Genomic DNA, 49,189 nt, shown 5'->3' on the forward strand with positions numbered 1-49,189 from the left:
CCCCGCCGCCACCTCGGCGCTCACCCGCAGCGGGCCCGGCGGCAGCGCGCTCGGCGGGGCCGGCACGGCGGACTCCCGCGCCTCCCGCGGATCGGCGAGGCCGATCCGCAGCGCCTCCAGCCGTACGCCGCCCACCTCTTCGGCCGCGCGGCGCAGCACGCCCTCGGCCGCCCGTTCGGCGATCCACGCGCCGTCGCGCGCGTCGCCCAGGGGCAGCAGCCTGCCCAGTCCCAGCTGATCCCGGACCGCCCGGGTCCACCCGTCCGACGTCGTCATTCCTCCAGCCTGCCGCATCCCTGGGGCGAGGTGGCGCAACCCCACTTACGGTGGTCGAAGGACCACGAGAACGAGAGGGACGTACGGCGATGACCGACATGGAGCAGAACCGGACGCAGAACCCTGACGACACGGCCCCCGCACGCCGCACCGGCAAGCGCGGCGGAGACCCGGCGAGCCGGGGACGGACCACCATCGCCGACGGCGTCGTGGAGAAGATCGCCGGAATGGCGGCGCGCGACGTGGTCGGCGTGCACGCGATGGGCAGCGGGATCAGCAGGACCTTCGGCGCCGTGCGCGAACGGGTGCCCGGCACCGCCAAGTCCGTGACCCGGGGCGTCAAGGCCGAGGTCGGCGAGGTGCAGACCGCGCTCGACCTGGAGATCGTCGTCGACTACGGCGTCTCGATCGCCGACGTGGCACGCGCCGTGCGGGAGAACGTCGTCGCCGCCGTCGAGCGGATGACGAGCCTCGAAGTGGTGGAGGTCAACATCGCGGTGAGTGATGTGAAGCTGCCCGAGGAAGAGGAAGAGGAGTCGGAGCCGCGCATCCAGTGACCACGACCCGGGCTCCTGAGACACCGGCGCGAGTCGACAACGGAACGGAGGGCACCATGGGCAAGGCCCTGGTCGGCATGATCGCCGGCATGGCGCTGGGCTTCGCCGGGTACTTCGGCGGATTCGGCGCCTTCCTGCTGGTGGCGGCGCTGGGCGCCGTCGGGTTCGGCGTCGGCAGGTTCTTCGAGGGGGACTGGGAGTTCGGCGACTTCTTCCGCCCGCGCGACGGCCGGCGCGACCGGCGGTGACGCCGTGAGCGCGGATGCCGCGTCCCCCGCCGCCGCGGCCCCCGTCGCGGCGGGGGAGCGCGGGTCCCTCCGGATCGCCGACCGGGTCGTCGCGAAGATCGCCTCCCAGGCCGCGAGCGAGGCGCTGGGCGGCCCGGCCCCCGGCGCCGCGCGGCCCTCCGCCGACGTCGTCGTGCGCCCCCAGGCCGCGGGCACCGCCCGAACGGAGGCGCCCCCCGCGGGCGCGGCCTGGGTGCGGATCCATCTGGAACTCGGCTACCCCACCGACGTGGGCGCCCGCTGCGCCGCCGTGCGTCGTCAAGTCGTCGAGCGGGTAGGCGCGTTGGTGGGCATGCAGGTGCCGGAGGTCGCCGTGTACGTGGAGCGGCTGCATCCGGCGCCCGGGTCGGGTGCGGCGCGGCGGAGGACACGATGAGCGACACCCAGGGTTCGGAGGGCAGCACACAGCGGCTGCCGGTCATCGAGAAGGACACCGGCACGCTCGGCCAGTCGGCGTCGGCGGCGGACCACGACCCCCCGCCCCGGTCCGCCGCGGGCGACGGCGGCCGCGAGGGCCGCTTCTGGTCCGCGCGCCGGATCCCGGCCGCCGTCACCGCCCTCCTGCTCTTCGCGGGCGCGGGCCTCTTCCTGTACGACATCGCCTCCGTGCGCGCCGGGCGGCCCGCGATGCGCTGGCGCCGGGAACTGGCCGACCAGCTCGCCACCCGCCCCCTGGACGACACCTGGGTGCTGGTGGGCGCGGGCGTCACCGCCGTCCTCGGCCTCTGGCTCCTCGTCCTGGCGCTCACACCGGGCCTGCGGCCCCTGCTGACCATGCGGCGCGTCCACCCCGACGTGCGCGCCGGGCTCCACCGCGAGCTGGCCGCGCTCGTCCTGCGCGACCGGGCCATGGAGATCTCCGGTGTGCGGTCGGTGCGGGTGCGGATGCGCCGCTCCCGGGCCGACGTGCGGGCGGTCTCGCACTTCCGCGACCTGGACGACGTCCGCGCGGACCTGGACAGCGCGCTCGCCGACGCGGTGCGCGGGCTGGGCCTGGCCCGGCAGCCCTCGCTGTCGGTCCGGGTACGACGGCCCGGACGGAAGGGGTGAGGACCGTGCTGAAGGCGGTCAACCGCGTACTGATCGGGCTCGTCGGACTGGTGCTGCTGGCGCTCGGCGGCTCGGTGCTCGCCGTCGGGCTCGGCGCCCCGCCCCCGTCCTGGTGGATCCACGGCAGCCGCCACGACGTCCTGCTCAGCGACGCCGAGCGGACCCGCTGGCGCGACGACGGCTGGTGGTGGCCGGCCGTCATCGCCGCCCTGGCCGTCGTGGCGCTGCTCGCCCTGTGGTGGCTGACGGCGAACCTGCTCCGGCGCCGGCTCACCGAGGTCCTGGTCGACACCGGCGACGGCGAGGGCGCCCTGCTGCGCGGCCGGGCCCTGGAACACGTCCTCGCGGGCGAGGCGGGCGCGCTGGAGGGCGTCCAGCGCGCCCGGGTCCGCCTCACCGGCCGGCGCACCACCCCCGAGACCCGCGTACGGCTCCTGCTGGAACCGCACGTGGATCCCGGGACGGCGCTGGACGAGCTCACCGCGCAGGCCCTCGCGCACGCCCGCGCCTCGGCCGGACTGGCGCACCTGCCCGCCGAGGTCCGGCTCAAGGGCGTCAAGCACGGTGCGCAGCGGGTCAGTTGAGGGACGCCGCCCGCGGGGGAGCGGCCGTCAGAAGCCGTGCCGCATGCCGCCGTCCACCGGCAGCATGACACCGGTCAGATAGGAGGCCGCCGGGGAGAGCAGGAACGCGGCGGCGCGGCCGAACTCCTCGGGCCGCCCGTAGCGGCGCAGCGGAATGCGCGACTCGTTCGCCGTCCGGGTGGCCTCCGGGTCCGCGGACAGCGCGTCCAGCTCCCGCACCCGGTCCGTGTCGATACGCGCCGGCAGCAGCCCGACGACCCGGATGCCGCGCGGACCCAGCTCGTCCGAGAGGGACTTGGCGAACCCGGCGAGCCCCGGCCGCAGTCCGTTCGAGATCGTGAGCCCCGGGATCGGCTCGTGCACCGAACCCGACAGCACGAAGCCGATGACGCCGCCCTCGCCGAGTTCCGCCGCGGCCGTGCGCGCGAGCCGCACCGCGCCGAGGAACACCGACGCGAACGCCGCCTCCCACTGCTCGTCCGTGGTGTCCGCCGCGAACCCGGCAGGCGGGCCGCCGACGCTGATGAGGATGCCGTCCAGCCGGCCGAACCGCTCCCGCGCGGCGGCGACCAGCCGCTGCGGGGCCCGCGGGTCGGCGTTGTCGACGGCGAGCCCCACCGCGTCCGGCCCGAGCGCGGCCGCCGCCTGCGCGGCCCGCTCCCCGTCGCGGCCGGTCACCACGACCCGCGCCCCGTCGGCCACGAGCGCGCGCGCGGCGGCGTTGCCCAGTCCGCGGGTGGCCCCGGTGACGACGTACACCCTGTCCTTCAGTCCAAGATCCATGGCCCTATCCTGCCCCGTCGGTCCCGAACAGGGCGAAGGCGGTGTTCACCAGCCCGATGTGACTGAACGCCTGCGGGAAGTTGCCCAGCTGACGGCCCTCGACCGGGTCGTACTCCTCGGCCAGCAGGCCCACGTCGTTGGCGAGGCCCACCAGCCGGTCGAACAGCTCGGCCGCCTCCCGGGTGCGGCCCGTCAGGTGCAGCGCCTCCGCCAGCCAGAACGAGCAGGCCAGGAACGCGCCCTCGTCGCCCGGCAGTCCGTCGACGTCGGTGCCGTCCGACCCGTCGGTGCCGTAGCGGCGCAGGAAGCCGTGGTGGTCGAGCTCGGCCCGCACCGCGTCGATGGTGCCGACGACCCGGGGGTCGTCCGGCGGCAGGAAGCCGACGCGCGGGATCAGCAGCAGCGCCGCGTCCAGTTCGCGCGAGCCGTAGGACTGGGTGAAGGTGTTGCGCTCGGCGTCGTAGCCCTTCTCGCACACCTCGCGGTGGACCTCCTCGCGCAGCTCGCGCCAGCCCTCCAGATCGCCCTCCAGCTCCGGGTTGTGCTCCAGCGTGCGCACCGCCCGGTCGGCCGCCACCCACACCATCACCTTGGAGTGCACGAAGTGCCGGCGCCCGCCGCGCACCTCCCACAGCCCCTCGTCGGGCTGGCGCCACTCCCGGCGCAGCCAGTCGACCAGGGCCGACTGGATCGCCCACATGTGCGGCTTGGTCGGCAGCCCCGCCTCCCGGGCCAGCGCGAGCGAGTCCATCACCTCGCCGTACACGTCCAACTGGAGCTGGCCCACCGCGTCGTTGCCGACGCGCACGGGTCTGGAGTCCGCGTAGCCGGAAAGCCAGGGCAGCTCGGACTCGGGCAGCCGGCGCTCGCCTCCCAGGCCGTACATGATCTGCAGTTCGGCCGGGTCACCGGCGACCGCCCGCAGCAGCCAGTCGCGCCATGCCTCGGCCTCCTTCCGGTAGCCCGCCGACAGGCCCACGTTGAGGGTCAGGGTGGAGTCGCGCAGCCAGCAGTAGCGGTAGTCCCAGTTGCGGACGCCGCCCAGCTCCTCGGGGAGCGAGGTGGTGGGCGCCGCGACGATGCCGCCGGTCGGCCGGTAGGTGAGCGCCTTCAGGGTGATCAGCGAGCGGATCACCTCGTCGCGGTAGGGGCCGTCGTAGTGGCAGTGCTCGACCCACTTGTGCCAGTCGCGGACGCTGCTGTGCAGCGCCTTGTAGGGGTCGAGGAGCGCGGGGCGCGGCTCGTGCGAGGGGTGCCAGGTCAGGACGAACGCGACCTTCTCGCCGGCCTCGACGGTGAACTCGGAGTGGGTGCCGAAGTCCTCGCCCCAGGTGTGCACTTGGGGCTCGCTGCGCAGCCACACCGAGTCCGGGCCCGCGACGGCCACCCGGTGCCCGTGGGACTTGCGCACCCAGGGCACGATCGAGCCGTAGTCGAAGCGCAGCCGCAGGGTGCTGCGCACGGTGACCCGCCCGCTGAGCCCCTCCACGATGCGTACGACGTCGGGGGCGCGGTCGCGCTGGGGCATCAGGTCGGTGACCCGGACGGCGCCCTCGCCGGTCTCCCACTCGGTGTCCAGCACCAGGGTGTCGCGCCGGTAGGCGCGCCGGGTGCACGGCCCTTCCACCCCCTTGGGGGCGATGCGCCACTGTCCGTTGTCCTGGTCGCCGAGCAGGGCGGCGAAGCACGCGGCCGAGTCGAAGCGGGGCAGGCAGAGCCAGTCGATGGAGCCGTCCGCGCCGACCAGGGCAGCCGTCTGCTCGTCGCCGATCACGGCGTAGTCCTCGATATGGGGATGCACGGTGTGCGCGTTCCCCGGGGGGCGCTGGGCCAATCAGGTGCGGCGCCCCCGGAGTGGTTCGCTCTCGGCGGACGGCACGCCGGGTCAGACCGCGGCCGGGTCCGGCTCCGCCGGGGCCTTCTCCTCGGCGGCCGCCGCCGTGGCCGCGGCCGCCGCGCGGTCGCGCAGTTCGCGGCGGACCAGGACCACCCAGCCGATCGGGACGCCCAGGGCGAGCAGCCACCACTGCAGCGCGTAGGCGTAGTTCAGCGGGGCGTTCTCCTCGCCGGGGCTGCCGATCTGCTGCGGGGAGTCGCCCCGCGGCTCGGGCGCCGTCTGCGCGACGTAGCCGCCGAGCACCGGGGCGCCCAGGCGCCGGGACTCGCGCTTGCTGTCGATGAGCATGATCTGCCGGTCGGGCAGGCCCTTGAGGTTCTTGATGCCGCTCGCCTCGGTCGTCTCGTCCGGCATCAGCCGCCCGGTCACGGTGACGCGCCCGGAGGGCGGTGCGGGGACCGTGGGGAAGGACGCCTGGGTGGGACCGTCGGCGGGGATCCAGCCGCGGTTGACGAGCAGCACCTTGCCGTCGGTCAGCACGAGGGGCGTCAGGACGTGGAAGCCGACCTCCTCGCTGGCGTTGACCCGCCGCCGGACGACGACCTGCCGGTCGGTGTCGAACTCGCCCACCGCGGTCACCGTGCGGTAGCGCAGGCCGGTCGTGATCTTGCCGCCGGGGGAGGTCAGCCGCTGCACGGGCACGGGCTCGGCCTTCAGGGCCTTGGCGACCAGCTGGTTGCGGGCGTCGCGCTCGTAGTAGCGGTCCATCTGCCAGAACCCCAGCCGGATCATCGTCGGGATGAGGAGAAGGGCGACCAGCGTGAGGATCAGCCACTGCCGGGACAACAGGAAGCGGTACACCCCACGACCGTACAACTCGGCCGTGGGGCGCTCCGCGGCGGGTACCGCCTCAGACCCTGTCGACGATGCCCGCCTCCCCCTCCGCGCGGGCGCAGTGGGCGCCGCAGTACCAGCGGCCGTCGACCTCGACGCCCTGCCCGATGATCTGCACCCGGCAGTGCTCGCAGAGGGGGGCCATGCGGTGGATCGCGCAGGAGAAGCAGTCGAAGACGTGCACAGCGCCCTGCGCGTGCACCTCGAAGGTCATGCCGTAGTCGTTTCCGCACACTTCACATGTCGCCATGCGCCACAGCGTGAGCCGTCGGCGCGGCCCGGGGCGGGACGGTCCGGGGCGCGTCGCGCGTCAATCACCCGTCCGTACGTTCACCCCTGGGAGGCGGGTTCCACCTCGCGCAGGAGCTGCCCGAAAGCCGCCTCGTCGACCACCGGGGTCCCGTACTGGCGGGCCTTGAGCACCTTCGAGGTGCCCGCGTCCGGGTCGTTCGTCACCAGCAGGCTGGTCAGCCGGGACAGGCTCGTCGACACGTGCAGCCCGGCCTCGGCGGCCCGGTCCTCCAGCAGGTCGCGCTCGACGGAGGTGTCTCCGGAGAAGGCCACCCGCATGCCCTGGACGAGCCTTCCGCCGTCCTCGTAGCGGCCGGGGTTGGGGTACGGGCAGGCGGGCCGCCTGCGGGAGGGGCGCCAGTGGGCCGGGCGGGGGGCGCCGTACCCGCCCGCCGCCTGCGGGCCGATCCGGGGCGCGGGACCGTCGCGCCACTCGGTCAGCGGCCGGCACTCCTGCAGCGGCAGCCGCACGCTGTCCGCCGCCGCGGCCCGCAGGCTCGGCCGGAACGCCTCCGCCAGCACCCGCGCGTCGTCCAGCGCGTGGTGCGCGCGGCGCTGGACGACACCGAAGTGCGCGGCCAGCGACTCCAGCTTGTGATTGGGCAGCGGCAGCCCCAGCTCCTTGGAGAGGGCGATGGTGCACAGCCGCTGCCGCACCGGTGCCCGGCGCTCCGCGCGCGCGTACTCCCGGGCGATCATCTGCCAGTCGAAGACGGCGTTGTGCGCGACGAGCACCCGGTCCGCCAGCCGGGCCGAGAAGTCCTCGGCGACCTCGTGGAAGAGCGGGGCGCCCTCCAGCGCCTCGCTCGTCAGCCCGTGGATCCAGACCGGCCCGGGATCGCGCTCGGGATCGACGAGCGTGTACCAGTGGTCCTCGACCTCTCCGCGGGCGTCCAGCCGGTAGACGGCCGCGGAGACGATCCGGTCGTCGCGGGCGAGGCCGGTGGTCTCCACGTCAACGACCGCGTATCCCTGCGGATACGCGGCCGGCCACACCACGGGGGAGGGCGCTGCGGTCGTACGGTCATCGAGCATGGTTCCTGAGGATACGGGCCGGGACCGACAGTGCCCGCCGTCAGGTGCCCTGCCCCGCCCACCTGTTCGAGGCCGGCGCACGCGGGAACGCCAACCCGTCCGCGCCCGCCGGGCGTTGCCGCGCGGACCCGGCCCGGGAGCGTCGGTGCCCCGATGACGTCCCGCGCGGTGCGATCCTCCGGACATGAGCGAACCCACGCACGACGAGAACCACGGCGGCGCGCTCGGCGCGCGGCTGAACTGGCTGCGGGCCGCCGTCCTCGGCGCCAACGACGGCATCGTGTCGACCGCGGGCCTCGTCGTGGGTGTGGCGGGCGCCACCGACGACCGCGCGGCCCTGCTCACCGCGGGACTGGCGGGACTGCTCGCCGGATCGATGTCGATGGCGGCGGGGGAGTACGTCTCGGTCTCCACCCAGCGCGACTCCGAGAAGGCCGCGCTGGCCGTGGAGAAGCGGGAGTTGAGGGAGCGGCCGCAGGCCGAGCTCGCGGAGCTGACCGAACTCCTGGAGCGGCGGGGGCTGTCCCGCCAGGTGGCCCGGGAGGCGGCGGTCCAGCTGACCGAGCGGGACGCCCTGAAGGCGCACGCCAGCGTGGAACTGGGCATCGACCCCGACGAGCTGACCAATCCGTGGCACGCGGCGTGGGCGAGCTTCCTGGCGTTCACGGCCGGGGCGATGCTGCCGCTGCTGGCCATGGTGCTGCCGCCGGCCTCGTGGCGGCTGACCGTCACCGTCGTCTCCGTGCTGGCCGCCCTCGCCCTGACCGGGTGGAGCAGCGCCCGGCTGGGCGCCGCGGGCCCCGGCCGGGCGGTCCTGCGCAATGTGGCGGGCGGCGCCCTGGCCATGGGCGTCACCTACGCGGCGGGCTCCCTGCTGAACGCGGCGGGCGTGTAGGACCCCGCACGCGCTCCCCGTCCGTGGCGCGGTCCCCTTCCCGCGCCGGGCGCGGAGGGCCCGCGGCGGCCCCGCGCCCGGACCTCGGAGCGCGCCCCGGACCAGGGGCGACGTACCGTGGGGAGCGTGCCCGACCACCCCCCCCGGGCACCGCACCGGCCACGGACGGGCCACGGACGGGCCACGAGCCACGGACGGGCCACGGACGGGCCACGAGCCACGGACGAGCCACGGACGGGCCACGAGCCACGGACGAGAAGGACCCTCGCGATGCGCGCCACCACCATCCACGCCCCCTACGACATGCGGGTGCGGGACGTGCCCGACCCCGTGGTGCGGGACGCCACCGACGCCGTGGTGCGGGTGCTGCGCGCCTGCATCTGCGGCAGCGACCTGTGGGCGTACCGGGGCGAGGCGGCCCGGCAGCCGGGCCAGCGCATCGGACACGAGTTCCTCGGCGTCGTCGAGGAGACCGGCTCCGAGGTCGGCGCCCTGCGCCGGGGCGACCTCGTCGTCGCCCCCTTCATGTGGTCCGACGGCGTCTGCGACTACTGCCGCGAGGGCCTGACGACCTCCTGCGAACACGGCGGCTTCTGGGGTTCCGCCGGCTCCGACGGCGGCCAGGGCGAGGCCGTGCGCGTCCCCTACGCCGACGCCACCCTCGTCGCGCTGCCCAAGGAGGCCGTCTCCGACGAGCGGCTGCTGTCCGCCCTGCTGACGCTCTCCGACGTGCTGGGCACCGGCCACCACGCCGCGCTCGGCGCCGGAGCGCGCCCCGGCGCCACGGTCGCCGTCGTCGGGGACGGCGCGGTGGGCCTGTGCGCGGTGCTCGCCGCCCGGCGGCTCGGCGCGGAACGGATCATCGCGCTGGGGCGGCACCGGGCGCGCACCGACATCGCCCGCCGCTTCGGCGCCACCGACGTCGTCGCCGAGCGCGGGGACGCCGCCGTCGAGGCCGTCCGCGAACTCACCCGCGGCCAGGGCGCCCACGCCGTCGTCGAGGCCGTCGGCACCGAGCAGTCCATGCGCACGGCCCTCGGCGTCACCCGCGACGGCGGCGCGATCGGCTTCGTCGGGGTGCCGCACGGCAGCGGCACCGGGCTCGACCTCGGGGTCATGTTCGACGGCAACATCGCGCTGCGCGGCGGTGTCGCCCCGGTGCGCGCCTACATCCCGGACCTGCTGCCCGACGTCCTGGACGGCACGATCGACCCGTCGCCCGTCTTCGACCTGACGGTGGGCCTGGAGGACGTACCCGCCGGCTACCGGGCGATGGACGAGCGCACCGCGCTCAAGGTCCTCGTCACCGGCTGAGCCCTCACCACCGGATCGGCACCGGGAGCGCAGGACGCCCGCCTCGCGCGCGTGCCAGGCCCGCGGGGTGCGCAGTACGTACAGCAGGCCGCCCACCCATCGTCACGGAACCGGGCGGCCGGCGGGGTGGGCGTGCCGGTCGGACGCTCCGCCGCGCGCCGTTCGCCTCTGGGCACGGCCCCGGCGGCCGGGCCGCTCAGTTCCACCGCGCCCGGTCGGCGCCGGGCGGACCGGGCGGCCGGGTCCAGTCGCGGGGACCGCCGTCGAAGGACACCGGCGGACGCGCGTACCGCAGCCGCCCGAGCGCGCTGTCCCGCTCGGCGAGCCAGGGGCCGGGCGACGCGTACGCGAGGTCTCCCGCCGGGCCGTGCCGTACCCCGGTGGTCAGCCAGTGGGCGGTACGGGCCAGCGCCAGGCGCATCCACCGCCCCGATCCGTCCTCCTGCCGGTCGCTCAGGGCCCGCAGGACGGCCGCCGCCAGCAGGTACCCCGTCCCGTGGTCCAGGGCCTGCGCGGGCAGGGCCCCGGGGCGCTCGGGCGAGCCCTCCGCGGCCGCGATGCCGGTGGCGGCCTGGACCAGGCTGTCGAACCCGCGCCGCCCGCGCCAGGGCCCGTGGGCTCCCCAGGCCGACAGCTGGGCCGTGATCAGCGCGGGGTACCGCTCGGCCAGTGCGGGGGCCGACAGCCCGAACCGGTCCAGGGCGCCCGGCCGGTACCCGGTCACGACGACGTCGGCCGCCGCGAGGAGGTCCTCCAGCGTGTCCCGGCCCGCCGCCAGGTCCAGGGTCGCGGAGCGCTTCCCGAAGCCCGTGTCGGTGTGCTGGTCGGGCAGTTCGGGCAGCCCCGGCGGGTCCAGGCGCAGGACGTCCGCGCCGAGCAGCGCGAGGGTGCGGGTGGCGACCGGGCCCGCCAGGACCCGCGTCAGATCCAGCACCCGCACTCCCGCGGCGGGCGCCGGTCCGGCGGCCGTGAGCGGCGGGAGCGTCCGCGCGCGTGCCGCGTCCCGCGGTCCCTCGCGGTGCCGTCCGTGCTCCACGAGGGGCCGCCGGGCCACCTCGGCCGCCTGGGCGTGCGCCGCCCACCGCGCCGGCGTCCGCAGCGCCACGGCCAGACCGCCCGCCGCGTACACGGCCTCCTCCACGTCGAGCGCGCGGCGCTCGGCGAGGGCGGCGGCCACGGCGCCGGGATCGTCCCGCGGCAGCCCGAGCGCGGACAGCAGCCGGGCCTGGTGGTGCGGGTAGTTGGCGTGGGTGCGCACCCAGCCGTCGGCGGTGCGCCAGAACCGCGACAGGGGCGCGAAGGAGACCGGGGCCCGCCCGCCGACCAGCAGGTGCCGCTCGCTCACGAACGCCGTGGCGACGGCCCCGTCGTCCAGCCGTACCGCGGGGACGCCCGCGAGCCCGGCCCGGCGTGCGCCGAGTTCGGCGGCGGCCAGCGCGCACGCGCCCACGCACGCGCGCGCCAACTCCCGTACGGGAAGGCGTGCCTGGAGCGCGCCCTCCCGCACCACGGTGGACACCCGCGGCGGGAGGCCGGGTTCGCCGCCCACCGCGGACCATGCTTCGTCGAGTGCGGTCATGACCGCACTATGCGGCAGAACGGATCAGCTCACGGCCCGAAGGGCGTTGACGATGCCGAATCCGTAGAAGCCGTTGACACGCTTGCCGCCCTGGCACACCGCGTCCTGCGTGCCGTCGCCGTTCTGGTCGTAGGACGCCGGGCAGCCGGGGTTCACCGCCTGGGCCTTCAGCAGCGCCTGGAGCTGGGCCGGAGTGGCGTGCGGATAGCGGGACTTCAGCAGCGCCGCGACACCGGCCGCGTGCGGCGAGGCCATCGACGTGCCCTGGAGGAAGCCGTACTGCCCGTCCGGGAGGGTGGACAGGATGCGGCCGTTCTTCGAGGGGGTGTCCGGGATCTGGTAGAGCCGGTCACCGCCGGGCGCGGCGATGTCGACGACGCGGTAACCGTAGGTCGAGTAGTACGACTTGACGTTGTCCACGCCCGTCGCGCTGACCGTGACGACGCCCGGCAGCTGCGTCGGCACGTCGAAGCAGGTGCCGGGGTCGATGGTGCGCTCGACCGGGGTCGAGTCGTTGGGGCTGGTGTCGTCGACGATCGCGTCGGAGGCGAGGTCGTCGCTGGAGTTGCCCGCCGAGGCGACGTTCAGGGTGCCCTTGCGCTGGGCGTACAGCTGGGCCCGGTTGACCGCGTCGACGATCGCGCGCTGGTCCGGGTCGTCCATGCAGTTGTAGAGCCAGGGATCCACGTAATAGCTGTTGTTCGTGATCTCCACGCCCTTGTCGGCGGCGAACACGAAGGCGCACACCACGTTCTCGGGGTAGAACAGGCCGGTGGCCGGGTCGCTCACCTTGATGCTGGAGACCTTCACCCCGGGCGCGACACCGGCGATGCCGATGCCGTTGCGGGGCGCCGCGATCTCACCCGCCACATGGGTGCCGTGGTAGTCGGCGCTGGTGTACGGCCGCCAGGCGCCGGGGCTGGTGTCCGCCTTGCCGCCGACGCAGTTGGCGGACTGCGCGGCGGAGAAGTTCGCCGCGAGGTCGGGGTGGGTGTCGTCGACACCGGTGTCGATCACGGCGACGGTCACCTTGGGGCTGCCCGGGTTGATCCGCGCGGCCCGGTCGGCGCCGATCGCGCGCAGGTTCCACTGGTCGGCCTCCAGCGGCTCGGCGCCGCTCGTCGCCCCGGACGCGCTCGCCGTCTTCGCGGCCTGCGTCTTCGTCAGGGGGGTGACGGGGCCCTCGTCCGTGGTGCCGGCGGCGGTCAGCGGCGCGGTGCGCGAGGCACCGGCCGACTGGACGCCGCGCACCGCGCGGATCTCCGCGGCGAAGCCGGGTTCGGCCGAACGGACGACGATCACACCGATCTTGTCGTACGCGGTCACGATGGTGCCGCCGGCCGCCGCTATCGCGTCCTTCACCGACTTGAGCGTGTGACGGTCCGTCTTGGTGTTGACGAGGTACGCCTGGGTGGGCCCCTGCGCCGTCTGCGCGGCGGGCTCCGCGCGCGGCGCGGCCGAGGCCGCCGCCGGCAGGAAGCCGAGCGAGGCGGTCAGGGACAGAACGAGGGGTACGACGAGGCCGAGTCGGCGTCTGGACCGCAGATGAGCCATGGGTTCTCCACATCATCCGGAACGAGACCGCCCGAGACGCTCATGGCGCTCGGGCAGGTACATGACGAGTGGTGCTGGAGTGAAGCTATCCCCGAACCGCCTGGCCAGCAATCCGGTTCCGGTGACTTCGGAAAGAAACGTGGGGAGTTGAACCGGTCCTCGCGTGGCGCCGTGACCTTGGGCAGGAGGCGCGAGCACGATCGAGCCCCCTGTCGGATCACGCGCCGGGGCCCTACCATCGCCAGCCGGCTCACGTGATCCAGATCACTTCGATGAACAGAGCCGTCATGCCCGCACCCGCCCCGTCCCCCACGCCCGACCCGTCCCCGTCCACCGTCGCAACAGCGCCCGCAACGCGAGGAGACTCCGTGGCCACCGACGCACCGCCCCCCTCGAAAGAGCAACACAAACTCCCCAGCCCCGAGGAGTACAACGAGGTGCATCAGAGCGCGGAGTTCGCCGAACTGCGCCGCTCCTACCGCTCGTTCGCCTTCCCCCTGACGGTCGCCTTCATCGTCTGGTACCTGCTCTACGTCCTGCTCTCCAACTACGCGGGCGGCTTCATGGGCACCAAGCTGTTCGGCAACATCAACGTCGCCTTCGTCCTCGGCATCGCCCAGTTCGCCACCACGTTCCTCATCGCCTGGTGGTACGCCCGGCACGCCAGTACCAAGCTCGACCCCAAGGCCGAGGCCATCAAGACCCGTATGGAGGGCGGCGCATGAACTCCCTGACGACCCTCGCGGCCACCAACCAGGCCAGCGACCACCGCACGCTGATCATCTCCCTGTTCGCGGCCTTCGTGATCGCCACCCTGTTCATCACCGTCTGGGCGGGCCGGCAGACCAAGGACGCCGCCGACTTCTACGCGGGCGGACGGCAGTTCAGCGCCTTCCAGAACGGACTCGCCGTCTCCGGCGACTACATGTCCGCCGCCTCCTTCCTCGGAATCGCGGGCGCCATCGCGCTGTTCGGGTACGACGGCTTCCTCTACTCCATCGGCTTCCTGGTCGCCTGGCTCGTCGCGCTGCTGCTGGTGGCCGAGCCCCTGCGCAACTCCGGCCGCTACACCATGGGCGACGTCCTCGCGTACCGCATGCGCCAGCGACCCGTGCGCACGGCGGCCGGCACCTCCACGATCGTCGTGTCGATCTTCTACCTGCTGGCCCAGATGGCCGGCGCGGGCGTCCTGGTCTCCCTGCTGCTCGGCATCACCTCCGACGCGGGCAAGATCCTCATCGTCGCGCTCGTCGGCGTGCTGATGATCGTCTACGTCTCCATCGGGGGCATGAAGGGCACCACCTGGGTCCAGATGGTCAAGGCCGTCCTGCTCATCAGCGGCACCGTCCTGATCACCTTCCTGGTCCTGCTGAAGTTCAACTTCAACATCTCCGACCTGCTCGGCAAGGCCGCCGAGAACAGCGGCAAGGGCGCCGCCTTCCTGGAGCCCGGCCTCCAGTACGGCGCCACCGGCACCTCCAAGCTGGACTTCATCTCGCTCGGCATCGCCCTGGTGCTGGGCACCGCCGGCCTGCCGCACATCCTGATCCGCTTCTACACGGTCCCCACCGCCAAGGCCGCCCGCAAGTCCGTGAACTGGGCCATCGGCATCATCGGCGCCTTCTACCTGATGACCCTGGCCCTCGGCTTCGGCGCCGCCGCGCTGATCTCCCAGGAAGAGATCATCGCCTCCAACCCGTCCGGCAACACCGCGGCGCCCCTGCTCGCACAGCATCTCGGCGGCACCGACTCGGCGTGGGGCGCGATCCTCCTCGCCACCATCTCCGCCGTCGCCTTCGCGACGATCCTCGCCGTCGTCGCCGGACTGACCCTGGCCTCCTCCTCGTCGTTCGCCCACGACATCTACGCGAACGTCATCAAGAAGGGCCAGGCCACCGAGAAGCAGGAGGTCAGGGCCGCACGCCTGGCCACCATCGGCATCGGCGCCGTCTCCATCCTCCTCGGGGCGCTCGCCCGCGACCTCAACGTCGCCGGCCTGGTCGCCCTGGCCTTCGCGGTCGCCGCCTCCGCCAATCTGCCGACGATCCTCTACAGCCTGTTCTGGAAGCGGTTCACCACCCAGGGCGCCCTGTGGTCGATCTACGGCGGCCTGATCGTCGCCGTCGGCCTCGTGCTGTTCTCGCCGGTCGTCTCCGGCGACCCCAAGGCGATGTTCCCCGACGTCGACTTCGCGTGGTTCCCGCTGAAGAACCCGGGCATCATCTCCATCCCGTTCGGCTTCTTCATGGGCTGGCTCGGCACCGTCCTGTCCAAGGAGGAGCCCGACGCCGCCAAGTACGCGGAGCTGGAGGTCCGGTCCCTGACCGGCACCGGCGCCCACTGAGCAGGCCCCCGAACGGCCGCGTCGTAGATCCCTACGACGCGGCCGTGCCGTACGTCGTGGGATCGGGCCGGTGTCACCGTCCGCGCGGTCACGTAGGCTCGCAGATGACGGAAGTGAACTGGTCGTGTCGAGGGAGGGGGCCCACGTGCTCATCGACACCTACGGCCGAGTGGCCACCGACCTGCGGGTCTCGCTGACCGACCGCTGCAACCTGCGGTGCACGTACTGCATGCCCGAGGAGGGCCTGCAGTGGCTGGCCAAGCCCGATCTGCTCACCGACGACGAGATCGTCCGCCTGATCGGCATCGCGGTCGCCGAGCTGGGCGTCGAGGAGGTCCGGTTCACCGGCGGTGAGCCGCTGCTGCGCCCCGGCCTGGTCGGCATCGTCGAACGGGTGGCCGCGCTGCCCGCCCGCCCCGGGATGTCCCTGACGACGAACGGCATCGGCCTCAAGCGCACCGCGTCCGCCCTGAAGGCCGCCGGCCTCGACCGGGTCAACGTATCCCTGGACACCCTGCGCCCCGACGTCTTCAAGACGCTCACCCGCCGCGACCGCCACAAGGACGTCGTCGACGGCCTGTACGCCGCCCGCGAGGCGGGACTGACCCCCGTCAAGGTCAACTCGGTCCTCATGCCGGGCCTGAACGAGGACGAGGCCCCCGACCTGCTCGCCTGGGCCGTCCGGCACGACTACGAACTGCGGTTCATCGAGCAGATGCCGCTGGACGCCCAGCACGGCTGGAAGCGCGACGGCATGATCACCGCGGGCGACATCCTCACCTCCCTGCGCACCCGCTTCGAGCTGACCGCCGAGGGGTCCGACAAGCGCGGTTCGGCCCCCGCCGAGCGCTGGCTGGTCGACGGCGGCCCGCACGTGGTGGGCGTGATCGCCTCCGTCACCCGCCCGTTCTGCTCGGCCTGCGACCGCACCCGCCTCACCGCCGACGGTCAGGTCCGCACCTGCCTGTTCGCCCGCGAGGAGACCGATCTGCGCGCCGCGCTGCGCTCGGACGCCTCCGACGAGGAGATCGCCCGCATCTGGCGCCTGGCGATGTGGGGCAAGAAGGCGGGCGCCGGACTCGACGACCCGTCGTTCGTCCAGCCGGACCGGCCCATGTCGGCCATAGGCGGCTGAGGTCGCGCCCGGCGCCGCGCGCGGTCAGGCGGCGGCACACACCGGCGTACGACCGTCGAAAACGCGCCACTTCCCGGCACCGGCCGCTCAGGACTCCCGGGCCTGCCACTCCTCGAACGCGACGACGTCCTTCAGGAACCCCCGCAGGCCGAGGAACTGCGCGAGATGCTCGCGGTGCTCCTCGCAGGCCAGCCAGGTCTTGCGCCGCTCGGGCGCGTGGATCTTCGGGTTGTTCCACGCCAGGACCCATACGGCGGCGGTGCGGCAGCCCTTGGCGGAGCAGATCGGGGTCTCGTCACTCACTGGTTCGTCTCACAGGTTCGCGCACAAAAGGCGACGCCGAGCAGCCACGGGGGGAGCTGCCCGGCGTCGGTCCGTCGCTCCGACGGGGGATGCGGAGCGCCTACGAAGTATGTCACGGGGAGCGCTTGGCCCGGCACCGTAACAACACTATTGATCTGAGCATTTCTTGAGCTTGGCGCAGACTCGACTGGCGTAACGGACCGGAGCCCACCGCTCCGGACGATCACACCGGATCGCGGGGTTCGCCGTGTGCGCCGGACCCGGGCGGGGCCGCGGATTCCTCCCGCTCGGATGCCTCGAAATCGCCGTCCGACCGGGGCGGAGCGATCATGGTCCGCAGCGGTGCGACCGTGAACGTCGACGGCAGCGACCGTATGCTCTCGCGCCCCGCGTTGGCGATGACGACCGCGAGGTACGGCAGGATCACGCCGAGCACCAGTCCCACGACGGCGACGTAGCGCTGGACGTCCCACAGCACGGCGGCGAGGACCACCGACAGGGTCCGGATCGACATCGAGATCACGTACCGGCGCTGCCGGCCGCGCACGTCCTCCTGGAGGCCCGTCCGGGCGCCGGTGATCCGGAACACCTCGGGGGACTTGCCGCCCGTGTGCAGCTTCCGCGTCACATTCCACCATCCGCCCGCATCGGACTCTCCCCGTGCCCGTACCCGGTCCACCGCCGGTCGGGGACCCGGGACAGGGACATAAACCACCGTACGCCCCACCTCCGCCGGTCACGAGACCGGGTCCCCCGCCGTCCCGGGCACCGCTCCCGGCCGTCCCCCGTACGGCGGTACCCGGCGGGCGGCGTACCGGGTGCGGTACGAGACTGGCCGTACTGCTCACCCCCGAGCCGTACGAGGAGGCAGCCATGGGCTGGTTGTGGGCGATCATCGTGGGATTCGTCCTGGGCCTGATCGCGAAGCTGATCATCCCGGGCAAGCAGCACAGCCCGCTGTGGCTGACCACCATCTTCGGCATCCTCGGCGCGATCGTCGGCAACGCGGTCGCCCGCGGCTTCGGCGTCGAGGAGACCCCGGGCATCGACTGGAGCCGGCACGCCTTCCAGATCATCGCGGCCGTGATCATCGTGTACCTGGGCGACATGCTCTACACGGCGACGCTGGGCAAGCGCAAGCAGCAGACCTGAACACCTGAACAAGGGGCGTACCGAGGGGCGGCCTCCCGGGAGGCCGCCCCTCGGCACGCCGCGCGCAGGCTCAGGCGCCGACGACCTCGACCGCCGCCAGGTTCTTCTTGCCGCGCCGCAGCACCAGCCACCGGCCGTGCAGCAGGTCCTCCCGCACGGGCACCGCGTCCTCACCGGCGACCTTCACGTTGTTCACGTAGGCGCCGCCCTCCTTGACCGTGCGCCGCGCCGCGGACTTGCTGGCCACCAGGCCGACCTCGGCGAGGAGGTCGACGACCGGGCCGAGCTCGGCGACCCGCACGTGCGGCACCTCGGAGAGCGCCGCCGCCAGCGTCCGCTCGTCCAGCTCCGCCAGCTCGCCCTGGCCGAACAGGGCGCCGGACGCGGCGATCACGGCGGCCGTCTGCCCGGCGCCGTGCACCAGCGTCGTCAGCTCCTCGGCCAGCGCGCGCTGCGCTGCGCGCGCCTGGGGCCGCTCCTCGGTCAGCCGCTCCAGCTCCTCCAGTTCCTCGCGGGAGCGGAAGGACAGGACCCGCAGGTAGCCGGAGACGTCCCGGTCGTCCGCGTTCAGCCAGAACTGGTAGAACGCGTACGGCGTCGTCATCTCCGGGTCGAGCCAGACGGCGCCGCCCTCGGTCTTGCCGAACTTGGTGCCGTCCGCCTTGGTCATCAGCGGCGTCGCCAGCGCGTGCACGGCGGCGCCCGGCTCCAGCCGGTGGATCAGGTCCAGCCCCGCGGTGAGGTTGCCCCACTGGTCGCTGCCGCCCTGCTGGAGCGTGCAGCCGTGGCGCCGGTACAGCTCCAGGAAGTCCATGCCCTGGAGCAGCTGGTAGCTGAACTCCGTGTAGCTGATGCCCTCTTCGGACTGGAGCCGGCGGGCGACCGAGTCCTTGGTGAGCATCTTGTTGACGCGGAAGTGCTTGCCGATGTCCCGCAGGAACTCGATGGCCGACAGACCGGCCGTCCAGTCCAGGTTGTTGACCATCACCGCGGCGTTGCCGCCCTCGAAGGACAGGAACGGCTCGATCTGGCCGCGCAGCCGGGTCACCCAGTGCGCCACCGTCTCCGGGTCGTTCAGCGTGCGCTCCGCCGTCGGCCGGGGGTCGCCGATCTGGCCCGTCGCGCCGCCCACCAGCGCCAGCGGACGCAGACCGGCCCGCTGCAGACGGCGCATCGTCAGCACCTGGACCAGATGGCCGACGTGCAGACTGGCCGCGGTCGGGTCGAAGCCGCAATAGAACGTGACGGGACCGTCCGCGAGCGCCTTGCGCAATGCGTCCTCGTCAGTGGACAGGGCGATCACGCCGCGCCACTTCAGCTCGTCGACGATGTCCGTCACGTCTCTCGTGTCTCCTCGATGATCCTCGGGCGGTCGGGTGACAGCCGCCTACGAGGTTATACGCCCTGGCTGACCGAGCTCATGTTGAAATCGGGGACCCGCAGCGGGGGCATCGCCGCCCTGGTGAACCAGTCGCCCCACTCCCTGGGCAGCGTCTTCTCCGTCCGGCCCGCCTCGGTCGCCCGGCCCAGCAGGTCCACCGGCGACTCGTTGAACCGGAAGTTGTTGACCACGCCGCTCACCTCGCCGTCCTCCACGAGGTAGACGCCGTCCCGGGTGAGCCCGGTGAGCAGCAGCGTCGCCGGGTCGACCTCGCGGATGTACCACAGGCAGGTCAGCAGCAGACCCCGCTCGGTGTTCGCGACCATCTCCTCCAGCGAGCGGTCCTCGCCGCCGTCCAGGATCAGGTTGTCGACGGCGGGCGCCACCGGCAGCCCGGTCAGTCCCGCACCGTGCCGGGTGGTCGTCAGGTGCGTCAGCTCACCCGCGCCCATCCACCGCGTGGGCGCGATGGGCAGCCCGTTGTCGAACACCGACTGATCGCCCCCGGAGGAGTGCGCGATCACGAAGGGCGCCGACTCCAGGCCCGGTTCGTCCGGGTCGCTGCGCAGCGTCAGCGGCAGCGCGCTCAGCCGGTCGCCCACGCGCGTGCGGCCGCCCGGCCGGGAGAACACGGTCCGGCCCTCGACCGCGTCGCGGCCCGACGCCGACCAGTACTGGTAGATCAGCAGGTCCGCCACGGCCGTCGGCGGCAGCAGCGTCTCGTAGCGGCCCGCCGGCAGCTCCAGCCGCCGCTCCGCCCAGCCGAGCCGTACGGCCAGCTCCGCGTCGAGCGCCGTAGGGTCCGTGTCCTTGAAGTCCCGGGTGGAGCGGCCCGCCCAGGCCGAGCGGGTGCGGTCCGGGGACTTGGCGTTCACCTCCAGCGTCCCGTTGGGCTGGTCGTGCCGCAGCCGCAGCCCGGTCGAGGTGCCCAGATACGTCGAGACCATCTCGTGGTGGGCGAAGCCGTACAGCTCCCGCCCGCCCGCCCGCGCGCGGGCGAACGCCTCGCCGAGCGCCGGGGCGAAGTCGGCGAACACGGTGGACGACGTCTCGGCGGGGGCGTCCTCGAAGTCCGGCGACGCCGGTACGTCCCTCACCAGCGGCTGCGCGTCCTCGGCGGGCCCGGCACCGCGCGCGGCGGCCTCGGCCGCCCGGACCAGCGGCTCCAGCTCGTCCACCGTCACCGCCGCGCGCGACACGACACCGGAGGCCGTGCCCTGCTTGCCGTCGACGGTGGCGACGACCGTGAGCGTGCGCCCGCGCGTGACGCCGTTGGTGGTCAGCGCGTTCCCGGCCCAGCGCAGATTGGCGCTCGACTGCTCGTCGGCGATGACGACGCACCCGTCGGCCCGCGACAGCCCGAGGGCCCGCTCGACGATCTCGTGCGGCTTGTTCGTACGGGCGCTCATCGACCGGCCTCCTGGGTGGTGTTCAAAATAGCGACGCCCTTGAACAGGGCCGAAGGGCAACCGTGCGAAACGGCCGCGACCTGGCCCGGCTGGGCCTTGCCGCAGTTGAAGGCACCGCCGAGGACGTAGGTCTGCGGACCGCCCACCGCCGCCATCGAACCCCAGAAGTCGGTGGTCGTGGCCTGGTAGGCGACATCCCGCAGCTGACCGGTGATCCGGCCGTTCTCGATCTTGAAGAAACGCTGCCCCGTGAACTGGAAGTTGTAGCGCTGCATGTCGATCGACCACGACCGGTCGCCCACGACGTAGATACCGCGGTCCACGCTGCCGATCAGGTCCTCGGTCGACAGGCCGGCCGGGTCGGGCCGCAGGGAGACGTTGGCCATGCGCTGGACGGGGACGTGGCCGGGGGAGTCGGCGAACGCGCAGCCGTTGGAGCGCTCGAAGCCGGTGAGCTTCGCGATCCGCCGGTCCAGCTGGTAGCCCACCAGGGTGCCGTCGCGCACCAGGTCCCAGGACTGGCCCGCGACGCCCTCGTCGTCGTAGCCGATGGTCGCGAGGCCGTGCTCGGCGGTGCGGTCGCCGGTGACGTTCATCAGGTCGGAGCCGTAGCGCAGGGTGCCGAGCTGGTCGAAGGTGGCGAAGGAGGTGCCCGCGTAGGCGGCCTCGTAGCCGAGGGCGCGGTCCAGTTCGGTGGCGTGGCCGATGGACTCGTGGATGGTCAGCCACAGGTTGGAGGGGTCGACGACGAGGTCGTACTGCCCCGCCTGGACGCTCGGCGCCCGCATCTTCTCGGCGAGCAGGCCGGGGATCCGCTCCAGCTCGCCCTCCCAGTCCCAGCCGGTGCCCGTCACGTACTCCCAGCCCCGGCCGACCGGCGGCGCGATGGTGCGCATGGAGTCGAACTCGCCGCTCGACTCGTCCACCGACACGGCCGTCAGCTGCGGATGCAGCCGCACCCGCTGCTGGGTGGTCACCGTCCCGGCCGTGTCGGCGTAGAACTTGTTCTCGTGGACGGTCAGCAGCGAGGCGTCCACGTGGTTCACCCCGTCCGCGGCCAGCAGCCGCGCGCTCCAGTCCGCCAGCAGCCCCGCCTTCTCCTCGTCGGGCACGGTGAACGGATCGATCTCGTACGACGAGATCCACGTCTTGTCGGCGTGCACGGGCTCGTCGGCCAGCTCCACCCGCTCGTCCGAGCCCGCGGCCTTGATCACCCGGGCGGACAGCTTCGCCATCGCCACCGCCTGCGCGGCGACCCGGGCCGCGGCGTCCATCGTCAGATCGACCCCGGAGGCGAATCCCCAGGTCCCGCCGTGCACCACCCGTACCGCGTACCCGAGGTCGGTGGTGTCCGAGGACCCGGCGGGCCGGGCGTCCCGCAGCCGCCAGGACGCGCTGCGCACCCGCTCGAACCGGAAGTCCGCGTGCTCGGCGCCCAGCGCACGCGCGCGTGCCAGCGCCGCGTCCGCCAGGGCGCGTAGCGGCAGCGCCGTGAAGGCTTCGTCGATGGTATGAGGCACGGGATCTCCCTGCTGTCGTGGCCTGTCGGACCGATCATGTCGCGCGGGCGGCGCCGGGGACCACACGTTTCCGGCTGGACCCGGTGAGTTTCTGTAGAGACCCGACAGTGACACCCGTAAGCCACTGTCGGTGCCCGAATGTCCGGGGCCGGGGGCCGACCGATAGGTTTTCGGGGAAGCCGCCTGCCGTCCAGCCGTCCGGGCGGGTGTCAGCCACCTAACGAAAGGGTGATCCGTTGAGCCGCTCGGTTCTCGTCACCGGAGGCAACCGGGGCATCGGCCTCGCCATCGCCCGCGCATTCGCCGAAGCAGGCGACAAGGTCGCGATCACCTACCGCTCGGGTGAGCCGCCGGCCGCCCTCACGGATCTGGGCTGCCTCGCGGTCAGGTGCGACATCACCGACACCGAGCAGGTGGAGCAGGCCTACAAGGAGATCGAGGACGCGCACGGGCCCGTCGAGGTGCTCGTCGCCAACGCCGGCATCACCAAGGACCAGCTCCTGATGCGGATGACCGAGGAGGACTTCACCTCGGTCATCGACACCAACCTCACCGGCACCTTCCGTGTGGTCAAGCGCGCCAACCGCGCCATGCTGCGCGCCAAGAAGGGCCGCGTCGTGCTGATCTCCTCGGTCGTCGGCCTCCTCGGCGGTCCCGGCCAGGCCAACTACGCCGCCTCCAAGGCCGCCCTGGTGGGCTTCGCGCGCTCCCTCGCCCGTGAGCTGGGCTCGCGCAACATCACCTTCAACGTCGTCGCGCCCGGCTTCGTCGACACCGACATGACCAAGGTGCTCACCGACGAGCAGCGCGCGAACATCGTCTCGCAGGTGCCGCTCGGCCGGTACGCGCAGCCGGACGAGATCGCCGCGGCGGTGCGCTTCCTCGCCTCCGACGACGCCTCGTACATCACTGGAGCCGTCATTCCCGTTGACGGCGGACTGGGAATGGGTCACTGATCACCATGAGCGGAATTCTCGAGGGCAAGCGCGTCCTGATCACCGGTGTGCTGATGGAGTCCTCCATCGCCTTCCACACCGCCAAGCTGGCCCAGGAGCAGGGCGCCGAGATCATCCTGACGGCGTTCCCGCGGCCCACGCTGACCGAGCGCATCGCCAGGAAGCTCCCGAAGCCCACCAAGGTCATCGAGCTCGACGTCACCAACGACGAGCACCTGGGACGCCTCGCGGACGTCGTCGGCGAGGAACTCGGCGGCCTCGACGGTGTCGTGCACTCCATCGGCTTCGCCCCGCAGGACGCGCTCGGCGGCAACTTCCTCAACACGCCGTTCGAGTCGGTCGCCACGGCCATGCACGTCTCGGCGTACTCCCTGAAGTCGCTGACCATGGCCTGCCTGCCGCTGATGCAGAACGGCGGCGCGGTCGTCGGGCTCACCTTCGACGCGCAGTTCGCGTGGCCGCAGTACGACTGGATGGGCCCGGCCAAGGCCGCCCTGGAGGCCACCAACCGCTACATGGCGCGTGACCTGGGCAAGCAGAACATCCGCTGCAACCTCGTCTCGGCCGGCCCCATCGGCTCCATGGCCGCCAAGTCGATCCCCGGCTTCAGCGAGCTGGCCTCGGTGTGGGACACCCGCTCCCCGCTGGAGTGGGACCTGAAGGACCCCGAGCCGGCCGGCCGCGGCGTCGTCGCCCTGCTGAGCGACTGGTTCCCCAAGACCACGGGCGAGATCGTCCACGTGGACGGCGGTCTGCACGCCATCGGCGCCTGATCACCACCGCTTCGCGACGCCCCGTTCTCCGCCGTGTGCGGGGGGCGGGGCGTCACCCGTTCGGCCCACCCGGCGAGGCGGTCGGACCCCGCCCCGGCGCAGGGTGGAGTACGCGTTCCTCACGCGAACCCCTCTCCCGTACGGCCGAGGAGGTCCCGTTGTGCGCTTGTCCCGCCGCTTGGCCTCGACGACCGTCGCCGTCGCACTCGTCCTTCCCGTCTCCGGCGCGGCGATCGCCCACGCGCGCGTGCACCCCGCCGGCGCGAGCCCGCAGCGGGGCGCCCCGGCGAAGGCAGGGGAGCCCTTCGGCGCCGCGTGCCGCATCCGCGTCGCCGGCTCCCAGGTGACCGCCGACTGCCACAACCCCTATCCACGGACCGACAGCGTGACCCTGCACGTGGAGTGCACCCGTTGGTGGGACCTCGACAGCGACGGCACCGCGGTGAAGGCCGGGCCCGCGCAGACCGTACGGCTGAGCGGACGCTGCTGGAAGGAGGTCGAGTCGGCGTGGGTCAGCCACCGGAAGGCGCGCTGAAGCGCCCCGGACGGCACAGGAAGGGATAGCTGGCCGCCTCCGCCGCGGCGGCCTCCGCGTCGCCGGTGCGGATCGCGTCGACCAGGCGCGCGTGGTCCATGTGCGTCTCCGGCGTCAGCTCCGTGCCGATGTCCTCGCGCAGCCAGTCCCGCAGCACCTCGCTGAGGTCCGCGTACAGTGCCGTCATCACGTCGTTGCGGGAGGCGGCCACCACCGCCAGGTGGAACGTCGCGTCGGCCGCCACGAACGCCTCCGCGTCGCCCGACTCCCACGCCTGCTCCCGGCGCACCAGCAGGGCGTCGAGCTGCTTGAGGTCCTTCTCCGTGCGCCGCAGCGCGGCGAACTTGGCGGCCGACGACTCCAGCGTGGAGCGCAGCTCGGCGATGTGCGTGGCGTCGGCGTCGGCGAAGCGGCGGTGCATCACACCGGCCAGCTCACTGGTGGCCACCACGTAGGTGCCGGAGCCCTGGCGGATGTCCAGCAGGCCGTTGTGCGCGAGGGCGCGGACCGCCTCGCGGACCGTGTTGCGGGCGACGCCCAGCTGCCCGACCAGCTCGGGCTCGGTCGGGATACGGGAGCCGACCGGCCATTCGCCCGAGGCGATCTGGTTCCGCAGCGCCGCGATGACCTGCTCGGACAGGGCAGAGCGGCGGGGGTGGCTCAGGGGCATGACACACCTTCGCACGAGGGGGCCGGCGACGGACGGCTCGGGGGTGGACAACCAATCATCCCATGATTCTATGATGGGTCTCATGGCAAGTGAGGAAACCCGGACGGCGACGCCCGCGCACATACGCACCCCCGGGGCGCCCCCCACCGCACAGTCCGCCACGCGCGCGTGGACGACGCGGCTGCTCGTCCTCGGGATCGTGCTCACCGCGCTGAACCTCCGCCCCGCCATCACCAGCCTCGGCGCCCTCCTGGAAGAGGTCCGGGACGCGCTCGGCATGAGCGGCAGCGTCGCCGGACTGCTCACCTCCGTGCCCCCGCTGTGCTTCGCCGTCTTCGGCGTCACCGCCCCGCGCCTGGCCCGCCGCTTCGGCCCCGCCGCCGTGGTCTGCGCCGGTATGGCCGCCGTCACCGCCGGACTGCTCCTGCGGCCCTACGTCGGCGGCACCGCGGGCTTCCTGGCCGCCAGCGCCCTCGCGCTCATGGGCATCGCGGTCAGCAACGTCCTGATGCCGGTCATCGTCAAGCGGTGGTTCCCCGACCGGGTCGGCTCGATGACCGGCCTGTACTCCATGGCCCTCGCCCTCGGCACCGCCACCGCGGCGGCCGTGACCGTGCCCATGACCGAGGCGCTGGGCGGGAGTTGGCGCACCGGGCTCGCGGTGTGGGGCGCGCTCGGCGTCGCCGCCGTCCTTCCCTGGCTCCCCTTCGTACGGGACCGCGCCACCCCCTCCGCCGCCGGCCGTGACGGGCACGCGCGCGAGGAGGCGCCGCGGCTGCGGATCACCCGCAGCCGCACCGCCTGGGCCCTCGCCGTCTACTTCGGACTCCAGGCCACCGGCGCCTACATCACGATGGGCTGGATGGCGCAGATCTTCCGCGACTCGGGAGTCCGCGCGGGCACCGCCGGGCTGCTGCTCGCCGTCACCATGGTGATGGGCGTGCCGCTGGCCTTCGTCATCCCCCGCCTGGCGACCCGGCTGCCCCACCAGGGCCCCATCGTGCTCGCGCTCGGCGCCTGCGGCCTCGCCGGCTACGCCGGGCTGTGGTTCGCCCCGGCCGGCGGCGCCTGGGTCTGGGCCGTCCTGCTCGGCATCTCGAACTGCTCCTTCCCGCTGGCCCTGACCATGGTGGGCATGCGGGCCAGGACCAGCGCGGGCGTGGCCCAGCTGTCCGGCTTCGCGCAGAGCACCGGCTATCTGATCTCCATCCCCGGCCCGCTCCTGGTGGGCGTGCTGTACCAGCACAGCGGCGGCTGGGGGCTGCCCATCGCGCTGATGGCCGGCCTCATGATCCCGCAGATGGCGGTCGGGCTCCTGGCGGGCCGCGACCGCACCGTCGAGGACGAGGCCGCCCGCTGACCTCACCCCGGCGTGCCGGGCCCGTGAGGCGGGTGCGAGACTGGCGGTATGCCAGTGCTCGACCCGAACCCCCAGAACGGCCAGAAGAAGATGCTGCTCGTCTTCGGGGCCTTCTTCGCCATCTTCGTGATCATCGGCATCATCGCGACGATCGCCTCACCCTGACCGCGGGAGGATCCCGGGAACCCCGGAAAGCCGACCCATAGACGGCTGCCCCACCCCCGATGGTGGGGCTGGCCCCCCTGTCCCCTAGGGGGTGAGTGTCAGGGTCAACTGGGTGGATCACCGGATGGGTTGAGGCCCGGCGGGTCCGTACCTTCGAAGTGTGCCCGCGAGAGGCGGCCACGGACATTCGAGGACCCACGGAGGCGTCATGTCGGCCCCTACGCAGCTCCCTCCCCGACCGGCGTCCCCGCAGGGCCGTGCCGACACCCGGCTGCCCTGGTGGGCCCTCGCGCTGCCGACGCTCGCCTTCGTCACGCTCCTGCTGCTGATACTCGACCCCGCCCAGGCGCACGCCGCGGGCACCGGGCCCGGGACCGGCCTGCTGTTCGAGCACATCCGGCAGTTGATGGCCCGCTGAGCACCGGGAACGCCCCGCGTCAACTCCCTGCGCCCCATGGCCTGTTTCATGCGAAGCTGGATCTCATGAGCGTCGCTGAACCCCGCAGGATTGTTCTCTTCCGGCATGCGAAAGCCGACTGGCCGCAGGTGACGGACCACGAGCGGCCCCTCGCCGAACGGGGCCGCATGGACGCGGCGGAAGCCGGGCGCAGGCTGGCCGACACCGCCGTCCCCTTCGATCTGGCCCTCTGCTCCACCTCGACCCGCACCCGGGAGACATGGAAGCTCGCGGTCCACGAGTTCGAGCACCGGCCGAAAACCGTGTACGAGGAGCGCATCTACGAGGCTTCGCCCGGCGAGCTGATCGCCGTCCTCAACGAGACGCCCGACGACGCGCGGAACGTCCTGCTGATCGGCCACAACCCGGGCGTCCAGGGCCTCGCCGAGATCCTCTCCGGCACTACCGAGGGCGACGCACGGCAGCGGATGAGCCGGCGCGGCTTCCCGGCCGCCGCCTTCGCGGTCCTGTCCTTCGGCGGCACCTGGAAGGCGCTGGAGCCCGGCACGGCCTCGCTCGTCGACTACTGGGCGCCCTCGGAGTGACCGGCCGCGGCAGGGCCCGGCACCGTCCGACGCCCGGTCCTGCCGCGGACACGGGACATGGTGTGCGGCCGGTCAGTCCTTGTCGTGGGTGTCGGCCGCCTCGACCTCTTCGCGGGTGACGCCCAGCAGATACAGCACCGTGTCCAGGAACGGCACGTTCACCGCCGTGTGCGCGGCCTCCCGTACCACCGGCTTCGCGTTGAACGCGACCCCCAGCCCCGCCGCGTTCAGCATGTCCAGGTCGTTGGCGCCGTCACCGATCGCCACCGTCTGCGACAGCGGCACCCCGGCCTCGGCGGCGAACCGGCGCAGCAGCCGGGCCTTGCCCGCCCGGTCCACGATCTCGCCGGTGACCCGGCCCGTCAGCGTGCCGTCCACGATCTCCAGTGTGTTCGCCTGGGCGAAGTCCAGCCCCAGCCGCTCCTTGAGATCATCGGTGACCTGGGTGAACCCACCCGAGACGACGCCCACTTGGTAGCCGAGCCGCTTCAGCGTGCGGATCAGGGTGCGGGCGCCCGGCGTCAGCCGCACCTCGCTGCGCACCTTCTCCACCACCGAGGCGTCCAGCCCCGCCAGCAGCGCCACGCGCGCGTGCAGCGACTGCTCGAAGTCCAGCTCACCGCGCATCGCGGCGGCCGTCACCTCGGCCACCTCGTCCTCGCAGCCGGCGTGGGCCGCGAAGAGTTCGATGACCTCGTCCTGGATGAGCGTGGAGTCCACGTCCATGACGACCAGGCGCTGGGCGCGGCGGTGCAGACCGGCGCCGACCACCGCGATGTCGACACCGAGTGCCGCCGCGTCGGTCACCAGCGTGGTCCGCAGCGGCTCGGTCTCGGCCCCGGACACCGCGAACTCCACCGCGGTGACGGGGTACTTGGCGAGGCGGAAGATACGGTCGATGTTCGCGCCGGAGCGGGTGATCCGGGCGGCGACGGCGGCCGTGGCCTCGGCGGTGAGCGGGTGGCCGAGGACGGTCACCAGCGAGCGCCCGAGGCCGCGCGGCCGGTTGTCGCCTAGCCCGGAGATGATCTCCGCCTGCATCTTCATCGAGTCGGCCCAGCTGTGGACCGTCGCCCGCAGGTCACCCTCCATGTCGGCCGACGGCTGCGTCACGAGCGCGCACAGCGTTATCCGGCCACGGGTGACGACCTGCTCGATGTCGACCACGTCGACCGCGTAGGAGGCCAGCGTGTCGAACAGGCCGGCCGTGATGCCCGGCCTGTCCTTCCCGAAGATCTTGACGAGAAGAGTGGGGGCGTCTGAGGTCTGCGAAGCGCTCATGGTGCTCCCACCGTATCCGGCACGCCGTGCGCATCGCCCCGGTGGTCCGTCTGGCGGACACCGTGCGGTGGAGGCGGGGGCCGGTGGCGCGAGGGTGTGTTCCGGCCGGGCTGCCGGTTCGGGGGTGCGTTCGCCGGACGGCCTTGTCGGGTACGCCGTGCGCATCGCTCCCGAGGTCCCGTCTGGCGGACAGCGGACAGCGGACAGGGGACAGGGGACAGCGGACAGCGGACAGCGGACAGCGGACAGGGGACAGGGGACAGGGGACAGGGGACAGGGGACAGGGGACAGCGGACAGCGGACAGGGACAGGAACAGGAACAGGGGACCGCGGGCGGTGGGGCCGGGCTGCCGGCGCGGGGGTGTGTTCCGGCCGGGCGCCCGGTTCGGGGCGTGCGTTCGCCGGGCATCCGTATGCGGCACGTCGCGGGCACAGCCTCCGACGTCCGTCTGGCTGACACCGTGCGGCCGAGGCCGGGCCGATGGCGCGGAGGGTACGGTCCGGCTGCGCCGCCCGACCTGGCGCGTGTCCGCTCGGCCGCGCCTGTCCGCTCGGCCGCGCCGGTCCGTGCTGCCGGGCCGGTCCGGGTGGCCTACGGACGCCGTTTCGGATTCCGGGGCGGTACGGGGGGCGGAGGCGGTGGTACGTCCCCCGACGCTCGCCCCGATCCTCGCGCCGGTCCGTCGCCGCCGCGCCGGGGAACCCCCGGGGGCGGTGCGGCCGGCCGCCGGACCGTGGGTGCGCCGTGGACGTCGCCGTCACCGCAGGGCGGGGGCTCACCGGGCGGCGGCTCACCCGTGGGCGAGCGCTCCGCCGACGGCGGACCGCTGGCCCACGCGGCGTCGCCCCCGGGTGGCCGCGCCCCACCGGACGCTCGGGCCCCTCCGGCCCGGTCCGCCCCCTGCGGTGACCCCGGGTCCGCGGACCCCGCCGAAGGCCGGGCATCCCCGCGCGGCTGCTCGGGCAGGCGCAGGTACGGGTTCGTCGCCGGGTTCGGCGGCCGGTAGGGGGCGGTGGGGGTGTACGGCCCGGAGGGGGTGTCGCCCTGCTCGGTTCCGGGGTTCCGGTCCGGTGGTCCGGGGCGGCGGCCCGGGGCGTCCGGCGTTCCCACGGAGGGGTGGCCGGGCATCGGCCCGCTGCGGTCGGGCCCGCCGGTCGGTCCGCCGAGGGGTCTGCCCGTAAGGGGTCCGTCGTGGCCTGCCCGCGACCCGGGCCCATCCCTTCCAGACCCTGCGTACCCGGCCGCCCCGCCCTGCCCCGCCCAGCCCCCGACCCCTGCCGCGCCCACGGGACCCCCGACCCCTGCCGCACCCACGGCACCCGCGGCCCCCGCCGCACCCGCGACCCCACCCCCAGAGCCCCCGCCGCCCCCGTCCCCGGCCGATGTACTCGCGCCGCCCCCGCCGTCCCGGGCACCTCCCACGCCTCGGCCGCCCCCGCCCCCCGTATTCGACGCCCCGCCGCCGCCCATCGCCCCCGGCCTGCCGCCCGGCCCCGAGGCCAGGTCTCGCGGCCCGCCGGCCAGGTCTCGCGGCCCGCCGGCCAGGGCGAGCGGGGCCGCGTGTCCTCCCGCCGCCCCGGTGGCGAGTGCCGCCGACGCGCCCACGGCCCCCGCACCCGCGCCCCAGACGGCCCCGAGGACCAGGGCCATGCCGGGGTTCCCGCGCAGTTCCACCCCGGCGCCGAACGCGTCGAAGCCGAGCACCGACAGCGAGGCGTCCACGGACAGCCCGGTCAGCAGGGCCAGCAACGGCAGCGCCAGCGCGGTGGCCGCCCCGAGCCGCAGCGCACACCGTCCGGTGAACCGCAGGACGCCGGCCGGTTCCCGTACGTCCTCGGACGTCCCCACCGGTGTCCGTACGGCCGTCAGCACACCGGCGAGCAGCATCATCAGGGCCGCCGCGACGCCGAGCAGCCACACCCGGCCGTCCGGTTCGGCCAGCCTGCCCAGCGTCACGGACCGGTCGGCGCCGCCCGCGAGGAGAGCGCCCAGCGGATCGGGGAGCAGCCCCGCCAGGACCCCGCTCGCCCGGCCGTCGAACGGAACGAGCAGACCGAGGGGGACGCCGAGCCAGACGCCGTTGGGGGCGCCGAGCAGCGCGGCGCCCGCGACGCGCCCGGGGTCGTCGTCGCCGATCGCCGCGTACCCGGCCGCCGCGAGCCCCGCCGCCACCGCCACCAGCAGCACCGCGACGAGGGCCGACACGGCGGGCCGGACGACCCGGTGCACGGCCCGCAGGCCCGTGGGCAGCGGCGAGCGGCGCGCGGCGAGCAGCGCGATCAGCAGCACACCGCAGGACCAGACCAGGCCGCCGAGCAGGGTCGGCGCGGTCTCCACCGAGAAGCCGACCGCGGCCTTCGCGTCGACGAGGCCGCCGAGCCGGTCGGGCAGCAGTCCGCCGGCGTCCCCGATCCCGGGGATCTCCAGGCCGCCCCCGCCCCCGCCGGTTCCCGGCAGGCGGTCCAGTCCCAGCGCGCTCCCGTCGAGGGTGATCACGTCGTGCCCCGCCCAGGCGAGCCCGCCCAGCGTCGCCACGAACAGCACCACCACCGCGCCCGCGCGCGCGAGGAGTTCGGCAGGCGCGATCACCGCTCCCGCGCGCCGCAGGGAGCGCAGGAAGCACCACGACAGCAGGACGGCACCGGCCAGGCCCACGCCGAGCGGGGTGATGTCGAGGGCGGTCGCCGCCTGCGCGCCCGTCAGCCCGAACGCGGACACGTCACCGGCGGGCGTGACCGAACCGCCCGCCGCCAGGGCCACCACCGCCGCCGTCATCGCGCCGAGCGAGCCCGAGGCGTCGGCCGCCAGCAGATGCAGCCCCAGGGCCGCCGTACCCGCCATCGCGATCAGCGCCCAGCTCACGGCGGCGACCGCGGACAGCAGGACGTCGCCCCAGGGAAGGCGGGCAGGGCGGCCCGTGGACCCGGCTTGCGCGGACGCGCTCATGGCAGACCCCCCGATCCGCTGCGCGGCCGCTCGCCGCGCATGTCCCCCTCGCGTGGATTACCACTCTCCGCACTGTTTTCAACCCCGTCAACGGAACCGTTCGAAGCGCGTCCGCGTGCTCCTCACAAGGCCCGACTTTCGGTCGGGGGGCGGAGCCTGAAATAGTTCCCGACGATGTTCGACATCCCTAGACTCCCTGTGACCGGGGCTATTCGGGGGACTGATCAGTGGGGCATGGAGTGCCGGAACTCGTACTGGAATTGAACGGACGGACCTGGACGCTGGACCCGTCCAGGCCCTACACCCTGGGCCGCGATCCCCAGGGTGACATCGTGCTCGACGACGCCAGGGTCTCCTGGCGGCACGCCACGATCAGCTGGAGCGGCCGCAGTTGGGTCATCGAGGACCACGGCAGCACCAACGGCACGTTCGTGCGGGGGCATCGGATCCACCACCTGGAGATCGGCCCCGGCTCGGCCGTGCACCTGGGCAACGCGACCGACGGACCGCGCGTGGAACTCTCGGGGAGCACGGCCTCCGTGGCCTCGCCGCAGGCCCAGCCGCAGCAGCAGCCGTACGCCGCGCAGGGCGCGCAGGCCGGGTGGGCCCAGCAGGCCCCCGCCCAGCAGGCCCCGGAGCAGCAGGCGCCGCAGGCCGGCTGGCAGCAGCAGCCCGCGCCCGTGCCGCAGCAGCAGGGCCCCGGTCCCGGCGCGGGGGCGCCGCCGGTCTACGGCGACCGCAGCCCCACCACGTTCCACCAGTTCTCGATCGGGCGCGTGATGCGTATCGGCCGCGCCCTGGAGAACGAGCTGGTCGTCTCCGACCTGCAGGTCTCCCGGCACCACGCCGAGTTCCACTCGACGCCCGACGGCCGGATGGAGATCCGCGACCTCGGCTCCCACAACGGCACCTACGTCAACGGCCAGCCGATCGCCAAGGGCGGCTCCCAACTGCTCGGCGCCACCGACATCGTGGGCGTCGGCCACTCCACGTTCCGCATCGTCGGCGACCGCCTGGAAGAGTTCGTCGACACCGGTGAGGTCTCCTTCTCCGCGCGCCATCTGACCGTCACGGTCGACGGCGGCAAGCAGATCCTGAAGGACGTCTCCTTCGGCGTCCCGGAGAAGTCGCTCGTCGCGGTCATCGGCCCGTCCGGCTCCGGCAAGTCGACGCTGCTCAAGGCCCTCACGGGCTACCGCCCCGCCAACCAGGGCGACGTCCTCTACGACAACCGCAACCTCTACAAGCAGTTCGCCGAGCTGCGCCAGCGCATCGGTCTGGTCCCGCAGGACGACATCCTGCACAAGGAGCTGACCGTCAAGAAGGCCCTCAAGTACGCGGCCAAGCTCCGCTTCCCCGCCGACACCACCGCGGCCGAGCGCGAGTCCCGCATCGACGAGGTGCTGCGCGAGCTGAAGCTGGACATCCACAAGGAGAAGAAGGTCACCTCCCTCTCCGGCGGCCAGCGCAAGCGCGTCTCGGTGGCCCTGGAACTGCTGACCAAGCCGTCGCTGATCTTCCTGGACGAGCCCACCTCCGGCCTCGACCCGGGCATGGACCGCGATGTCATGCAGCTGCTGCGCGGCCTCGCCGACGACGGCCGCACCGTCCTCGTCGTCACCCACTCGGTGGCCGAACTGGCCCTGTGCGACAAGCTCCTGGTGATGGCGCCGGGCGGCGCGGTCGCCTACTTCGGCCCGCCCGAGGAGGCGCTGAACTTCTTCGGCTACGACACCTGGGCCGATGTCTTCTCCGCCTTCGAGAACTACCGCGACTACGACTGGGCGGGCCGCTGGAAGGGCTCGCAGCACTACCAGATGTACGCCGCCGACATCGACGCGATAGCGCCGCAGTCCGTACAGGTGCCGCCGATGCAGGCGATGAAGCCGCCCAAGCCGCAGAGCTGGATGTCGCAGTTCGTCACGCTGGTGCGCCGCTACACCGCGGTGATCGTCTCCGACAAGGGCTTCCTGGCCCTGATGGTGATCCTGCCGGGCGTCCTCGGCGCGGTGAGCCTGCTGATCGACTCGGGCAGGGGCCTGCTGCCCAACCCGCCCAATCCGCAGACGGGCCGGATCATCCCGAACGGCACGGCCACCACCGTCCTGCTGATCCTCGCGGTCGGGGCCTGCTTCGCCGGCGCCGCCAACTCCGTGCGCGAGCTGATCAAGGAACGGGTCATCTACGAGCGCGAGCGCGCCACGGGCCTGTCGCGCTCCGCCTACCTGATGTCCAAGGTGTTCGTGCTCGGCGTCATCACCGTGCTCCAGGGCCTCATGGTCGGGGTCATCGGGCTGTCCAGCCGGGAGATCCCGAAGGAGGGCCTGGTCCTCGGCAACCTCACGCTGCTGGAGCTGTCGCTGCCGATCATGGCGCTGGGCTTCACCTCGATGATGTTCGGCCTGATCATCTCGGCGCTGGTGAAGACCGCCGAGAAGACGATGCCGCTGCTGGTGATGTTCGCGATCATCCAGGTGGTCTTCACCGGATGCCTGTTCGCCCTCAACGGCTCGATCGGGGCCAACCAGATCTCGTATCTGATGCCGTCGCGCTGGGCGGTGGGCGCCGCGGGCGCCACGCTGGACTTCAACAAGATCAGCCCGCCGGGCGAGGGCGAGAGCGCCGACCCGCTCTGGGAGAACACCGTCGGCGCCTGGACGATGGACATGGCCGCCCTGATCGTCCTGGGCGTGGTCTGCGGCATCTTCGTGGCCCGCTTCCTGCGCCGCCACGAGCCCGAGGTCATGCGCAAGTAGCCGCTCCGAGCGGCCTCACGCGGTGAGACGAAGCGCGGCACCCCGCCGGGGTGCCGCGCTTCAGCGTTCTCACTGAGACCGAGAGGTCCGCCAGAGGCTCAGTACGCGCTGTTGACGTTGTCGATGGAACCGTAACGGTCGGCCGCGTAGTTGGCGGCGGCGGTGAGGTTGGCGACCGGGTCGTACTGGCTGCGGACCGTGCCGGCGACGTGGTACGCGTCGAAGGTGGGCTTGATGACCTGCAGCAGGCCGATCGACGGGACGCCGTTGCGGGCGTTGATGTCCCAGTTGTTGATCGCGTTCGGGTTGCCCGAGGACTCCCGCATGATGTTCTTGTACAGGCCCTTGTAGGTGCCCGGGATGTCGTTCTTCTTCATGATGTCGAGGGCCTCGCGGATCCAGCCGTCGAGGTTGTTCGCGTAGGTCTTCGCGGCGACCGGCTTGATCTGGGCGCGCTCGGCGGAGCGGCTCGCGGCGGCCTTCTTGCGGGCGGCCTCGGCCTTCTTCGCGGCGGCTGCCTTCTTGGCCGCGGCGGCGGACGCGGCCTTCTTCTTCGCGGCTGCCGCGGCTGCCGCCTTCTTCTTCGCCGCGGCGTCCTGCTGCGCCTTCTTGGCCGCTATCGCCTCGGCCTTGACGTTCTCGGCGGCGAGCTGGTCGGTGACGCTGCCCTTGACGTCCTTGATCTGCTCGTTGCTGAAGGCCACCTTGCCCGCGGGGGCCTCGGCCGTGGTCGTCGTCTGGGCGTTGCCGGGGACGGCGGAGAGGGCGAGAGTGGCGGCACCGAGGGTGCCGACACCGGCGATCGCGATCTTCTGACGCTTGTTGATCTTCGGACTGAGACCGCGGTTCTTGATGTTCTTGAGCATGGCTGTGGGACCTCTTCGAATAGCGCGGAGGTCGCTCGCTGTCCGGCGGTGGACACGGGTGCTTTCTGCACAAACGCCGCGGGCTGAACCCACGGCGCTGAGCGACGAGAGCAATTCTTAGCGGCCGCAAAATCGCTAGGCAAAGGTGTGACGTACGATCCCGGGTAGTGGAGCCAGGAAGGGCAAAATAGGACAGACAGGACTGTCTGTGCCGCTCAAAAGGGACGTCCCTACCTACTACGGACTTTCGTACGTGACCTGCACCCTATGTGCGGGCTCACATCGGCACCCCGCCCGTCTCACCAGCAGTTGCTGCCGCAATGCTCTGGGTGAGGGTTGTCCGACCTCAGCAGGAGATGCACGTCGGCGCACTCGTGCCACAGGTGGAGACCGCGCGGTGCCGCCTCGTAGCCGCGGTCGACCGCCGGCCCCGCCACCGCCTCCGGCATCCGCGGATGCGAGGTCCCCGGCTCGTGCAGCCCGGTCAGCAGGCCGTCCACCCCTCCCGCACCCCCCGCCGCGGGGTGACGACGAGATCCGTCCACCCCGCCCGCTGCCTCGCCCCGGCCGCCCGCGGCCCCCTCCTGTCGGTCTACGGCCCTGTCCCGGGACCCGCAGCCCCCACCCGTAGGTCCGCGGCCCCCGCCCCGCCCACCCCGGCCGTCCGCGCCCACCACGGCCGCTCACCCCGCGCGTCTGCCGACTCCTCCAGCGGCAGCCGCAGCCCGCCCGGCCGCCGCACCGCTGTCCCCGCGGGTCCGCCCGCACGCGCGCGTGGCCTTTCGCAGCGCACCGGGGGACGGGGGACCGGGGGACGGGGGACGGGGGGACGGGGGGACGGGGGGACGGGAGACCTACGTCCCGCGACCCAGAGGGGGCCGACCGCGGTCCGATCCCGGCTGTCGGACCCCGCCGGTACCGTGAGGACATGAGTCAAGGCCCCCGGTCCGGCCTCGCCGCGGTGAGCGCCGCGCTGCTGGCCATGAGCAGGCCCCTGGAGGTGCGCGACGTCCTCAAGACGATCGTCGCCTCGGCCCGCGAGCTGCTCGGCGCGCGGTACGCCGCGCTCGGCGTCCCCGACGACCACGGCGGCTTCGCCCAGTTCGTCGTCGACGGCGTCAGCGACGAGCAGTGGAAGGCCATCGGGCCCCTGCCCCGCCAGCACGGCATCCTCGCGGCGATGCTCCGGGAGGCCGAGGTCCAGCGCCTCGCCGACGTCCGCAAGGACCCCCGCTTCGAGGGCTGGCCGTCCGCGCACCCCGACATGTCCGACTTCCTGGGCCTGCCCATCCGCGACGGCGACGAGGTCATCGGCGCCCTCTTCCTCGCCGAGAAGAACTGCCGCAAGCCCGACGGCGGCTGCGGCTTCACCGCCGACGACGAGGAACTGCTCTCCATCCTCGCCCAGCACGCCGCGATCGCCCTCACCAACGCCCGCCTCTACGAGCGCAGCCGCGAGCTGACCATCGCCGAGGAGCGCTCACGGCTCGCCCACGAACTGCACGACGCGGTCAGCCAGAAGCTGTTCTCGCTGCGTCTGACCGCCCAGGCCGCCACCGCTCTGGTCGACCGCGACCCCGCCCGCGCCAAGGGCGAGCTCCAGCAGGTCGCCGCGCTCGCCGCCGAGGCCGCCGACGAACTGCGTGCCGCGGTCGTCGAACTGCGGCCCGCGGCCCTCGACGAGGACGGCCTCGTCGCCACCCTGCGCACCCAGATCCAGGTCCTGGACCGCGCCCACTCCGCGCGCGTGACGTTCGCCGGCCGCGGGGTGAAGGCCCTGCCCGCCGCCCAGGAGGAGGCGCTGCTCCGCGTCGCCCAGGAGGCACTGCACAACGCCCTGCGGCACTCCGGGGGAGACCACGTCGACGTCACCCTGGACCGGCGCGGCACCGGCGCCGTCCTGCGGATCACGGACGACGGCGGCGGCTTCGACCCCCGAGGGGTGCGCCGGGCCGGGCGCCATCTGGGCCTGGTCTCCATGCGGGACCGCGCGAACGGCGTCGGCGGCACGCTGACCGTGGAATCGGAGCCCGGCAAGGGCACCGTGATCGAGATGGAGGTCCCTGGTGGCTGACGCAATCAAGGTGCTGCTCGTCGACGACCACCAGGTCGTCCGCCGCGGCCTGCGCACGTTCCTGGAGATCCAGGACGACATCGAGGTCGTGGGCGAGGCCGCCGACGGCGCCGAGGGCGTGGCCCGCGCGGAGGAACTGCGCCCGGACGTCGTGCTGATGGACGTCAAGATGCCGGGCATGGACGGCGTCGACGCCCTGCGCGGGCTCCGCGAGCTGGACAACCCCGCGCGCGTGCTGATCGTCACCAGCTTCACCGAGCAGCGCACGGTGATCCCGGCCCTGCGCGCGGGCGCCGCCGGTTACGTCTACAAGGACGTCGACCCCGACGCCCTGGCCGGCGCCATCCGCTCGGTGCACGCCGGGCACATCCTGCTGCAGCCCGAGGTCGCCGGCGCCCTGCTGTCCCAGGAGGAGGCCAACTCCGGTCAGGGGCGGGCGGGTTCCCTCACGGAGCGGGAGCGCGAGGTGCTCGGCCTGATCGCGGACGGCCGTTCGAACCGCGAGATCGCCAGAGCGCTGGTCCTGTCGGAGAAGACCGTCAAGACGCACGTCTCGAACATCCTGATGAAGCTCGACCTCGCGGACCGCACCCAGGCCGCCCTGTGGGCCGTACGCCACGGTGTGACCGGCTGAAACGCTCTGCGCAGGGTGTGACGGACGGCAAGGCGGAAGGTTCCGCTCCGGGCTGAGATTCATACCGTCGTGGGAATGTCCCCCCAACGGCGCACCCTTCGTGGATCTCCGCCGTTCTCCAGTGCGTGCTGCGGCGACTGCCGCGGCAATCGCAAGGAGGGCTCAGAAGTGAAGAACCTGAAGAAGGCAGCGGCCGTGACGATGGTGGCGGGTGGCCTGCTGGCCGCCGGCACCGGAATGGCCTCCGCCACCGACGGCGCGAAGGCCGCCGGCAAGGCCGTGGGCTCCCCGGGCGTCGTCTCGGGCAACCTCGTCCAGGCCCCGATCCACATCCCGGCCAACGTCTCGGGCAACAGCGTGAACGTCATCGGTGTCCTGAACCCGGCCTTCGGCAACCTGGCCTTCAACAAGTGACGCCAGGCCGAACCAGGCAGTGACCCCCGGCCTCCCGGCACTCCCGGGAGGCCGGATCGCGTCCGCCACCAGCAGCACGCCTCCTCGACGCCGAGGACGCACGCCCTACGCTCAACGCACCCCGCGCTCCCGCTCCTCCACGACCGAGTTGTACGCCGCGACCTGCGCCCGCCGCGCCACCCGCTCCACCGGCCGCAGGGCTTCCGCCCGTGCCCCCATCTCGGCGGAGCTGACCGCACCCCCGTGCCCGTTCCCGGAAGCCAGCGACACCAGCAGACCCACCCGCCGCGCCAGCTCCAGCACCCGTACCGCCCGCGGCGGATATCCCGGCGCGAGCACCTCCCGCCGCGGCTCCGCCCGCGCCCGGTAGGCGTCGATGGCCGCCTCGGCGGCCGGCCCCGACCCGGCGACGTCCAGCCGCGACAGCAACGCGGTGGCGTCCCGCAGCGCCTCCGCCAGCTCCCGCTCCGCCTCGCCCAGCGACGGCACATCCGCGGGCGGCGCCTCCCGCACGGGCAGCACCCGCCAGACGACCTCGACATGCACGTCACCGTCGGGCCCGGCCTCGTACACCTCCGGCACCAGCCCGATCGCCGCGCCGTGGCAGATCACCGCCTCCCCGGCGTCCATCGCCCGCGCGTTGAACTCCGGCGGCCCGCTCAGCCCCAGCGGATGCCCCGGCGCGGGCAGTGCGACCAGCATCCCGCGCACGCCCAGCACCCGCAGCCGCCCCAGCGCCAGGGTGAGCCCGACGGGCGCCGTCTCACCCGGCAGGTCCTCCACCCGGTGCGTCGCGTCACCCCCGACGATCTCCAGCACGGCGTCATCCGGTGCCGCAAGTCCGGCCAAAAGGGCATTTCCCCAAGCGGCGAGGCGTCCTGAGCGTGGTTCCGAGAGCATGCCACCACCCTAAGGACCGGACCGATGGAATGAAGGGCCGGACCGGTGGCGTAGATTTCGTAGAGGGCTGCGCCCACAGGCGCACGCGATCACACGAGACGCCGAGACCGGTCACAGCAAGGGGAGACAACGCGCTCATGAGCGATGTTCTGGAGCTTCAGGACGTATCCGTGGTCCGTGGGGGCCGGGCTCTGGTGGACCAGGTCTCCTGGTCGGTCAAGGAGGGCGAGCGCTGGGTCATCCTCGGCCCGAACGGCGCCGGCAAGACCACCCTCCTGAACGTCGCCTCCAGCTACCTCTACCCGAGCAAGGGCACCGCCACCATCCTCGGCGAGACCCTCGGCACCCCCGGCACCGACGTCTTCGAGCTGCGCCCCCGCATCGGCGTGGCCGGCATCGCCATGACCGAGAAGCTGCCCAAGCGCCAGAGCGTCCTGCAGACCGTGCTCACCGCCGCCTACGGCATGACCGCCACCTGGAACGAGGACTACGAGGAGATCGACCGCCAGCGGGCCCTCGCCTTCCTCGACCGCCTCGGCATGACCGAGTACGCCGACCGGACCTTCGGCACCCTCTCCGAGGGCGAGCGCAAGCGCACCCTCATCGCCCGCGCCCTGATGGCCGACCCCGAGCTCCTCCTCCTCGACGAGCCCGCCGCCGGCCTCGACCTCGGCGGCCGCGAGGACCTCGTCCGCCGCCTCGGCCGGCTCGCCCGCGACCCGATCGCCCCCTCGATGCTCATGGTCACCCACCACGTCGAGGAGATCCCCCCGGGCTTCACGCACGTGCTCATGATCCGCCAGGGCAAGGTCCTCGCGGCCGGCCCCGTGGAACTCGAACTCACCTCCCGCAACCTCTCCCTGTGCTTCGGCCTCCCGCTCGTCGTCGAGCAGGTCGGCGACCGCTGGACCGCCCAGGGCCTCCCGCTGTCCTGACCGCCGCCCGCGGACGTGGGATTCCCGGCCGGGAACACCGTTCCCCACCCCCTGCGCCCTGTCGGTGACAGGGTCCGCGGACCTACCATGACCATGTGGAAATCGACGCGTGGGTTTGGTGGTTGATCGGCGCGACAGCGCTCGGCATCGCACTCGTGGTCACCGCGATGCCCGAACTCGGCATGCTGGCGGTGGGCGCGATCGCCGCCGCCCTGGTGGCAGGCGCCTTCGGCGGCGACGCCGTCGTCCAGGTCGTCTCCTTCGTCGTCGTCTCGACCGCGCTCATCGCCGTCGTACGGCCCATCGCCAACCGGCATCGCTCCCAACGGCCCCAACACGCCACCGGGATCGACGCGTTGAAGGGCAAGCAGGCGGTCGTCCTGGAGCGCGTCGACGCCTCGGGCGGCCGGATCAAGCTCGCCGGGGAAGTCTGGTCGGCACGCGCCCTCGACCACGGCAGCACCTACGAAGCAGGCCAGGAAGTGGACGTCGTGGACATCGAGGGAGCCACGGCGATCGTGATGTGACCTCGCACGACGTATCTGGCGCGAACCCGCCGCGAGTCGGGCGACCGTCTGTCAGACTCGATCAGCAAGATCTTCAACAACCATGAGATCTGCCGAAGTTGCCGCAGCGGAGAAGGGACACGGGGAACGACGATGGAACCGGTCATCATCGTCCTGATCATTCTGGTGGTGTTGGTCTTCATCGCCCTGATCAAGACGATTCAGGTCATCCCGCAGGCGAGCGCGTCCATCGTCGAGCGATTCGGCCGCTACACGCGGACGCTGAACGCCGGCCTCAACATCGTGGTCCCGTTCATCGACACCATCCGCAACCGCATCGACCTGCGTGAACAGGTCGTGCCTTTCCCACCGCAGCCGGTGATCACCCAGGACAACCTGGTCGTGAACATCGACACCGTCATCTACTACCAGGTGACCGACGCGCGCGCCGCCACCTACGAGGTCGCCAGCTACATCCAGGCGATCGAGCAGCTCACCGTCACCACGCTGCGCAACATCATCGGCGGCATGGACCTGGAGCGGACCCTGACCTCCCGCGAGGAGATCAACGCCGCCCTGCGCGGCGTCCTCGACGAGGCCACCGGCAAGTGGGGCATCCGCGTCAACCGCGTGGAACTGAAGGCGATCGAGCCCCCGACCTCCATCCAGGACTCGATGGAGAAGCAGATGCGCGCCGACCGCGACAAGCGCGCGGCGATCCTCACCGCCGAGGGCACGCGCCAGGCCGCGATCCTCACCGCCGAGGGCGAGAAGCAGTCCCAGATCCTGCGCGCCGAGGGCGAGGCCAAGGCAGCGGCCCTGCGCGCCGAGGGCGAGGCGCAGGCGGTCCGTACGGTCTTCGAGGCCATCCACGCCGGCGACCCCGACCAGAAGCTTCTCTCCTACCAGTACCTCCAGATGCTGCCGAAGATCGCCGAGGGCGACGCCAACAAGCTCTGGATCGTCCCGAGCGAGATCGGCGACGCCCTCAAGGGCCTCTCCGGAGCGATGGGCAACCTGGGCGGCTTCGGCGGCGGTTCGGGCAACGGGGGGTCCCCGGGCATCCCCAGCCAGGCGACCGAGCGCCGAGAGAAGCCGACGATCGACTGACCCGCTCGCGCGGGACGACAACGGGGCCCGCCTTCCCCGGAAGGCGGGCCCCGGCCGTGTCAGAAGCGCGGGCAAGCGCGCAGACCCCGCGCCGCGCGGCTCAGGCCGCGTCGACGGCCAGCCAGTCCGGCAGCGCGGCGAACTCCTCGGCCCCCAGCGTCAGCAGCATCGCGTCCGCGGGCGTCGGCTCGAACGGCTTCCGCAGCAGCGGCATACCCGCCTGCTCCGGAGTCCGGTCCGCCTTGCGGTGATTGTCCTCCGCGCACGAGGCGACCGTATTCAGCCAGGTGTCCCGCCCGCCCCGCGACCGCGGCACCACGTGGTCCACCGTCGTGGCCCGCCGCCCGCAGTACGCGCACCGGTGCCTGTCCCGCACCAGAACACCCCGCCGCGACCACGGTGCTTGTCTTCGGAACGGCACCCGTACATATCTGCACAGCCTGATCACCCGGGGCGCCGGTATGTCAACGGCGGCTCCGCGCATGCGCAGTTCGGGGTGGGACTGCTCCACAACGGCCTTGTCCTGGAGCACCAGGACGACGGCTCGGTTCAACGTCACCGTCGACAGCGGCTCGAAGCTCGCGTTCAGCACCAGCGTGTCCCGCATACCAGCCCACCTCCCGTGTGCACCCGCCCACCGCCGTGGCGGGCTGGGATCAACTCTGGCCGGGCACGCCGAGATGGACAACGAAATAAAAAATGCCCGCCCCCGATCACTTCCATGACCAGAGGCGGGCAAACGTTCTATGAACGTCAGGCTTCGGCGGGAACCTCGTACTCACCGATCAGCTGCGCACGCGCGAGCGTGCGGTAGCGCAGATGGAAGCCGACGACGGCCGGACTGGCGTCCGCGTCCGGGCCCAGCTTCTCCTGGTCCACGGCGTACACCGTGAACACATACCGGTGCGGCCCGTCCCCGGGCGGCGGCGCGGCCCCGCCGAAGTCCTTCGACCCGTAGTCGTTGCGAGCCTGTACGGCCCCCGCGGGCAGCCCCTCGAACGTGCCGCTGCCCGCACCCGTCGGCAACGCGGTGACGGAGGCCGGGATGTCGAAGACCACCCAGTGCCAGAACCCGCTGCCCGTGGGAGCGTCCGGGTCGTAGCACGTCACGGCGAAGCTCCCGGTCCCGGCCGGGAAGCCCTCCCAGCTCAGCTGCGGCGAGGTGTTGCCCGCGGCCTGGACCTGAGCGTCCCCGAGGGTCCCGCCGGACTCGACGTCCTCGCTCGTGACCGTGAAGGACGGCACGGCAGGGTGGAAGTCGTGGGGCAGCGGGCGCCTCTTCAGCTCGGTCACTTCGATACCTCCTGATGGCACGGTGGAATCAGCGACTCCGAGCCTAGTGCCGCGGCGCGGCGAGAGAGCGCTCCGGGCGTCCCGACGGGGCGAACGCCACCTGCGGCGCTAGAGCCAGTTCCGCCTGCTGCCGACCTCGGACAGCCACTGGTTGAGATACGCCGCCCAGTCGGTCCCGTGGAAGTCGCCGAGGCCCACCTGGAAGGAGCGGAAGGTGTCGCTGCCCTCGCTGAACAGACCGGGCTTCTTGTCCATCTCCAGCACGACGTCCATCACGTGCTCGTCCGCGACGAAGCTCAGCTCGACCTGGTTGATGCCCCGGTACTGCTGCGGCGGGAAGAACTCGATCTCCTGGTAGAACGGCAGCTTCTGCCGGGTGCCGCGGATGTGGCCGCGCTCCATGTCCGCGCTCTTGAAACGGAAGCCCAGCTGGATGAAGGCGTCCATGATCGCCTTCTGCGCCGGGAGCGGGTGCACGTTGATCGGGTCCAGGTCGGACGAGTCGACGGCCCGCGCGATCGCCAGCTCGGTCGTCACCCCGATGTTCATACCGCGCAGCGCCTGACCGTCGATCATCGTGATCGGCGTCTCCCACGGGATCTCCAGGCCGAACGGCACCGCGTGCACGGCGCCCGGCTGGATCTCGAACGCGCCACCGAGCCGGACCTTCGTGAACTCGATGTCCTGCTTGTACTCCGAGTCCTGCGTCTCGACCTCGACCCGCGCCTGAAGGCCGACGGACAGACCCTCGACGTTCTGGCTCACGGACCCGCCCTGAATCCGCACCTCGCCCTGGACGACACCGCCCGGAACGACGTTGACCTCGGTCAGCTCCGTCTCGACCGAAGCACCGCCGGCCCCCAGGCTCGCGAGCAGCTTCTTGAACGCCATGACTCTCCTCTTCTCGGAGTGGATCCCTGATCCATGAAAACGCGATCCGGCCGCGACCGGTTCCGAGCCGGCCTGTCGCGGCCACCCGCCTCGGTTACCCTCGGACCGCATGATCGCGACCCCCGACCGTACGCCCCTGCCCCGGGCATTCTTCGACCGGCCCGTCCTGGAGGCCGCTCCCGACCTGCTCGGCCGCGTCCTGGTGCGCACCACCCCGGACGGTCCGATCGCCCTGCGCCTGACAGAGGTGGAGGCATACGACGGCACCGACGACCCGGGCTCCCACGCCTGTCGCGGCCGTACGCCCCGCAACGCGGTGATGTTCGGTCCACCCGGCCATGTCTACGTCTACTTCACCTACGGCATGTCAAGGCGGTCAGCATGAACGTTGATCTCCTCTCCCATCCCGCTGAAGAGGTCGCCCCCAAGCTGCTCGGATGCGTCCTCACCTGCAAGACCCCCGAGGGGACTGTGAGCATCGCCGTCACGGAGGCCGAGGCGTACTCGGGTACGGCTGACCCGGCCTCCCATGCCTACCGGGGCCGGACACCCCGTAACGCCGTCATGTTCGGACCCGCAGGACACCTGTACGTCTACCGGTCCCACGGTCTCCACTGGTGCGCCAACGTCGTCACCGGGACGGACGGCGTCGCCTCGGCTGTCCTCATCCGGGCAGGCAGGGTCATCGAGGGGCAAGACCTGGCGCGCGAGCGACGAGGGGAGAGGGTCGAGAGTCCACGGCTTGCCCGAGGTCCGGGCAACTTCTGCCAGGCACTCGGCATCACGGCGGAGCACAACGGCGCAGACCTCCTGACAGGTACCTCGGTCGTGTTGTCCGAGGGCGAGTCGGTACCTACCGCGCTCATCCAGGTTGGTCCTCGGGTAGGCGTGAGCAAGGCCCACGACTGGCAACACCGGTTCTACCTCGCCGGTGATCCGACGGTCTCGGCGTACCGGCTGAGCCCGAGAGCCAAACCTTCCGCCGGAGCCTGAGCCGCTGTGCGCCTTGCTCACGGCCCGCCGGTGAGTCGGCGCGCAGGGGCGTACGGGCGGACGGCCGTCCGTGGTCGATGAGGACGTGCTCACCGTGGCCCGTGCCAGGAAGGCGAGAGGCGAGAGTGTGAGCGCCGTTGCCAAGGCTCTCGGGATCTCCCGAGCCACCCTTTACCGCCACCGCGGCGAGAGCGCCTGAGACTGGCGCACGCAACCGCAGACAGGCTCTCGGCTCCACACCGGGGGCCGTTGTCATGCACGGGCGTTTGACGCCGTCTGACAGGCGCAACGATGCCTGCCCCTGTCGACCACGGGGAAGTCGACAGAGGCAGGCACAGGGGCGCGCGTCGCTCGAACCGCCCCCCTTCCGGCGCACCCGGTCGTGGCCCTCTCTGACACCGTCGGGTGAGTCGCCCCGAAATGATCAGATATTATGGGCGGTTCTACGGTGCCTCCGACCCTCTTCAGGAACTCGCGGTGCTGCGCGAGGAGGCCGGGGAGCACGAGCTCGCCGAGCGGCTGGCCCGAGAGGCGTACTCCGCTGGAGACACCTCGGCTCTGCTCGATCTGGCATTGCTGCGCGAGGCGAACGACCGAGAGGGCGCAGAGAGACTCGCCCGGGAGGCTACCGTCGGTGGGCATCCCTACGCCCTGCAGACACTGGCGCGGGCACGAGCCGGAGGCCAGCGACAGGGAAGGTGCTTACCGGTTGACGTGGGAGGCCATCCGGGCCGGAGAACCCGACGTACTGCGCGCCCTGATGGACGACCAGATTGAGAACGGAGACCGCGGCGGGGCCGAGCCGTCAGCTCTGAAAGCCGCCAACCGCGGGTATCACTGGGCGCTGACTAGGTGTTTTTCTTCCTGGCTGTGAGCGGTCACGTAATTCCCCACCTTCAGCCGGTTCCGCGTCACGGAATTCCCCACCCCTGCGGTCACGACTCCCCAGAGGGAGGGCGGTCGTGGACGTGCGCCGGAGGCGCCCGGCGTCGCCGCTGGGCGTAAGGATTGCCCCGACTGCGGCTGAGGAGAGATCTCATACCATCGTTGGTGTGGCTCGCAGGCCGTCGAGCAATGCGGCCAGGTAGCGGTGCGCGATGTCGATCCGGTCTGCGGGAGCGCCGCCGTGTACGTCTACGGCGTGGGCGATGCCGCACATGAGCGGGACCAGATCGGCTGCGGCCAGGTCGGGACGGACCGCCCCGGCCGCGCGGGCCCGGTCGAGGAGTGTGGCGCCTGTCGACCACAGGGATTCCTTGAGTTGCGTGGTGCGCGGCAGGGCGTCGACGGAAGCGGCGGCGACCGGCGCCAGGGAGGCGTCGGTGACCTGCGCCTCGACGGTGCGGGTCAGGAAGCTCTCCAGCGCCCGCCAGGCGTCGGTGTCGGCCAGCGCCTGCCTGCCGTGGGCGGTCAGGGCCTCCAGGCGGGGGGTGGCGACGGCCTCCAGGAGCGCCTCGGGCGTGGCGAAGTGGCGGTAGACGGTGCCTACTCCGAGTCCGGTGCAGCGGGCGACGTCGTTGAGCTGCAAGGGCGTGCCCTGGTCGACCAGCTCGCGGGCGACGGCCACGATCCGGTCCCAGTTGCGGGCCGCGTCCTTGCGCAGTGGTGTCGTCCTCATGGGGACATGCTAATCGGATGGCTCATCCGGATGGCCCTGCCGTGCCATGCCGGGCCGGGCCTGGCGGGTCACGGCGCCACGAGGGGCGCGTGCTGCCGGCTGAGTCGGCGCACGGCATCGGCGATGCGGCGGTCGGCCGCCGCCCGGTGCGGGGAGACCGGCTGCGCCTGAGCGCCGATGACGATGCCGGTCCGGCCCGCCAGGGACTCGTCGGTGGCGGCGGTGATGGAGGACTTTGCGGCCTCGGATGCCGGGCCCGCGGTGGAGCGTTCGAACGTGCGGTGCAGCAGCGGCCACAGCAGCCGCAGGGCCGGTGAGACGATCTTCGGGTCGGTCATGGTGCCGTTGGTCAGGTCGGTCGCGGCGCCTCCGGGGTCGGCGGCGAAGACCGAGACGCCCGTGCCGTCGAGCCGGGCCGCCAAGTCGAGCGTGTAGGCGAGGTTGGCGAGCTTGGCGCGGCCGTACCAGTGGAAGGCGTAGTAGCCGCCGGGCGGCTCGACGGCGTCGAACTCCCGCTTGGCGAAACCGACCGCAGCCGAGGTCACGTTCACGATCCTGCTCGGCGCACCGGCCGTGAGCGTGGGCAGCAGCAGTTCCGTCAGCAGGTACGGCGAAAGGTGGTTGAGGACGAACGACGCCTCCACGCCGTCCAGTTCCTGTCGATCCGCGAACATCGCCCCGACGTTGTTCACCAGCACGGTCAGCGGTTCGCCGGAGGCGGCGTGGTCGTCGGCTATCCGGTCGGCGAGCGCGCGCACGCCCTCGAGCGAACCGAGGTCGGCGGGCAGGAACCGGCCAGGGCGAGCCGGGTTCACCGCATTGATCCGCTCGACCGCCCGGGCGCCCCGCTCGGCATTACGCCCGACCACGGTGACCGAGAATCCGGTGGCGGCCAGTCCCAGAGCCGTCTCCAAGCCGATGCCGGCGGTCCCGGCCGTGACCATAGCTGTCTTACCCATGCGTTCCTCCGGCCCAGCGATTCGGATAGATCATCCGCTTAATGGCAACGTAGCACAACCGGATGACTAATCCGCTTGTGGTGGCAGATGGGGCCGCGCCACTCGCGACGAAGCCCCCGCAAGCACCAGACCCGGAACCCGCAAGGAGCGCGGGTGCGGCGCTGCCGCAGCGGCGGTCGTCTCGCGGGGCGGCGTCCCCAACGGCCACCTGGGGAATTGCGTGACGCTTGCCGGGACGCCGCCTGGTGGCGGCGAGATCGTTGCGGGCTTTGGAGCAGACCTGCATGACGACGGTCCGCACGTAGTCGACTTCAGAAGGGCCTCCCCGACTCTCTACGGCGCCGGTGTCCGAGCACCTGACGCTCTACTCGCATCTCGGTCTCGTTGCGAGCCACCACAGCGCCGATGCGAGCAGCGAGCCGGCCGGACGGGGTGGACAGGTCGAGCACTCCCTGAGCCTGTGCGGCGGCCGGCGTGACGCCGGTCGCCTCGGCCAGGTCCACCAGGTCCTCAAGATCCCAGGGGGTGCGGTACATGCGGTCGTAGTGGCGAGACACGATGGCGTCTGGACAGGCAGTGCGAGCGATCATCTACGCCAGGCTCAGCCCCACCCCGAGGGGCGAGGAGTCCAAAGGCGGGAACCTGGCACAACAGGTCGAGTTGAGTCAGACGCTGTGCGACCGGAACGGCTGGTCAGTGGTAGCCGTGATCGTCGAGAAGGACACGTCGGCTTCGACCAAGCGGGGAGCCAAGCGAAGCGACGAGTGGGAGCGCGTCAAGGCTCTGGTGGAGGACGGCAAGGCGGCGCCGAACTCGCCCGTGCCCGACGGCTCACGGCCCGCCATGACAAGGAACTGGCCAAAGGCCCGGCCCGGCTAGCGACCGGCCTGAACGTGGACCGCGCGCTGGACGGATCGGACGCGTGCTCCGCCGAAGAGAGCCCGCTCACGGTCTTCGCCGGCACGCCCGTCCCCTCCGACCAGGTACGGAACGGTCCGCGCACCGGAGTCGCCGGCGAGGGCGGCGACGGCGACGCGCACCCCTGGCGCTACTGGGTCGCCGACGACGCGACGGTGAGCCCCCTATCGGGCGCACGTCCCCAGACTCCGCCGAAGTTGACGTGCCGTGGCGATGCGCGTAACGTGGCCCGAGCCGCTGAAGCGGGTACTGCGAAGTCAGCAGCCGTAGCGGCCAACCCACTACCTACGACAACCCCTCAGCGGGGTCGTTTCCGGCGTGCCCGCATGCCCGAATTCGAATCCGCGAAGGCCGATTATGAATCGGGCGGGGGAATCGGCTAACGTAGTGAATGTCGAAAGGCCGACGGGCGAAAGCCCAGGCCCAAGGCAATCCCGCCGACAGGGAATCGGA

Annotated in this window: 51 protein-coding genes and 4 pseudogenes; 30 read left to right on the forward strand and 25 right to left on the reverse strand. The window is 72.4% G+C overall.

Going from position 1 to position 49,189, the window contains the following annotated elements:
* Window positions 1-276: pseudogene (locus tag SZN_RS14080) on the reverse strand (nucleopolyhedrovirus P10 family protein); the annotation flags it as partial.
* Between the two features lie 89 nt (window positions 277-365).
* Between SZN_RS14080 and SZN_RS14085 the strand changes: the two are divergent.
* Genes SZN_RS14085 through amaP form a run of 5 tightly spaced genes read left to right on the forward strand, consistent with a single transcriptional unit; the run spans window position 366 to window position 2,754 of the window.
* Complete coding sequence (locus SZN_RS14085; RefSeq protein WP_007495456.1) at window positions 366-833, forward strand: Asp23/Gls24 family envelope stress response protein; 468 nt, start codon at window positions 366-368, stop codon at window positions 831-833.
* Between the two features lie 56 nt (window positions 834-889).
* Complete coding sequence (locus SZN_RS14090) at window positions 890-1,081, forward strand: hypothetical protein (protein WP_007495458.1); 192 nt, start codon at window positions 890-892, stop codon at window positions 1,079-1,081.
* 4 nt (window positions 1,082-1,085) lie between these two features.
* Window positions 1,086-1,496: an Asp23/Gls24 family envelope stress response protein gene (locus SZN_RS14095; protein ID WP_007495460.1), complete on the forward strand. Its 411-nt coding sequence runs from the start codon at window positions 1,086-1,088 to the stop codon at window positions 1,494-1,496.
* Window positions 1,493-2,170 (forward strand): DUF6286 domain-containing protein, encoded by a 678-nt coding sequence (locus SZN_RS14100; protein ID WP_007495462.1) that lies wholly within the window; start codon window positions 1,493-1,495, stop codon window positions 2,168-2,170. The genes SZN_RS14095 and SZN_RS14100 overlap by 4 nt, the downstream gene beginning before the upstream one ends.
* A 5-nt stretch (window positions 2,171-2,175) precedes the next feature.
* The gene (gene amaP / locus SZN_RS14105; protein ID WP_007495464.1) at window positions 2,176-2,754 is read left to right on the forward strand and encodes an alkaline shock response membrane anchor protein AmaP; all 579 of its coding nucleotides are present in this window, start codon (window positions 2,176-2,178) and stop codon (window positions 2,752-2,754) included.
* 27 nt (window positions 2,755-2,781) lie between these two features.
* Here amaP and SZN_RS14110 read toward each other — a convergent pair whose 3' ends face one another.
* The 5 genes from SZN_RS14110 to SZN_RS14130 all read right to left on the reverse strand — a co-directional run bounded on the left by SZN_RS14110 (window position 2,782) and on the right by SZN_RS14130 (window position 7,594).
* The gene (locus SZN_RS14110; RefSeq protein ID WP_043730580.1) at window positions 2,782-3,537 is read right to left on the reverse strand and encodes an SDR family oxidoreductase; all 756 of its coding nucleotides are present in this window, start codon (window positions 3,535-3,537) and stop codon (window positions 2,782-2,784) included.
* Between the two features lie 4 nt (window positions 3,538-3,541).
* Window positions 3,542-5,338, reverse strand: coding sequence for a glycoside hydrolase family 15 protein (locus SZN_RS14115; protein WP_007495473.1), 1,797 nt, complete (start codon window positions 5,336-5,338; stop codon window positions 3,542-3,544).
* 84 nt (window positions 5,339-5,422) lie between these two features.
* Window positions 5,423-6,235 carry an SURF1 family cytochrome oxidase biogenesis protein gene (locus tag SZN_RS14120; protein WP_007495474.1) on the reverse strand — a complete coding sequence of 271 codons (813 nt, stop codon included), beginning with the start codon at window positions 6,233-6,235 and terminating at the stop codon, window positions 5,423-5,425.
* A 49-nt stretch (window positions 6,236-6,284) separates the two neighbouring features.
* Window positions 6,285-6,518 (reverse strand): hypothetical protein, encoded by a 234-nt coding sequence (locus tag SZN_RS14125; RefSeq protein WP_078508587.1) that lies wholly within the window; start codon window positions 6,516-6,518, stop codon window positions 6,285-6,287.
* 80 nt (window positions 6,519-6,598) lie between these two features.
* Window positions 6,599-7,594 (reverse strand): DEDDh family exonuclease, encoded by a 996-nt coding sequence (locus tag SZN_RS14130; RefSeq protein WP_007495476.1) that lies wholly within the window; start codon window positions 7,592-7,594, stop codon window positions 6,599-6,601.
* 184 nt (window positions 7,595-7,778) lie between these two features.
* Here SZN_RS14130 and SZN_RS14135 point away from each other — a divergent pair, with 184 nt between their 5' ends.
* Both SZN_RS14135 and SZN_RS14140 read left to right on the forward strand, forming a co-directional pair.
* Window positions 7,779-8,489 (forward strand): VIT1/CCC1 transporter family protein, encoded by a 711-nt coding sequence (locus SZN_RS14135; protein WP_007495477.1) that lies wholly within the window; start codon window positions 7,779-7,781, stop codon window positions 8,487-8,489.
* 270 nt (window positions 8,490-8,759) lie between these two features.
* Window positions 8,760-9,803, forward strand: a complete 1,044-nt coding sequence (locus tag SZN_RS14140) for a zinc-dependent alcohol dehydrogenase family protein (RefSeq protein ID WP_007495478.1) — start codon at window positions 8,760-8,762, stop codon at window positions 9,801-9,803.
* 196 nt (window positions 9,804-9,999) lie between these two features.
* Here SZN_RS14140 and SZN_RS14145 read toward each other — a convergent pair whose 3' ends face one another.
* Together SZN_RS14145 and SZN_RS14150 are read right to left on the reverse strand one after the other, a co-directional pair.
* Complete coding sequence (locus SZN_RS14145; protein WP_007495479.1) at window positions 10,000-11,382, reverse strand: CoA transferase; 1,383 nt, start codon at window positions 11,380-11,382, stop codon at window positions 10,000-10,002.
* Window positions 11,383-11,406: 24 nt separating this feature from the next.
* A complete protein-coding gene (locus SZN_RS14150; RefSeq protein ID WP_007495480.1) occupies window positions 11,407-12,936 on the reverse strand; it encodes a S8 family peptidase in 1,530 nt (509 codons plus the stop codon).
* Window positions 12,937-13,304: 368 nt separating this feature from the next.
* Between SZN_RS14150 and SZN_RS14155 the strand changes: the two genes are divergently transcribed.
* The 3 genes from SZN_RS14155 (at window position 13,305) to moaA (ending at window position 16,415) form a co-directional block, all read left to right on the forward strand.
* Window positions 13,305-13,661: a DUF485 domain-containing protein gene (locus tag SZN_RS14155; protein ID WP_007495482.1), complete on the forward strand. Its 357-nt coding sequence runs from the start codon at window positions 13,305-13,307 to the stop codon at window positions 13,659-13,661.
* The gene (locus SZN_RS14160; RefSeq protein ID WP_007495483.1) at window positions 13,658-15,280 is read left to right on the forward strand and encodes a solute symporter family protein; all 1,623 of its coding nucleotides are present in this window, start codon (window positions 13,658-13,660) and stop codon (window positions 15,278-15,280) included. Before SZN_RS14155 ends, SZN_RS14160 begins: the two co-directional genes overlap by 4 nt.
* A 145-nt stretch (window positions 15,281-15,425) precedes the next feature.
* Window positions 15,426-16,415, forward strand: coding sequence for a GTP 3',8-cyclase MoaA (gene moaA / locus SZN_RS14165; RefSeq protein WP_007495484.1), 990 nt, complete (start codon window positions 15,426-15,428; stop codon window positions 16,413-16,415).
* Between the two features lie 87 nt (window positions 16,416-16,502).
* Here moaA and SZN_RS14170 read toward each other — a convergent pair whose 3' ends face one another.
* The gene (locus SZN_RS14170; RefSeq protein WP_007495485.1) at window positions 16,503-16,718 is read right to left on the reverse strand and encodes a hypothetical protein; all 216 of its coding nucleotides are present in this window, start codon (window positions 16,716-16,718) and stop codon (window positions 16,503-16,505) included.
* 223 nt (window positions 16,719-16,941) lie between these two features.
* A complete protein-coding gene (locus SZN_RS14175; protein WP_007495486.1) occupies window positions 16,942-17,346 on the reverse strand; it encodes a DUF3099 domain-containing protein in 405 nt (134 codons plus the stop codon).
* 245 nt (window positions 17,347-17,591) lie between these two features.
* On the opposite strand from SZN_RS14175, the gene SZN_RS14180 reads away from it, so the two are divergent.
* Complete coding sequence (locus SZN_RS14180) at window positions 17,592-17,870, forward strand: GlsB/YeaQ/YmgE family stress response membrane protein (RefSeq protein WP_007495488.1); 279 nt, start codon at window positions 17,592-17,594, stop codon at window positions 17,868-17,870.
* Window positions 17,871-17,940: 70 nt separating this feature from the next.
* Here the strand turns inward: SZN_RS14180 and tyrS are convergent, their stop codons facing one another.
* The 3 genes from tyrS to SZN_RS14195 are packed head-to-tail and all read right to left on the reverse strand — an operon-like array spanning window position 17,941 to window position 22,180.
* Window positions 17,941-19,209 (reverse strand): tyrosine--tRNA ligase, encoded by a 1,269-nt coding sequence (gene tyrS, locus SZN_RS14185; protein WP_007495490.1) that lies wholly within the window; start codon window positions 19,207-19,209, stop codon window positions 17,941-17,943.
* 56 nt (window positions 19,210-19,265) lie between these two features.
* The gene (locus SZN_RS14190) at window positions 19,266-20,660 is read right to left on the reverse strand and encodes a metallopeptidase TldD-related protein (RefSeq protein WP_007495492.1); all 1,395 of its coding nucleotides are present in this window, start codon (window positions 20,658-20,660) and stop codon (window positions 19,266-19,268) included.
* The gene (locus SZN_RS14195) at window positions 20,657-22,180 is read right to left on the reverse strand and encodes a TldD/PmbA family protein (protein WP_007495493.1); all 1,524 of its coding nucleotides are present in this window, start codon (window positions 22,178-22,180) and stop codon (window positions 20,657-20,659) included. Before SZN_RS14195 ends, SZN_RS14190 begins: the two co-directional genes overlap by 4 nt.
* 236 nt (window positions 22,181-22,416) lie before the next feature.
* Here SZN_RS14195 and fabG point away from each other — a divergent pair, with 236 nt between their 5' ends.
* From fabG to SZN_RS14210, 3 genes are all read left to right on the forward strand, one after another.
* The gene (gene fabG, locus SZN_RS14200; RefSeq protein WP_007495494.1) at window positions 22,417-23,136 is read left to right on the forward strand and encodes a 3-oxoacyl-[acyl-carrier-protein] reductase; all 720 of its coding nucleotides are present in this window, start codon (window positions 22,417-22,419) and stop codon (window positions 23,134-23,136) included.
* A gap of 5 nt (window positions 23,137-23,141) precedes the next feature.
* Window positions 23,142-23,909, forward strand: coding sequence for an enoyl-ACP reductase FabI (fabI, locus tag SZN_RS14205; RefSeq protein WP_007495495.1), 768 nt, complete (start codon window positions 23,142-23,144; stop codon window positions 23,907-23,909).
* Between the two features lie 160 nt (window positions 23,910-24,069).
* Entirely contained in the window at window positions 24,070-24,444 is a 375-nt protein-coding gene (locus tag SZN_RS14210; RefSeq protein ID WP_007495496.1) for a hypothetical protein, read from the forward strand.
* On the opposite strand, the gene SZN_RS14215 is transcribed toward SZN_RS14210, so the two are convergent.
* Window positions 24,422-25,114: a FadR/GntR family transcriptional regulator gene (locus SZN_RS14215; RefSeq protein WP_007495497.1), complete on the reverse strand. Its 693-nt coding sequence runs from the start codon at window positions 25,112-25,114 to the stop codon at window positions 24,422-24,424. The two genes, SZN_RS14210 and SZN_RS14215, sit on opposite strands and share 23 nt — an antisense overlap.
* Before the next feature lie 70 nt (window positions 25,115-25,184).
* Between SZN_RS14215 and SZN_RS14220 the strand changes: the two genes are divergently transcribed.
* From SZN_RS14220 to SZN_RS14230, 4 genes are all read left to right on the forward strand, one after another.
* Window positions 25,185-26,474 (forward strand): CynX/NimT family MFS transporter, encoded by a 1,290-nt coding sequence (locus SZN_RS14220; RefSeq protein WP_007495498.1) that lies wholly within the window; start codon window positions 25,185-25,187, stop codon window positions 26,472-26,474.
* 48 nt (window positions 26,475-26,522) lie between these two features.
* The gene (locus SZN_RS43175; RefSeq protein ID WP_086021381.1) at window positions 26,523-26,639 is read left to right on the forward strand and encodes an SGM_5486 family transporter-associated protein; all 117 of its coding nucleotides are present in this window, start codon (window positions 26,523-26,525) and stop codon (window positions 26,637-26,639) included.
* Between the two features lie 208 nt (window positions 26,640-26,847).
* Window positions 26,848-27,057, forward strand: coding sequence for a hypothetical protein (locus SZN_RS14225; protein WP_007495502.1), 210 nt, complete (start codon window positions 26,848-26,850; stop codon window positions 27,055-27,057).
* Between the two features lie 65 nt (window positions 27,058-27,122).
* A complete protein-coding gene (locus SZN_RS14230; RefSeq protein WP_043730585.1) occupies window positions 27,123-27,641 on the forward strand; it encodes a SixA phosphatase family protein in 519 nt (172 codons plus the stop codon).
* 72 nt (window positions 27,642-27,713) lie between these two features.
* On the opposite strand, the gene serB is transcribed toward SZN_RS14230, so the two are convergent.
* Both serB and SZN_RS38585 read right to left on the reverse strand, forming a co-directional pair.
* Complete coding sequence (gene serB / locus SZN_RS14235; protein ID WP_007495508.1) at window positions 27,714-28,922, reverse strand: phosphoserine phosphatase SerB; 1,209 nt, start codon at window positions 28,920-28,922, stop codon at window positions 27,714-27,716.
* Between the two features lie 592 nt (window positions 28,923-29,514).
* Window positions 29,515-31,869, reverse strand: a complete 2,355-nt coding sequence (locus SZN_RS38585) for a streptophobe family protein (RefSeq protein WP_007495510.1) — start codon at window positions 31,867-31,869, stop codon at window positions 29,515-29,517.
* Between the two features lie 239 nt (window positions 31,870-32,108).
* On the opposite strand from SZN_RS38585, the gene SZN_RS14245 reads away from it, so the two are divergent.
* Window positions 32,109-34,625, forward strand: a complete 2,517-nt coding sequence (locus SZN_RS14245) for an ABC transporter ATP-binding protein/permease (RefSeq protein WP_007495512.1) — start codon at window positions 32,109-32,111, stop codon at window positions 34,623-34,625.
* Between the two features lie 98 nt (window positions 34,626-34,723).
* Here the strand turns inward: SZN_RS14245 and SZN_RS14250 are convergent, their stop codons facing one another.
* On the reverse strand, window positions 34,724-35,491 hold the full coding sequence (locus SZN_RS14250) for a transglycosylase SLT domain-containing protein (RefSeq protein WP_007495513.1): 768 nt from the start codon (window positions 35,489-35,491) through the stop codon (window positions 34,724-34,726).
* 299 nt (window positions 35,492-35,790) lie between these two features.
* A pseudogene (locus SZN_RS42540) lies at window positions 35,791-36,266 on the reverse strand (S-adenosylmethionine:tRNA ribosyltransferase-isomerase); the annotation flags it as partial.
* A 153-nt stretch (window positions 36,267-36,419) separates the two neighbouring features.
* On the opposite strand from SZN_RS42540, the gene SZN_RS14260 reads away from it, so the two are divergent.
* The 3 genes from SZN_RS14260 (at window position 36,420) to chpE (ending at window position 38,613) form a co-directional block, all read left to right on the forward strand.
* Entirely contained in the window at window positions 36,420-37,565 is a 1,146-nt protein-coding gene (locus SZN_RS14260; protein ID WP_007495515.1) for a GAF domain-containing sensor histidine kinase, read from the forward strand.
* Window positions 37,558-38,199, forward strand: a complete 642-nt coding sequence (locus tag SZN_RS14265) for a response regulator (RefSeq protein ID WP_007495516.1) — start codon at window positions 37,558-37,560, stop codon at window positions 38,197-38,199. Before SZN_RS14260 ends, SZN_RS14265 begins: the two co-directional genes overlap by 8 nt.
* 168 nt (window positions 38,200-38,367) lie before the next feature.
* Window positions 38,368-38,613: a chaplin ChpE gene (gene chpE, locus SZN_RS14270; RefSeq protein WP_007495517.1), complete on the forward strand. Its 246-nt coding sequence runs from the start codon at window positions 38,368-38,370 to the stop codon at window positions 38,611-38,613.
* A 111-nt stretch (window positions 38,614-38,724) separates the two neighbouring features.
* Here the strand turns inward: chpE and SZN_RS14275 are convergent, their stop codons facing one another.
* Entirely contained in the window at window positions 38,725-39,513 is a 789-nt protein-coding gene (locus tag SZN_RS14275; protein ID WP_078508593.1) for a hypothetical protein, read from the reverse strand.
* A 137-nt stretch (window positions 39,514-39,650) separates the two neighbouring features.
* Here SZN_RS14275 and SZN_RS14280 point away from each other — a divergent pair, with 137 nt between their 5' ends.
* The 3 genes from SZN_RS14280 (at window position 39,651) to SZN_RS14290 (ending at window position 42,064) form a co-directional block, all read left to right on the forward strand.
* Window positions 39,651-40,448, forward strand: coding sequence for an ABC transporter ATP-binding protein (locus tag SZN_RS14280; protein WP_007495519.1), 798 nt, complete (start codon window positions 39,651-39,653; stop codon window positions 40,446-40,448).
* 95 nt (window positions 40,449-40,543) lie between these two features.
* Window positions 40,544-40,975 (forward strand): NfeD family protein, encoded by a 432-nt coding sequence (locus SZN_RS14285; RefSeq protein ID WP_208865800.1) that lies wholly within the window; start codon window positions 40,544-40,546, stop codon window positions 40,973-40,975.
* A 132-nt stretch (window positions 40,976-41,107) separates the two neighbouring features.
* A complete protein-coding gene (locus SZN_RS14290) occupies window positions 41,108-42,064 on the forward strand; it encodes an SPFH domain-containing protein (RefSeq protein WP_007495521.1) in 957 nt (318 codons plus the stop codon).
* Between the two features lie 100 nt (window positions 42,065-42,164).
* Here the strand turns inward: SZN_RS14290 and SZN_RS14295 are convergent, their stop codons facing one another.
* The 3 genes from SZN_RS14295 to SZN_RS14305 form a co-directional block, all read right to left on the reverse strand.
* Window positions 42,165-42,671: an HNH endonuclease gene (locus SZN_RS14295; RefSeq protein WP_007495522.1), complete on the reverse strand. Its 507-nt coding sequence runs from the start codon at window positions 42,669-42,671 to the stop codon at window positions 42,165-42,167.
* A 146-nt stretch (window positions 42,672-42,817) separates the two neighbouring features.
* The gene (locus SZN_RS14300) at window positions 42,818-43,357 is read right to left on the reverse strand and encodes a YbhB/YbcL family Raf kinase inhibitor-like protein (RefSeq protein WP_007495524.1); all 540 of its coding nucleotides are present in this window, start codon (window positions 43,355-43,357) and stop codon (window positions 42,818-42,820) included.
* 108 nt (window positions 43,358-43,465) lie between these two features.
* Window positions 43,466-44,248 carry a sporulation protein gene (locus SZN_RS14305; RefSeq protein WP_007495526.1) on the reverse strand — a complete coding sequence of 261 codons (783 nt, stop codon included), beginning with the start codon at window positions 44,246-44,248 and terminating at the stop codon, window positions 43,466-43,468.
* A gap of 109 nt (window positions 44,249-44,357) precedes the next feature.
* On the opposite strand from SZN_RS14305, the pseudogene SZN_RS14310 reads away from it, so the two are divergent.
* The 3 genes and pseudogenes from SZN_RS14310 to SZN_RS38590 form a co-directional block, all read left to right on the forward strand.
* Window positions 44,358-44,615 (forward strand): annotated as a pseudogene (locus tag SZN_RS14310) (DNA-3-methyladenine glycosylase); the annotation flags it as partial.
* Window positions 44,616-44,629: 14 nt separating this feature from the next.
* A complete protein-coding gene (locus SZN_RS14315; RefSeq protein ID WP_007495530.1) occupies window positions 44,630-45,241 on the forward strand; it encodes a DNA-3-methyladenine glycosylase in 612 nt (203 codons plus the stop codon).
* Between the two features lie 70 nt (window positions 45,242-45,311).
* The gene (locus tag SZN_RS38590; protein ID WP_279627020.1) at window positions 45,312-45,440 is read left to right on the forward strand and encodes a helix-turn-helix domain-containing protein; all 129 of its coding nucleotides are present in this window, start codon (window positions 45,312-45,314) and stop codon (window positions 45,438-45,440) included.
* 837 nt (window positions 45,441-46,277) lie between these two features.
* Here SZN_RS38590 and SZN_RS14320 read toward each other — a convergent pair.
* The 3 genes from SZN_RS14320 to SZN_RS14330 all read right to left on the reverse strand — a co-directional run bounded on the left by SZN_RS14320 (window position 46,278) and on the right by SZN_RS14330 (window position 48,375).
* A complete protein-coding gene (locus SZN_RS14320) occupies window positions 46,278-46,859 on the reverse strand; it encodes a TetR/AcrR family transcriptional regulator (RefSeq protein WP_007495538.1) in 582 nt (193 codons plus the stop codon).
* A 68-nt stretch (window positions 46,860-46,927) separates the two neighbouring features.
* Window positions 46,928-47,818 (reverse strand): SDR family NAD(P)-dependent oxidoreductase, encoded by an 891-nt coding sequence (locus SZN_RS14325; protein WP_106432653.1) that lies wholly within the window; start codon window positions 47,816-47,818, stop codon window positions 46,928-46,930.
* Between the two features lie 311 nt (window positions 47,819-48,129).
* The gene (locus SZN_RS14330; RefSeq protein WP_244313356.1) at window positions 48,130-48,375 is read right to left on the reverse strand and encodes a recombinase family protein; all 246 of its coding nucleotides are present in this window, start codon (window positions 48,373-48,375) and stop codon (window positions 48,130-48,132) included.
* Window position 48,376: 1 nt separating this feature from the next.
* On the opposite strand from SZN_RS14330, the gene SZN_RS14335 reads away from it, so the two are divergent.
* Entirely contained in the window at window positions 48,377-48,697 is a 321-nt protein-coding gene (locus SZN_RS14335; RefSeq protein WP_244313357.1) for a recombinase family protein, read from the forward strand.
* Window positions 48,622-48,937: pseudogene (locus SZN_RS38595) on the forward strand (DNA-3-methyladenine glycosylase); the annotation flags it as partial. The gene SZN_RS14335 and the pseudogene SZN_RS38595, both read left to right, overlap by 76 nt.
* Window positions 48,938-49,189 lie beyond the last annotated feature (252 nt).

Origin of the sequence: Streptomyces zinciresistens K42 (assembly GCF_000225525.1) — a bacterium.
GTDB classification, from domain to species: Bacteria; Actinomycetota; Actinomycetes; order Streptomycetales; family Streptomycetaceae; genus Streptomyces; species Streptomyces zinciresistens.

What these genes read in the sequence shown, in the direction of transcription:
- SZN_RS14085 (WP_007495456.1), top strand. Translation starts at nt 366, where the DNA reads ATGACCGACATGGAGCAGAACCGGACGCAGAACCCTGACGACACGGCC.
- SZN_RS14090 (WP_007495458.1), top strand. Translation starts at nt 890, where the DNA reads ATGGGCAAGGCCCTGGTCGGCATGATCGCCGGCATGGCGCTGGGCTTC.
- SZN_RS14100 (WP_007495462.1), top strand. Translation starts at nt 1,493, where the DNA reads ATGAGCGACACCCAGGGTTCGGAGGGCAGCACACAGCGGCTGCCGGTC.
- SZN_RS14110 (WP_043730580.1), bottom strand. Translation starts at nt 3,537, where the DNA reads ATGGATCTTGGACTGAAGGACAGGGTGTACGTCGTCACCGGGGCCACC.
- SZN_RS14125 (WP_078508587.1), bottom strand. Translation starts at nt 6,518, where the DNA reads ATGGCGACATGTGAAGTGTGCGGAAACGACTACGGCATGACCTTCGAG.
- SZN_RS14130 (WP_007495476.1), bottom strand. Translation starts at nt 7,594, where the DNA reads ATGCTCGATGACCGTACGACCGCAGCGCCCTCCCCCGTGGTGTGGCCG.
- SZN_RS14135 (WP_007495477.1), top strand. Translation starts at nt 7,779, where the DNA reads ATGAGCGAACCCACGCACGACGAGAACCACGGCGGCGCGCTCGGCGCG.
- SZN_RS14140 (WP_007495478.1), top strand. Translation starts at nt 8,760, where the DNA reads ATGCGCGCCACCACCATCCACGCCCCCTACGACATGCGGGTGCGGGAC.
- SZN_RS14145 (WP_007495479.1), bottom strand. Translation starts at nt 11,382, where the DNA reads ATGACCGCACTCGACGAAGCATGGTCCGCGGTGGGCGGCGAACCCGGC.
- SZN_RS14150 (WP_007495480.1), bottom strand. Translation starts at nt 12,936, where the DNA reads ATGGCTCATCTGCGGTCCAGACGCCGACTCGGCCTCGTCGTACCCCTC.
- SZN_RS14160 (WP_007495483.1), top strand. Translation starts at nt 13,658, where the DNA reads ATGAACTCCCTGACGACCCTCGCGGCCACCAACCAGGCCAGCGACCAC.
- SZN_RS14180 (WP_007495488.1), top strand. Translation starts at nt 17,592, where the DNA reads ATGGGCTGGTTGTGGGCGATCATCGTGGGATTCGTCCTGGGCCTGATC.
- SZN_RS14190 (WP_007495492.1), bottom strand. Translation starts at nt 20,660, where the DNA reads ATGAGCGCCCGTACGAACAAGCCGCACGAGATCGTCGAGCGGGCCCTC.
- fabI (WP_007495495.1), top strand. Translation starts at nt 23,142, where the DNA reads ATGAGCGGAATTCTCGAGGGCAAGCGCGTCCTGATCACCGGTGTGCTG.
- SZN_RS14215 (WP_007495497.1), bottom strand. Translation starts at nt 25,114, where the DNA reads ATGCCCCTGAGCCACCCCCGCCGCTCTGCCCTGTCCGAGCAGGTCATC.
- SZN_RS14220 (WP_007495498.1), top strand. Translation starts at nt 25,185, where the DNA reads ATGATGGGTCTCATGGCAAGTGAGGAAACCCGGACGGCGACGCCCGCG.
- SZN_RS43175 (WP_086021381.1), top strand. Translation starts at nt 26,523, where the DNA reads ATGCCAGTGCTCGACCCGAACCCCCAGAACGGCCAGAAGAAGATGCTG.
- SZN_RS14225 (WP_007495502.1), top strand. Translation starts at nt 26,848, where the DNA reads ATGTCGGCCCCTACGCAGCTCCCTCCCCGACCGGCGTCCCCGCAGGGC.
- SZN_RS14230 (WP_043730585.1), top strand. Translation starts at nt 27,123, where the DNA reads ATGAGCGTCGCTGAACCCCGCAGGATTGTTCTCTTCCGGCATGCGAAA.
- serB (WP_007495508.1), bottom strand. Translation starts at nt 28,922, where the DNA reads ATGAGCGCTTCGCAGACCTCAGACGCCCCCACTCTTCTCGTCAAGATC.
- SZN_RS38585 (WP_007495510.1), bottom strand. Translation starts at nt 31,869, where the DNA reads ATGAGCGCGTCCGCGCAAGCCGGGTCCACGGGCCGCCCTGCCCGCCTT.
- SZN_RS14250 (WP_007495513.1), bottom strand. Translation starts at nt 35,491, where the DNA reads ATGCTCAAGAACATCAAGAACCGCGGTCTCAGTCCGAAGATCAACAAG.
- SZN_RS14260 (WP_007495515.1), top strand. Translation starts at nt 36,420, where the DNA reads ATGAGTCAAGGCCCCCGGTCCGGCCTCGCCGCGGTGAGCGCCGCGCTG.
- SZN_RS14275 (WP_078508593.1), bottom strand. Translation starts at nt 39,513, where the DNA reads ATGCTCTCGGAACCACGCTCAGGACGCCTCGCCGCTTGGGGAAATGCC.
- SZN_RS14280 (WP_007495519.1), top strand. Translation starts at nt 39,651, where the DNA reads ATGAGCGATGTTCTGGAGCTTCAGGACGTATCCGTGGTCCGTGGGGGC.
- SZN_RS14290 (WP_007495521.1), top strand. Translation starts at nt 41,108, where the DNA reads ATGGAACCGGTCATCATCGTCCTGATCATTCTGGTGGTGTTGGTCTTC.
- SZN_RS14295 (WP_007495522.1), bottom strand. Translation starts at nt 42,671, where the DNA reads ATGCGGGACACGCTGGTGCTGAACGCGAGCTTCGAGCCGCTGTCGACG.
- SZN_RS14305 (WP_007495526.1), bottom strand. Translation starts at nt 44,248, where the DNA reads ATGGCGTTCAAGAAGCTGCTCGCGAGCCTGGGGGCCGGCGGTGCTTCG.
- SZN_RS14315 (WP_007495530.1), top strand. Translation starts at nt 44,630, where the DNA reads ATGAACGTTGATCTCCTCTCCCATCCCGCTGAAGAGGTCGCCCCCAAG.
- SZN_RS14320 (WP_007495538.1), bottom strand. Translation starts at nt 46,859, where the DNA reads ATGAGGACGACACCACTGCGCAAGGACGCGGCCCGCAACTGGGACCGG.
- SZN_RS14325 (WP_106432653.1), bottom strand. Translation starts at nt 47,818, where the DNA reads ATGGGTAAGACAGCTATGGTCACGGCCGGGACCGCCGGCATCGGCTTG.
- SZN_RS14335 (WP_244313357.1), top strand. Translation starts at nt 48,377, where the DNA reads ATGGCGTCTGGACAGGCAGTGCGAGCGATCATCTACGCCAGGCTCAGC.